Here is a 51,706-nt window from a genome sequence, read left to right on the forward strand (position 1 = left end):
CATGATGGTGGTGAATTCCTTTCGTTTCGGGGCCACGGGCGCCTATGAAGCGCTGGTGCATCAGCGCATCGAAGTCTTGTGCGAAACGCGTTTCAGTGGCCGTCAGACGCTGAGTGAATTCATGAGGCGCCGCTATGATCCGGCGATGCGCACTGTCAAATCCGCCGAAGAACGGCTGAGGAAGATGGCCGAGCGTGCGATGCGCGCGGGTCAGTTGCTGGGAACGCGCGTCGATGTGGAGCGTTCTGCCCAGAACCAGAAACTTCTGGAAAGCATGGATCGCCGTGCTGATTTGCAGTTGCGTTTGCAGAACACGGTCGAGGGGCTGTCTGTTGTTGCCATCAGTTATTATGCGGTGAATCTTGCCAGCTATGTTGCCATGCCAATCATGGAACCATTCGGCATTTCGCGCGGGGTGGCAATGGCTATCCTGGCACCGCTGGTTGTGCTTGGCGTCTGGGGGATGGTGCGGCGCATCAGGCGGCATTTCGACTAGCGCCCGACGGCGTTATGCGCGTTGCTGGGCCTAGTCCTGCGCGCGACGCGTCGCCACGCGGCGTATCGCGTCGGCTACCTCTTCCGGGCGGGCATGGTGCGGCATATGGCCGACATCTTCCAGCCGGGTCAGGTTAACACTTTCAACCTCGGCTTCCAGTCGTTCAGAGTGATATTGCAGGCCAACTGTTGTGTCACTGGTGCCGTGCAGCACTTCTATCGGCATGGTCAGCGCGGGGTACCCCCCCGCCATAGCCTCGACATGGCCTTTCAGGCTGTCGATCTGGTTGGCGTTCAAGCGCAATTGGCCTGAACGCAGGGTCAGGTCCAGGCCCAGATGGTCCAGATACCCTTCTGGCACAGGGTCGGGGGCAAAGACCCCTTCAAGGCTGCGTTCCACCGCGGCGCGGGGCGCAAAGCGCGAGATCAGCGGCAAGACCAGATGCTGCCCCAGTGCAGATGCGCTTAGCCTGTACCAGATGCCCAACTCGCCCGGCCAAGGGTGGGACGCAGGTGCCAGCAAGGTCAGTCCCGCCACGTCATTTGGTGCCCGCAAGGCCCAAGCCAGCGCAACCGCGCCACCGTAGGAGTGACCAAGGATGATCGGATCCTCGATCCCGATTTCCGCAGCCGCTACCCGAAGAATATCGGCTTGCAAGACCGGGCTTTCCGGGCCGCCGAAATCATCCGAAAACCCAAAGCCGGGGCGGTCAAAGGCAATGACGCGAAACTCATCTGCCATGCGGTCGATCAGATCAAAACTGAAATCCCGCGCATTGCCATTGGCGCCGTGGATCATGACCAGATCTGGCCCCTGACCCTGAACTACCGCATGAATGCGGCCTTGCGGCAACTCGATGAATGCCCCTTCTGGTGACGGGTCGGCATGGGCCATGGGGTCCTCCAGTGCAGTCGAACATGCCGCGATGATCGCGGTGCACAGGGCCAGCCCTGAAAGTCTATTTGCCGATATGCGCAAGGTCATAAGGAGTGGTCTGATAAATCTCGTTGATCCAGTTTCCATATAGAAGATGCGCGTGACTTCTCCAACGGTTCAGCGGCACCCTCTCGGGATCGTCATCTGGGTAATAGTTTTGCGGCACATTGATCGGTTTGCCCGCCTCGACATCGCGGTCGTATTCTTCCTTCAAGGTCGTGCTGTCATATTCGAAGTGATTGAACACCATCAGGGCCCGATGTCCGGGGTCAGACACCAGACAGGGGCCAACCTGATCCGAGGCGATCAATGTCTGAAGTGCGGGGACAGCGTCAATCTCGGACTGGCGCATCCCTGTCCAGCGGCTGACCGGGATCAGCAGATCATCGGAGAACCCCCTCAGATAGGGCGAGGCCGGCGCAAGGATGCGGTGACGAAAACAGCCAAACGCCTTGGCATCGAGCATGTGTTTGTTGATCCGGTGGAAATGCCACAGCATCGCCATGCCGCCCCAGCAAACGCCGAATGTCTGGTGAACATGGGTTTGCGTCCATTCGAACACTTCGGTCAATTCGTCCCAATAGGTTACGTCCTGATAGGGCAGATGCTCGATCGGTGCGCCGGTGATGATCAGGCCATCGAAGCGTTCGTCCTTCACGTCCTGAAAGGGGCGGTAGAATTCGGCCATATGTTCGGCGGCGGTATTCTTCGTCTCATGTTCCGACATGCGGATCAGCGAAAACTCGATCTGCAAGGGCGTGGCCCCGATCAGGCGCGCGAATTGCGTTTCTGTCTGGATCTTCTTGGGCATCAGGTTCAACAGCCCGATGCGCAGCGGGCGGATATCCTGCCGTGCGGCGGCCTGTTCGGACATGACCATAACCCCCTCATGGGTCAGCACGTCAAAGGCAGGCAGGGTCTCAGGCAGTTTGATGGGCATTGTTCGTCCTCAGCTTGGCAGCTTTTGAGCAATCAGGGATACGAAGTCATCTGCACCCCGGATCTGCGCGACCTCTTGTGCGCTGACCGACAGCCCCCAGTTGCGGGCCATGGCCGCATAACGTGGCGCGCGATGGGCAAGCGCGCGGGCATAAGTCCAGCGCACAAAGGCGTCAGGGTCTATCTGGTCGGGGCTGTGGCCTGTCTCAAGCTGATACTCTTCCCATGCCGTATGCAGGAATTCGGGTTGGTAATACATGGGCTTGGGCGCGCGGTCGAAGCGGCGGATCAACTCTGCCGTATGGGCGTCAGACCCTTCGATCCAGATTGGCAGCACATGCGCTGAGAGCAAGGTCATCAGCGGGTCTTGCGGGTCATCCGGGCTAATCACCTCGCAGATTGACCCGCCCGTGTCGCAAACGAAATTCGCATAGCCGTAAAGGGCCTGCGCACGTGCGATGAAATGGGGCGTGTCGGACAGCGCGGCAATCTCGGCGGCGCGGTGCTGGTCTTGGCGCTTCATGTAGTCGTCAAAGGGCAGGCCGCCACGCTCGGGGTTGCCGGGCTTGCCCAGATAGGTCGAGAGGGGTGCCAGATTGTCAAAGGTGATGTTCGAACTGATATAGACCGAGTCCGACAGCAGCAATTCGCGCAGCAGCGGCACTTTCATCGCTTCCAGCTTGAAGTTATCGGCGATGTATTCGCCCATATAGCGGGTGCCGATCCGGTAGTCGATCGAGTAATGAAACCACGCGCCCCCCTCGCGCAGCAGGTTTGCCAGATGCGTCTTGCCAAGGCCCGACATGCCAAACAGCATGACATGCTTGCGCGGCGCGTTCATCCAGTCGGTCGCAGTGGGGTAAAGCATGGTGGGCGCATCCTTGATATGTCGGCCTTTGGGTAGCCAGTGGGCCGGGAATGGTCAAGCAGGCATGAAAAAGGCCCTGTCCGCGCAAGGGCGGCAGGGCCTTGGTTTTCTTTGGGTCGTATGACTTAGAAGCTATAGCCAATCCGCAGCCCCGCGCCGATGGCGGAGTTGTTTCTGAATTCGCTGTCAGTTCTTGTTGTCACGCCACCGAGCCGCGAATACTGAACACCACCGCTGATTGTGACCGAGTCCTTGGTGTAGGAAAGGCCCAGACCGATGGAGTTGCGTGTCCCGACAGGCCCCAGATTCCCAGTCGTGCTCCCATTTCCGGTGTCGTGCGCTAGCGAAACCGAACCAGACCAGTTTTCATTGAAACGACGGCCAACACCCAGCGTGTAAGTGGTTGAATTCTTATCGTAACTGACCAGCGTGGGCGCAGTGGGGATGGAATCGTATGCGGTTGGCTGGATCTCAAAATCTTTCCAGTTCACCCAGCGCACAGACCCGAAGACCAACGTATCTTCTGCAACGCCTGTCTGGAATTCGAGATTCACCGATTGCGGCAGGTTGGTTCTGAATGTCGTATCTACAGGAGAGATACTCTCGTCCGCGTCGAATTTATGCTTGATCTTGGAATTGTATGTAAGTGCCACTCTCAGCGCGATTTCAGGCATCTCATAAGCAACCCCGACCAAATAGCCCCATGCCTGATCTGTATTGGTCGACATTTCATATGGTACAGTAGTTAACTCCACTTCTCCCCTAGTCCATGAGGATCGCAAACCTGCATGCGCACTGAATCCATTGCCGAACTGATACCGCATAACGCCCGTCAGCATGGTGTTTTCAACCTTGCCGAGAGAACCTGCGAGAGGCGAGCCAGAAGGGTAGAGAGTATCTGCGCCAAAAGGTTGGTCCAAGATGATCGCATAGGAAAGCTGATCGTTGATGTCACCTTTGAACGAGAGCGATCCGCTATAGAACCTGCGCGTGATATTCCCGGTCGAATCTCCGCCAGCGGCGGCGGGCAATCTGCCACTAACCCGCGGTCGCCCATAGGTCACGCCCAGTTCCAGATAGTTGCCCTCCTGGAACAGGATATTCATTGATTGCGGGTTACGTTCGATGCCGCCTGCGAATGCGGGGCTTGCAACAAGGGCCAGCAGGCCCGGTACCAGATATCTTGACACGGAAAACTCCTCCTTTTTCCGGATACTCCGCATGCGCGGCTCCTCGTGTTACATCTATGGCGCGAGACGCGATGTATTGTCACATCTGACTTGAGGTCAATTAGCGCCCGATTTGCTGATAGTGTTCAAACTGCAACGGTTTCGGTCACTCTGCCAGTGGGCGAATGGTCGTGATCCCCACTGCCCCCCCGCGTGCAAGCTCCGGGTCCAGTGTCATGGGGATATATTCGCCCCTGCGCCACAGATCGCCCAGATCATCGTAGTGGCGTGAAAGCGGGTGTCCTGACTGGCCCGTGGACAGGATGAAGACCGAACTTTCGGGGTCGGCAAAGTCATACACACCGCGATACACTGCGCCATGTACATTTGCGAAGGGTTCAGGGTCGCGACCAGAGGTGCGCCCGCGCATGAGTGTATGATCGCCACCAGATGTTGACTGGCGGATATTTACGAAATGGCGCAGCAGCGGCACCTCGCCCAGCACGGAATGGGTATGGGTGGCCATATGCGCATCCCCCCAGCGCCAGCTTTCGACATTGTCGCCATAGCGTTCTGTCAGGCGCAGAAGGGCTTCATCCAGCGCGGTGATGGCGATTTCCGTGCAGGTTTCGCGGACCGAGGATTGCACGATATTGCACCATTCGCCGGCACCATCCGTGTCGCGGAACACCCGTTCGATAAAGACCGGATCGACATGGGTGAAGCGTTCGGCCAGTGGACCCAGCTCATCGCGGATCAGGCGGGTCTGTAATTCGCGCATCCAGGCGGCGTAGATCAGTGGCTCTGGCAGATGTTCGTTCATTTCGCCGTTCCAGTCGGCCATCAGCCGCAAGGCGCGCTGGCGCAGATGTGCGCGTGTGCCCGCTGGTGCCGCCTCTCCCGAAAACCACAGATCGGCGGCGACCAGGGGCAGAAGCAGGCGCGCGGCAGGGCTGACCGTGTCCAGCTGCGCTTCGATGAAACTGTCGCGCGTGTGCACATTGCGTGTGCGCATCAGATGCAGAAACCGCTCGATGCGCTGGGTATCGCCCCAGTCATGGCTGACATGCAGCGGGAATGGACGATCAAGTATCTTGTTGTTGGTATTGCCAAGAATACCGCTTTCAGGGTCCAGAAATCGCGGATTGGCCGAATAGGGCAGGGTGCCAATCCAGCGGTTTTCACGGCGCCAGCCGGGCGCGGGCATGCGGCCTTGCGTTTCATGTTCAGCACTGCGGCGCGGCATGCGTCCGATGGTTTGCATGGCGACCCGGTCGGGTGTGGCCAGCATCAGGTTTTGCGAAGGGGCCACGAATAACTCGCCCGCCGCCAAAGCGTCTTCGATGCTTTGTGCACGCATCAGGCGCATGGCGGCTGTCATGGTGGTGTCTTCGGCCTCCAGTGCTGTCCAGCCAAGGCTGGCCACATGGCCCGGCGGTGTGACCGCGCCAAGGTCAAACAACCCGCCTGAAAGAACCGGACCATTCTCGGACCAGCGCAGGGTCAGCGTGACCGGGTCTTCATCCTTGATGCGGATTATCGTGCCGCGCGTTTCGAAATCGGCCCAGCCGTCTGGTGTGCGATACTGTGTTGTGTTGTCGGGGTTCAACTCTTCGATAAAAATGTCGCTATCGTCCATGTATGAAGATGTGATCCCCCAGCCCAAGGCTTCGGACCGGCCAGAGAGAATGGCCGGAATGCCCGGAATGCTTGCTCCGATGACCCCGCCGCTGTCCAGTTCAAGCCGCGCCAGATACATCAGCGACGGGGCTGTCAGTTCCAGATGCGGATCATTTGCAAGGATTGCACCGTCGCTTGCTGCGCGTTCCGGGGTGGCGGCAAAACTGTTCGAAGCACCTGCCATCGTAGGTGTCCGGATGGGCGACAGCGGGTCGTGATGGGTTGCTAATTGATAATCAGGTGTCACGTCTGGGAACATGGCCGCATAGTCGGGAAGTGCCGCCACGCCAGAGCCGGGCGCATCGGGCATCAGGTCTTGCAACCTTTCGTTCGGTACAAGCAAAGAGGCGCGCGCGCGCAGCACTTCTTGCGCGATCTGCCCGTTTAGCTGCACCGATAGCAGCTTCAGAATCGCAAGCGAGTCGGCGGGTTGCCACAAGGGCATCTCGGCATTGAACATGAAGAATTCAGGCGCGCCGCGCCCGCGTGCGCGGTCATTGCTCTGGCGCAGCCAGGCATTCACCCCGTCCGCATAGGATTGCAGCGCGGCCTGGGTCTGACTGTCCTGCGCCGCCACCGAGCTTCGCGCCAGTCCGTAAAGGTCCAGCCTGCGCATCAATTCATCGGTTCTCAGTGTTCGCCGTCCGAACATTTCGGATAAGCGCCCTTGGGCTGTGCGCCGCAGCATCTGCATTTGCCACAGCCTGTCTTGCGCATGTGCAAAACCCAAGCCGAAGAACACATCGGTTTCATGTTCAGCAAAGATATGGGGCACGTTGTGGGTGTTACGCACGATCTCTATCTGCCCCTGCACCCCTGAAAGTGTGAAGGATTCAGAGTAATCGGGCAGAGAGCGCGACAGGAAGAAATAGACACTAATCCCAACAAGCACTGACAGCACAGCCAATGTACCGAAAATTCTTAGCAGCCAGCGAAACAATGTGAACATGAGATGAAGGGGGCTTTATATTGACGGTGGGTGTGGCCCTGATAGGTATTGCCCCTGCGACCAAAGCGCAATCACAAGAATTCGAGGGGGGATGCAATGAGTAAACTGGCTTTTCTGGGGCTTGGGGTGATGGGGGGGCCGATGGCGGCGCATCTGGCGAAGGCCGGGCATGAGGTAACTGTCTATAATCGCACAACCTCCAAGGCCGAAGGATGGGTTTCGGCGCATGGCGGCAGCTTTGCCAGCACCCCGCGAGAGGCGGCCGAAGGGGCCGAGTTCGTGATTGCCTGTGTGGGAAATGACGATGATTTGCGCAGCGTGTGTTTGGGCGATGAGGGCGCATTTGCCGCGATGGCGCAGGGAAGCGTCTTTGTCGATCACACGACTGTGTCGGCACAAGTGACGCGCGAGTTATATGCGGTCGCCAAGGCGCAGGGTGTGGGTTATGTCGATGCGCCAGTATCTGGCGGGCAGGCGGGCGCTGAAAACGGGGTTCTGTCGATCATGTGCGGCGGTGATGCGGAGGATTTCGACCGTGCCGCGCCGATCATGGACGCTTATGCGCGGATCGCGCGGCGCATGGGCGAGAGTGGCGCGGGCCAGATTGCCAAGATGATGAACCAGATCTGTATCGCCGGGGCGGTTCAGGGGCTGGCCGAGGCGCTGCATTTTGGCGAGAAGGCCGGTATGGACGGGCGCGCAGTCGTCGAGGTCATCTCTCAAGGGGCGGCGGGGTCCTGGCAGATGCAGAACCGTCATGGCACCATGCTTGATGGCGAGTTCAAACACGGATTTGCAGTGGACTGGATGCGCAAGGATCTTGGGATTTGCCTTGCTGCCGCCGATGAAGTCGGCGCGGCCCTGCCAGTGACAGCGCTTGTGGATCAGTTCTACAAGGAGGTGCAGAATATGGGTGGCGGGCGCTGGGACACCTCTGCCCTGATCGCGCGGCTGCGCAAGCTGGGAGAGTAAGGATGCTGTATACCCTTGACGGGGTCAGTCCGACACTGCCCGCGAATGGCGACTACTGGGTCGCGCCGGGCGCGCATGTGATCGGGCATGTCGTGATTGGCGAAGGCGTGTCGATCTGGTTCAATTGCACCCTGCGCGGCGATAACGAGCCGCTGGTGATCGGTGAGGGCAGCAATATTCAGGAAAACTGTGTATTGCACACCGATATGGGCTACCCGCTGACAATCGGCGCGCAGTGCACGATCGGGCACAAGGCCATGCTGCATGGCTGCACGATTGGTGATGGTTCGCTGATCGGGATGGGGGCGACCGTGTTGAATGGTGCAGTCATTGGCAAAGGCTGCCTGATCGGCGCGGGGGCCTTGGTGACAGAGGGCAAGGTTATTCCCGACGGATCGCTGGTCATGGGGTCTCCGGGGCGTGTTGTGCGTGAATTGAACGCCGAGGCGCAGGCAAAGCTGCTCGCCTCTGCTGCGGGTTACCGGGCCAATATGCAGCGCTTTCGCAAGGGACTGAGTCCGATGGGAGCCACGGGCGCCTAGGTTTTACTGCTTGATACAGGATGCTCCGTGACAGCATTGAGGGGTTTTGCGGACATTCAGTTGCGCGGAGTCGAGGCCGAAGGCCGCCGAGCATCGCCGGGCCGCCCCCACGGCACGGCGATTGGGCTGCCCCCAGCGCAACGATCTGATCTTTCGCGGACTTGGCCAGCATAAACCGCTGTAGAGCAAACCTTGGATCGCCGCACCGCGGCACGACGCTACGCGGCTTTGTACCCAGTGCTTTATATCCGCAAAGTCCCGCAATACTGACCCGTCACATCAAGACGCCACTTTGTGTCAGCTATGGCACACTGGATTACGACCTGACGCCGATTCCCATCTGCATCAGCGTGCGCCGCACAGGGGCCGCCGAATACATCATGTCCAGCATCTTTGCGCGTGCATCGCGCAGCGGCTGGGAATGGATCATGGAAGCGCGGTTCAACATGCCCACCCCGGTCACACGCATTGCAACATCGGGGTAGCGGCGGCGGTTATAGGCCGACAGCATCGCAGGCGTTCCCAGCGTTTCCGGCGTGGCAAGGTCAATCAGCGCCGAAAGATCGGCCAGTGACATGTTCAGCCCTTGTGCGCCGATCGGGGGCACGACATGCGCAGCCTCTGCCATCAAGGCCGTGCGTTCGGCATGGAAGCGTTCTGCGATCTGGCTGATGATCGGCCAGACAGTCAGGCGTGACGCCAGTTTCAACGGACCAAACAGCCCACAAGAGCGGATGTTCATCTCTTCCTCGAAATCTGCGGGTGCAAGCGACTGCAACCGTGCGACCTCGGGTCCGGTTTCCATCCAGACAATGGCAGAGCAGGGCTGTCCATCCCGGTCAGGCAGCGGGACAAATGTGAATGGTCCGCCAGAACGGTGGATCTCGGTCGAAACATTCTCGTGTGGCACTGGGTGCGTCACGGCAAAAGCCAGCGCTTTTTGACCAAAGCGCGTTGTTCGAACGCCGATCCCCAGTGCCTGACGCATGGGCGAGTTGCGCCCGTCAGCGGCGACCAGCAGCCGCGCCTCTACCGTGCTGCCGTCGGTCAGGCCGATCAGCGCCGCCGATTCCCGCGTGGTCAGCCGACGCGTTCCAATGCCGGGTCGGAATGTGACATTCGGCAACTCCGCCAATCTGGCCACACATTCGCGCTTCAGCAGCCAGTTGGGCAGGTTCCATCCGAAGGGCTGGTCGGAAATGTCGGCGGCGTCAAAGGCATGGCTGACGCGTGGCGTTGGGTCTTCGCCGCCTGCATCGACGATCCGCATAACCTGAAGGGGCATGGCATATGCGTCAAACCGTTCCCATAATCCTGCCTTTTGCAGGATGTCGACGGACGGTTGCAGGAAAGCCGTGCTGCGCAAATCAGATCCGGCATCGGATTCGGCCATCACCGGTGGGGTTGGATCGACGCACAGGACTGAATACCCCTGAGTGCCGAAGGCCGCAGCAGCGGTCATGCCCGCTATGCCCCCCCCGGAAACAACCACATCAAACTGCTCTCGCATCGCACCATCCTTCGTAACTTGACAGTAGTCTAGCGCTTGGCGTCGCGGGTGCAATGCTGCACCTGCAATGCAGCGGCAAACCTAGCCAAAAACAATGAAAATCAGCACGATCACCATGCCGATAGCGGCAGGCACCATGACCGAAACCAGTCCGGGCAGGCCCCAGACCATGGTTGCGATGACAAGCACATTCAAAAATACCATCAACCCTGCCCAGATCGGCCAGGGTTCTTCGTCATTGCGCCAGTCGCGCTTTTTTTCGTGATGGTGGGGTGAGTTATCAGTCATCGCGGACATCCTCCGATAATATGTATCGGAGATGTATGATAACTATACCCCGACGACAGGACGGCACAATGTCGCGCGACTGATGCGCGCAGGGGGCGTTTATGCCCTGCGCGCGAGGCAGGTCGCTAGCCGAAAACGATGAAACACAACAGAACCAGCATCGCGAGCGCGGCGGGCACCATGACGACAACGAGGCCCGCAACGCCCATCGTCACCACAGCGGTGACAAGGGTTGCGACCACAAAGAGAATGGCAGCCCAGATCCCCCAAGGTTCATTGGCGAGTGATTTCGGCAAACTGGTTGTTGCGGAAGCTGGTTGGGTTGCTGCGTGTGTCATGATCGTTCCTCCTGAAAACATGAAACCCCGCATAAGGTTTTTCTCGCTGCGTCGCAGCATGACACATTGTCGCGCATCGGACGCTGAAGGAGTGGTGATCAGGGGCGCAGCTTTGACAAGAACGCGGTCAAGTCATTTGTATGATGCTGGATATGCGGTGCATCATGGCGTTCAGGGGCAACATGGACTGTGCGCATCCCCAATTCAAAAGGGGCCGCCAGATTGCGCGGGTCATCCTCGAACATGGCAGCAAGGGCCGGGTCCAGCCCGTCCAACGCAAAGACCTGCGCAAACGCATCCTGTTCCGGCTTGGGGCGGTAGCCTGCATGTTCGACCCCATAGATCGCATCGAACAAACCATTCAGACCGCGCGCCTCGATCACGCGCAAGGCATAATCGGCCGAACCATTGGTGTAGATGATCCTGCGGCCGGGCAGGGCCGCTATCTGGTCGCGCAATTCAACATCGGGGCTAAGGACCGAGAAGTCGATGTCATGGACTTGTTGCATATAGGGCACCGGGTCGATCCCGTGTTCGTGCATCAGCCCGGCCAGAGTCGTGCCATAGTGTTGCCAATAGGTTTTTCGCAGATGGTTGGCTTCTGACTGTGTGACGCCAAGCGCGTCCATCACATAGCTGACCATCTTGACCTCTATCTGGTCAAAAAGGCGCATTTGAGGGGGGTAAAGTGTGTTGTCCAGATCAAAGACCCAGTCACGCACATCTGTAAAACATTCTGCTGGCATGGCGGGAACATTATTCGGAAAATGTGAAAGAGCAAGGCACAAGGGCTTGTCATCAGGCGCGATCCCGTCTTTTGTAACCAAAAAAACAATGAGTATGACATGACAGAGACGAAACCCATGAAAGATGCCTATTCGCTGATCCTTGAGGCGATTGATCTGGGCACATACAAACCCGGTGACCGGCTTGTGGAATCAGAACTGGCAGAGCGTTTCGGGGTTTCGCGCACTCCGATCCGAGAGGCGCTGCAACGGCTGGAGACACAATCCCTTCTGACTCGTGATGGCCGCTCGTTGATTGTGGCCTCGCTCGATCACAACCAGTTGGCGGAACTCTATGTCGTCCGGTCAGAGTTGGAAGGGCTCGCTGCACGATTGGCGGCACGCCATGCGACACAAGAAGAAGTGCGCCTGTTGCGCGGTATGATCGAAGAAGATCGTGCGCTGATAGATGATCCTCAGGCACTCAGCCGTGCCAACAAACGATTTCATAAACAGATCCACCTTGCGTCACATAACCGCTATCTGGTGCAGCAGCTTGATCTTGTGCATCGGTCGATGGCGCTGCTTGCCACCACTTCGCTATCTTTTGAAGGGCGCGGGCTTCAGACCCTTGAAGAACATCACCGGATCGTAGAGGCGATCGCCGCAGGGGACGGCGACCGCGCTTATGAAGCGCTGAAGCAGCATATCTCACTGGCTTTTGAAACGCGCCTGCGTCAGGATTCGATGGCGGAAGCGCGCTTTTCTGTCTGAGGATCAGAGCACCTCGTCAAGAAATTCCAGCAAAGCAGCTTCTGCCTTGGCGTTGGCATCCGGATCCCAGTCATTGGACCCTTCAACCGTGAAGGAGTGCCGCGCGCCACCGAATATGCGCGATTCATGCGCAACCCCTGCTTCGCGCAACTCGTCCATCAGGGCTGCCAGATCCGCCATGCCAGAGACGGGATCGGCAGAGCCATGCAGGACCAGCACCGGCCCTTGCGTCGCGCTGTAATCCTGACCTTCGGGCGCACCAAGCCCACCGTGGAAGCTGACAAAGCCCGCCATGTCGAAACCTGCACGCGCCCCTTCCAGCGCTGCGGCCCCGCCGAAGCAATAGCCTGTCAGCACCATCTGATCTGGCACATTCTCCAATGCGCCGGCGGCTTCTGCCCCGGCTGCGATCCGCGCGCGAAATTCGTCCCGGTCGCCATAAAGTGCGCCGGTTTCGCGGCGGTAATCATCAATCCCGTCCAGCACGGCATCGCGCCCGAACAGATCCAGCGCGACCCCGACAAAGCCTGCTTCGGCCATCGCATCGGCGCGTGCGATTTCATGGTCGTTCAGCCCGTCCCAATCATGCACGATAAGAACCGTTCCGCGTGCCTCGCCTTCTGGCATTGCAACATAGCCCTCGAACACAGTTTCGCCGACGGTGTATTCGAAATTCTCGGCCATTGCCGGGGCTGCGACCAGAAAGGTGCATGTGGCGAGAAATGTAGCATGTGACATTTTCATTGGTTTTCCCTCCTGTAGTCGCCCACAAGATAGCGCTGCCTTGAAAATGCCAAGGGCATCCGGCTCAGGTTAGCTTTTGCTTGACCAGCCCGCCTGCCTTGCCGAAATCCATTTGTCCTGCATAATCCGCTTTCAGCGCGGCCATGACCTTGCCAATATCGCGCACAGAACTGGCGCCGGTTTGCGCGACAGCTTTCTCGATAGCGGCTGTGACTTCATCATCGCTCAATTGTCGCGGCAGGAAGCTTTCGATCACTGCAATTTCTGCGGTTTCTTTCTCCGCCAGGTCCAGCCGCGCGGCTTCTTCATAGGCGCGGGCCGAATCACGGCGCTGTTTGACCATACGGGTCAAGACGGCGGTCAGGTCGGCATCCGTCAATTCGCTGACGCCCTGATCCCCGCGCGCCGCAATTTCGCGGTCCTTTATGGCGGCATTGACCAGCCGCAGCGTGGCCAGCCGCTCACTATCCCGCGCTTTCATCGCGGTCTTGAGTTCGCTTGAAATCTTGTCACGCAAGGACATCTGGTCGCTCCTGTCAGCACGAATGTTCAAGCATTGCAGACTACAGCCCTGCGCAGAGCGCAGCAAGCACCGATAGCGCCGCATGATATTTGGCAGAACAATGCGCCGAGAGGCCGGTTCGCCTTGATTCTCTCTCGCGCGCGCCTTAGAGGTGCGCGCAAATCCGAACAGACGGAGACGCGCCATGTCTGCCCAGACTTCCAAGCCCACTGCGTGCCTTGCCCTGGCCGATGGGACCATCTTTTACGGCCGAGGTTTCGGCGCAACTGGAGAGACAGTGGCCGAGTTGTGCTTTAACACCGCCATGACCGGCTATCAGGAGATCATGACCGATCCGTCCTATGCCGGACAGATCGTGACTTTCACCTTCCCGCATATCGGCAATGTCGGCGTAAACCCGGATGACGACGAAACGCAGGACCCCGTCGCCGCTGGCATGGTGGTGAAGTGGGACCCGACAGTTCCGTCAAACTGGCGCGCGGCTGAGGATCTGGTGAGCTGGCTGAGCAAACGCGGCCGCATCTGTATTGGCGGGATCGATACCCGCCGCTTGACGCGGGCCATTCGCCAGCAGGGCGCGCCGCATGTGGCGCTTGCGCATGACCCGGATGGGAATTTCGACATAGAGGCGCTGGTCGCAAAGGCACGCGCATGGAAAGGGCTTGTCGGGCTGGATCTGGCGCGTGATGTGACCTGTGCGCAGTCCTATCGTTGGGATGAGATGCGTTGGGCATGGCCTGAGGGATATACCCGCCAGACTGCGCCCGTGCACAAGGTCGTTGCAATTGATTATGGCGCAAAGCGCAACATTTTGCGCTGCCTTGCTTCCGCTGGGTGTGATGTGACCGTATTACCAGCGACCGCCACCGCCGAAGATGTGCTGGCGCTGAACCCCGATGGCGTTTTCCTGTCAAACGGCCCGGGGGACCCGGCGGCAACGGGCGAATATGCTGTGCCTATGATCCGCGATGTTCTAGCCGCAGACCTGCCTGTTTTCGGCATCTGCCTTGGGCATCAGATGCTGGCGCTGGCGCTAGGGGCGCAGACCATCAAGATGAATCACGGCCATCATGGCGCGAACCATCCGGTCAAGGATCACGACACCGGCAAGGTCGAGATCACTTCGATGAACCACGGATTCGCGGTGGACAGCCAGTCCCTGCCTAAAAATGTGATAGAGACGCATACGTCCCTGTTCGACGGGTCGAATTGCGGCATCAGGATGACGGATCGCCCGGTCTTCTCTGTCCAGCACCACCCAGAGGCCAGCCCCGGCCCTCAGGACAGCTTCTATCTGTTCGAGCGTTTTGCTGCGTCAATGGCCGCGCGCAAGTCCGAAGGGTGATCTTCACCTGACCGGAGCGGACCAAGGCTGTTTTGAACTGTGCAGGCGGGCCGACAAGCCCGACCCGCTTGTGCATTGAGCACACACAAGAATATTTTGTGTGCTGCGCCAAATGCCTGTTGGCAGGGCCTCAAGACTGACTTAGTGTGAGAGTAGTCACAAGAGGATCAGGACGCCCGATCATGGCCAGATCCCAAATTGGGGTGCAGACACAGTTTTCCCGCCCAGTGCGCCAGATCGTGATGATGCTTGTCGTCCTCGCGCTTGTTGCGGTTGGGACATGGTTTGCGCTGCCAGCAGTCTCAGGAATTTTCCTCGCCAATGTCTGGCTGAACGGTTTCATCTTCTTTGTTTTTATCGTGGGGGTCTTTGCCACGTTCTGGCAGCTCATCCAGCTAAACCGCTCGATCATCTGGATCGAGGGGTTTGCGGCGGGCACCCCTGGACACGAAGCGACCGTTCCGCCTGCCTTGCTGGTGCCGTTGGCGGCATTGCTGCGGGGGCGCGGGCGTGGCAGTCAGATCGGGTCCAGCTCTGCATCCTCCATTCTGGATTCAGTGGCGACACGGCTGGACGAGTTGCGCGACATAACGCGCTATATCATCTCACTTCTGATCTTTCTGGGTCTGTTGGGTACATTTTACGGCTTGGCAACGACCGTGCCCGCCGTGGTGGACACGATCCGTTCGCTTGCGCCGGAAGACAATGAAACCGGCATTCAGGTTTTCGATAACCTGATGACCGGGCTTGAAGCGCAGCTTGGCGGCATGGGCACGGCGTTTTCTTCGTCGCTGCTGGGCCTTGCCGGCTCGCTGGTTGTTGGGATGCTGGAATTGTTCGCTGGTCATGGGCAGAACCGCTTTTACCGGCAACTGGAAGAATGGCTCAGCTCGATCACGCGTCTTGGTGTTGTCGGCGATCAGGAACACGGCGCAGATACGGGGGCCATGGTTCAGGTCATGGATGGCATGATCGAACAAATGGCGGCGATGTATCGTCATCAGGTGATCGCCGATCAGGAACGTGCTCAGTTGGATCAGGCTTTGGGGGGGCTGGCGGAAGCGATTGACCGGCTTTCAACAGGGGGGGGCGACGCGTCGCGATCGTCCGACAATGCACTGATACACGCGATGGAACGGATCATTGCGGGGCAGGATGCGTTGTTACATGAAATGCGCCTGCATGCGGATGACAATGGCCCCTCTGCGCAAGCCGAAATGCGCCTGCGGTTGCGCAATATAGACGGCCAGTTGCTGCGCATCGCCGAAGAGGTTTCGGCGGGACGTGTTGAAACGACCGCCGATCTGCGGGCGGATTTGTCGTCTTTGACTGTCGCTGTCCGGCAATTGTCACGCTCTGGGTTCAGTGCGCGCCGGGATGGAGAGTAAGCGATGGCGCTGGCGCGCAGATCAGGGCAGCGGCGCGATGTAAGTGGGGCCATCTGGCCCGGCTTCGTCGATGCGATGACCGCGCTTTTACTGGTGCTGATGTTTGTGCTGTCGATCTTCATGATCGTGCAATTTGTGCTGCGCGACACGATTACCGCACAAGATACCCAGCTTGAGGGGCTTTCTGCCGAAGTCGCTTCGCTTGCCGATGCCTTGGGCCTGTCGCGTGCACGCGTGGCCACTTTGGAAGGCGAGGTCGGCGCCTTGTCCAGCGATCTGGAGCAGGCGCGCGCGCTGGCTGCTGCGCAAATGGCGCAGGTTTCTAGCTTAACTGACGATCTGGCTGCGCGCGAGCAGGCGCTTGATGCAGCACAGGCCCGGATCACAGATTTTGAAGCACAGGTTGCAGCGTTGATTTCATCGCGCGATGCCGCTGTCGCACGTGGCGATGCCCTAAGCACGGATCTGGCCGAACTGGAAGCCGCGCAAGACCAGCTTTTGTCAGAACGGGACGCGATGGCGCTGGCATTGGCGTCGCTGCGTGAAGAGATGGACGCCGAGGCCGAGGCCGCGCGCCTTGCTGCTGCGCGCGCCGAAGCGGTCGAGGCTGCGCTGGCGCAGATGCAGGCCGACACCGCATCACAAGAAGCAACGCTTGCCCAGCTTGCCGCACAGCTTTCGGCGGCCGAAGAGCGGGTGCAGGATCAGGCGCGGGTTGAGGCTGAACTGCGCAGTGATCTTGACGCGGCTGCAAATGTCGCTTTGGTCGAACGTGCAGCGGCGGAAGCCTTGCGCGCAAGGCTTGCCGGGGTGGAGGCAGAGTTGAGTGCGGAGGAGCGCCGCCGCCTGGCCGATGCCGCTGCGGCAGAAGCGCTGCGCGCGCGCCTGGAAGATGCAGATGCCGAATTGACCGCTATGACGCTTGCCTTGGAGGAGCAACGCCGCCGCGCCGAGGAGACGCTGACCTTGCTGGCCGCCGCACGGGAGGGGCAGGCCGAAGCAGAAGCCGCGCTTGAAGCCGAAATATCGGAGCGAGAGCGCCTTGCCGCGCTGCGCGCCATGGCGGAACAAAGCCTGTCAGAACGGGATGCGCAATCACTGGCAGATCAACGCAGGCTAGAGGTTCTGAACCAGCAGGTCGCCGCTTTGCGGGGGCAGGTGGGCAGCTTGCAGGATTTGCTGGGTGATGTCCGCGCCCGCGAAGAGGCCGCGCAAACCCAGATTGAAAGCCTTGGTTCGGATTTGAATGTGGCCTTGGCACAATTGGCCGTCGAACAGCGCGCGCGCGCAAATCTGGAAGCCGCCGAGCGCGAGCGGCTGGAGCGGTTCCAGTCAGAATTCTTTGGCCGCTTGCGCGATGTGCTTGAAGGGCGGGACGAGATCGAGATTGTGGGCGACAGGTTCGTTTTCTCCTCCGAGGTGCTGTTTCAGCTAGGGTCTGCCACGCTTGCACCTGCGGGGCAGGCGCAGATTGCCAATGTCGTCAATGTCTTGCGCGAGGTGTCTGATAGTATCCCCCCGGAAATTGACTGGATCCTTCGGGTGGACGGACATACTGACGACATCCCGCTTGGGCCGGGGGCGGAATGGCGCGACAACTGGGCACTTAGCCAGGCGCGTGCATTGTCGGTTGTGCGGTTCATGACCGACCAGTTGGGGTTCGATCCGCGCAGGCTGGCAGCAACAGGGTTCGGGGAATACCGCCCGGTCGATACTGCGGACACGCCAGAGGCCCGTGCGCGCAACCGCCGGATCGAGTTGAAGCTGACGGAACGCTGAACCATCATCGCGCGGCGCAGGAGTCTGGCGCAAGGGCAGGGCCCTATTTGCAAAGTCCACACAATAGACACTCAAGGATAACCCAGAAGACCAGCCATGTGCGCGCTATCACCAAGGCTGATACCCTCTCATTCATGTGATGCTCTTGCGTCAGAGAGAGGAAGGCACTAGGCAAGGCGCGTCACATAAACGATCCGGAGATCACGAATGGCCAGACCCAGAATTGCACTGATCGGTGCGGGACAGATTGGCGGCACGCTTGCCCATCTTGCCGCGATCAAGGAACTTGGCGATGTTATCCTGTTTGACATTGCCGAAGGCACACCACAGGGCAAGGCGCTCGATATTGCTGAATCCGGCCCTTCCGAGGGGTTTGACGGCAGTTTCAAAGGCACCAATGATTACGCCGATATCGCGGGTGCGGATGTCTGCATCGTTACCGCCGGTGTCCCGCGCAAGCCGGGGATGAGCCGCGATGACCTGTTGGGCATCAACCTGAAGGTCATGAAATCCGTGGGCGAAGGCATTGCAGCACATGCACCGAATGCCTTTGTGATCTGCATCACCAACCCGCTGGATGCAATGGTCTGGGCGCTGCGCGAGTTTTCGGGCCTGCCGCATAACAAGGTTGTCGGCATGGCGGGCGTGCTTGATTCGGCACGTTTCCGTCATTTCCTGAGCCTTGAGTTTAAAGTGTCGATGCGTGATGTCACGGCATTCGTTCTGGGCGGGCATGGCGACACGATGGTGCCGCTTGTGCGTTACTCGACCGTTGCAGGCATTCCGCTGCCAGACCTGATCGAGATGGGCTGGACCAGCCAGGACAAGCTTGATGCGATCGTACAGCGCACGCGCGATGGCGGGGCAGAGATTGTGGGCCTGTTGAAAACGGGTTCTGCGTTTTATGCACCGGCAACCAGCGCGATTGAAATGGCAGAGGCCTATTTGAAAGACCAGCGTCGCTTGCTGCCCTGCGCGGCCTATTGCGACGGAGAGTTCGGCCTGAAAGGCATGTATGTCGGCGTGCCCACGATCATCGGCGCCAACGGGATTGAAAAGGTCATCGACATCAAGCTGACGAAGGACGAGCAGGTCATGTTCGACAAGTCGGTTGATGCCGTTCGTGGCCTTGTGGAGGCTTGCAAGGGCATTGATCCCAGCTTGGCCTAAGCCGTCAGGCGGATATTCGTATCAAAAGGTCGCGCGACAGCGCGGCCTTTTTTATAGGATATGTCGGGTTCTTCCCTTGTTCTTAGACCAGTTCTTAATGTTGGCGAAAAATGTGATCACACGTTTCAAAACTGTGATCACAAAGTTCCGATTTTACCTGAATTCACTTATTTTACAGAAGTTTTTCATTGTTTTTCGTACTGAATCTGCGATGCACGGACAGACAACAGCAGATATGGGACAGTTTCATGAACATTCATGAGTATCAGGCAAAAGGGCTTCTGCGCTCTTACGGTGTGCCTGTTTCGGACGGGCGCATTGTTTTCAAGGCCGAAGAGGCAAAAAGCGCCGCAGGCGAGATGGATGGCCCGCTTTGGGTGGTCAAGGCGCAGATCCACGCCGGTGGGCGCGGTAAGGGCAGCTTCAAAGAAGCCTCTGCCGGCGAAAAGGGCGGCGTTCGTCTGGCCAAGTCTGTCGGTGAAGCCGAAGAACACGCCAAGCAGATGCTGGGCCGCACATTGGTTACGCATCAGACCGGACCGGCTGGCAAGCAGGTCAACCGCATCTACATCGAAGATGGCTCGGATATTGAGCGCGAGTTGTATCTGGCACTTCTGGTCGACCGCGTCAGCAGCCGCATCAGCTTTGTCGTATCCACCGAAGGCGGCATGGATATCGAAGAAGTCGCGGCGAACACGCCCGAAAAGATCCTGTCTTTCAGCGTTGATCCGGTTACCGGCATTCAGGGCTTCCACGGTCGCCGCGTCGCATTCGCGCTGGGGCTGGAAGGCAAGCAGGTCAAGCAATGCGTCGATCTGGTCAGCAAGCTCTATAAACTGTTCATCGAGCGCGACGCCGAAATGGTCGAGATCAATCCGCTGATTGTGACCGACAAGGGCGATTTGAAATGCCTTGATGCCAAGATGGGCTTCGACTCAAACGCGCTCTATCGCCAGCCCGACATTCTGGCGCTGCGCGACGAGACGGAAGAAGACCCCAAGGAACTTGCTGCCAGCAAATATGACCTGAACTACATCGCGCTGGATGGCGAGATTGGCTGCATGGTCAATGGTGCCGGTCTGGCAATGGCGACGATGGATATCATCAAGCTTTATGGCGCGGAACCTGCCAACTTTCTGGACGTTGGGGGTGGGGCGACCAAGGAAAAAGTGACCGAGGCCTTCAAGATCATCACCTCTGATCCGAATGTAAAAGGCATTCTGGTCAATATTTTCGGTGGCATCATGCGCTGCGACATCATCGCCGAAGGTGTGATTGCCGCGGTCAAGGAGGTTGGGCTTCAGGTTCCGCTTGTCGTCCGTCTGGAAGGCACGAATGTCGAGAAGGGTAAGGAAATCATCGCTGGTTCTGGTCTGAATGTGATCGCTGCTGACAACCTGTCGGATGCAGCAGAGAAAATCGTCAAAGCGGTGAAGGGGTAAGTTCGATGGCTGTTCTTGTTGATAAAAATACCAAAGTCATCTGCCAGGGTTTCACCGGCTCGCAGGGCACATTCCATTCCGAGCAGGCGATTGCGTATGGCACGCAAATGGTTGGCGGCGTGACGCCGGGCAAGGGTGGTCAGACCCATCTGGACCTGCCGGTGTTCGACTCGGTGCACGAAGCCAAGTCAAAAACCGAGGCGAATGCCAGCGTGATTTATGTGCCGCCGCCCTTCGCGGCTGATTCGATCCTTGAGGCGATTGATGCCGAGATGGAATTGATCGTGTGCATCACCGAAGGCATTCCGGTGCTGGACATGATGCGCGTCAAGCGCGCCCTTGAAGGAAGCAAATCGGTTCTGATCGGTCCCAACTGCCCCGGCGTCATCACGCCAGATGCCTGCAAGATCGGCATCATGCCCGGCCATATTCACCGTCGCGGTTCCGTCGGGGTGGTGTCACGTTCCGGGACGTTGACCTATGAGGCAGTTAAACAGACAACTGATGTAGGCCTTGGCCAGTCCACATGTGTGGGCATTGGCGGCGACCCGATCAAGGGTACTGAGCATCTGGATGTTCTGGAATGGTTCCTTGCCGATGATGAAACGCATTCGATCATCATGATCGGAGAAATTGGCGGCAGTGCCGAAGAAGAAGCCGCGCAATTCCTGAAGGATGAAGCTGCACGCGGCCGCAAGAAACCGGTTGCAGGCTTTATTGCCGGGCGCACGGCCCCTCCGGGGCGGCGCATGGGCCATGCCGGCGCAATCGTCGCTGGCGGCAAGGGCGGCGCAGAAGACAAGATCGAAGCGATGAAAAGCGCCGGAATCGTTGTCGCGGATAGTCCGGCGGGCCTGGGTGAGGCCGTTCTCAAGGCGATTGGTAAATAGTATCTGGTGTCCGCAGGAAAGGCACAGTCATGACTTTCACAGCAGCCGTGAGGCGCGGTTTTGAGAACACACTGAAATTTTCGGGGCGCTCACGCCGCCCCGAATACTGGTGGTTCTTCCTCTTTGTCTTTGTGGGGGCATTCGTGCTGTCGCTGGTTCAGATGGTGATGGGCATGACGGGCGACTGGCTGGTGCGATTGTTCCAGTTGGTCGTCTTCGTGCCGTTCCTTGCGGTGGGCTGGCGCAGATTACAGGACACGGGCCGGCCAGGTTGGTATCTGTTGGTTCCCAGCGCGATTGTTGTCATCTCGTCCATCATGGTGGGCAGCCTCTCTGCAAGTATGATGCAGGGGGGCTTTGGTGCCATGATGCAGGGCGGGCCTGCAAACGGGATGCCGATGGGCGTCCAGCCGGGACAGCCTGCCTTGATCATGCTGCTGGCCGTTGCGCAATTCGTGGCGGGTGTTGTTATCATCTGGTGGATGACCCGCCCCAGCCAGCGCGGCGAGAACCGTTTCGGCCCTGAGCCGCGCGTCAAATAGCTTAGATTTAACCCTCAAGTGCCACAGAGGTGCTCTTATGAACGACCATAGCCCGAACGAACAGATGCATGGCGAGACCTTTCTTGAAGGTCAGAATGCCGCATATGTCGAAGCCTTGCAGGCTCGTCACGCGGCAGACCCTGCGTCAGTGGATGATGTCTGGGCGGATTACTTTCGCACATTGGGCGAAGGGGCGCAGGATGCGCAGCGCGCGGCGAGTGGCCCTAGCTGGGCGCGCAAGGACTGGCCGCCGCAGCCGAAGGACGATCTGACATCGGCCCTGACGGGTGAATGGCCGACTGCTGCGCCCGTGGTTGAGACGAAAGCCGCGGCTGAGAAGATTACCGCCAAGGCGGCGGCGCAAGGTGTAACCCTGACGACAGAGCAAGTGCGCGCCGCAGTGATTGACAGTTTGCGTGCGTTGATGATCATTCGCGCTTACCGGATTCGGGGGCATCTGGTCGCTGATCTGGACCCGCTAGGAATGCGCAAGGAAGAACCGCACCCCGAATTGGACCCGCGGTCTTACGGGTTTACCGAAGCGGATATGGACCGCCCCATTTTCATTGATAATGTGCTGGGGCTGGAAGTTGCCAGTCTGCGCCAGATTATCGACATCTTGCAGCGCACCTATTGCGGGACATTCGCGCTGCAATTCATGCATATCTCGGACCCCGAACAGGTGGCTTGGCTCAAGGAGCGGATCGAAGGTCTGGGCAAAGAGATTCAGTTCACCAAGAACGGACGCCGCGCCATTCTCAACAAGATGGTCGAGGCCGAAGGGTTCGAGAAGTTCCTGCATGTGAAATACATGGGAACCAAGCGCTTCGGTCTGGATGGAGGCGAGGCGACCATCCCTGCGATGGAGCAGATCATCAAGCGCGGCGGTGCACTTGGCCTGAAGGAAGTCGCCATCGGGATGCCGCATCGTGGCCGGTTGAACATTCTGGCCAATGTGATGGGCAAGCCCTATCGCGCCATTTTCAACGAGTTTCAGGGCGGCAGCTTCAAGCCGGAGGATGTCGATGGTTCGGGTGATGTGAAATACCATCTGGGTGCGTCATCCGACCGCGAGTTTGATGGCAACACCGTGCACCTTTCCTTGACGGCCAACCCGTCGCATCTTGAAGCGGTTAATCCGGTCGTTCTGGGCAAGGTCCGCGCGAAACAGGACCAGATGAACGATGCAGAGCGTCGTCAGGTCGTGGCGGTGCTGCTGCATGGGGATGCCGCCTTTGCAGGGCAAGGTGTTGTGGCCGAAGGCTTTGGCCTGTCTGGCCTGCGTGGCCATCGCACAGGCGGCACGATCCATATCATTGTGAACAACCAGATCGGCTTTACCACGGCACCGCATTTCTCGCGCTCGTCGCCCTATCCGACCGATATTGCGCTGATGGTTGAGGCGCCGATCTTCCATGTGAATGGGGATGATCCGGAAGCGGTTGTTCATGCCGCAAAGGTGGCGACCGAATTCCGGCAGAAGTTCCTGAAAGACGTGGTGATCGACATCTTCTGCTACCGCCGCTTCGGGCATAATGAGGGGGATGAACCGATGTTCACCAACCCCGCCATGTATACCCGGATCAAGAAGCATAAATCGACACTGCAACTCTATACCGAGCGCCTCGTTGCGGACGGGCTGATCCCCGAGGGCGAAATCGAGGATATGAAGGCCGCCTTTCAGGCATTCCTCAATGATGAATTCGAGGCGGGCAAGACCTATAAACCCAACAAAGCCGATTGGCTGGACGGGCGCTGGTCTCACCTGAACCGGGAAGGCGAAGAGTATCAGCGCGGCGAAACATGGATCTCCAAAGAAGCGCTGGCCGAAGTGGGCGAAGCTCTCTCGCGCTATCCTGAAGGGTTCAACATCCACAAGACCGTGGCCCGGCAGTTGGAAGCCAAGAAAGAGATGTTCGCTTCTGGCAAGGGTTTCGATTGGGCTACAGCAGAGGCCGTGGCCTTTGGCAGCCTTGTGACCGAAGGTTATCCGGTCCGGCTGGCAGGACAGGATTCAACGCGCGGAACCTTCTCGCAGCGTCATTCTGCGTTTGTCGATCAGCAAACCGAAGACCGCTATTACCCGCTGAACAACATCAAAGAGGGGCAGGCCCGCTACGAGGTTATCGACTCGATGCTGTCCGAATATGCGGTGCTTGGGTTTGAATACGGCTATTCGCTTGCCGAACCCAATGCGCTGGTCATGTGGGAAGCGCAGTTTGGTGATTTCGCCAATGGCGCGCAGATCATGTTCGACCAGTTCATTTCCTCGGGCGAGAGCAAATGGTTGCGCATGTCAGGGCTGGTGATGCTTTTGCCGCATGGTTTTGAGGGGCAGGGGCCTGAACACAGCTCTGCCCGACTGGAACGTTTCTTGCAACAATGCGCGCAGGACAACTGGATTGTTGCGAATTGCTCAACTCCGGCCAATTACTTCCATATCCTGCGCCGCCAGATTCACCGCAGTTTCCGTAAGCCGCTGGTGTTGATGACGCCGAAATCACTGCTGCGCCATAAATTGTGTATCTCTGAGGCTGCGGACTTTACCGAAGGGTCAAGTTTCCATCGCGTGCTGTGGGATGATGCACAGAAGGGCAATAGTGACACGCAACTGCAACCTGATGACAAGATCAAGCGCGTGGTCATGTGTTCCGGCAAGGTCTATTTCGACCTTCTGGAAGAACGCGATGCGCGTGGGATCGAGGACATCTATCTGCTGCGCGTCGAACAGTTCTATCCTTTCCCCGCGATGGCCTTGCTCAAAGAACTGGAACGCTTTCCAAATGCGGAAATCATCTGGTGTCAGGAAGAGCCAAAGAATCAGGGCGCGTGGAGTTTCATCGAACCGAATATCGAATGGGTTCTGAATCGGCTGAACGGTGCAACCAAACGTCCGCGCTATATTGGCCGGGCTGCGTCTGCATCTGTCGCGACAGGGCTTGCAAGCCAGCACAAAGCACAACAAGAAGCGCTCGTGAACGAAGCGCTGACAATCGAGGGATAACAGACACATGTCCACCGAAGTTCGAGTACCGACCCTGGGCGAAAGCGTGACCGAAGCCACTGTCGCCACATGGTTCAAAAAGCCCGGCGATGCCGTTGCCGTGGATGAAATGCTGTGCGAGCTGGAAACCGACAAGGTAACGGTCGAAGTGCCATCGCCAGTTGCGGGAACGCTTGGCGAAATCGTGGCGGCGGAAGGCGAGACCGTGGGGGCGGATGCGCTTCTGGCGATGATTTCCGAGCCGGGCAGCTCTGACGCGCCGACACCTGCCGCCCCTGCCAAGGCGGCTTCACCATCTGACAAGACGACGTCCGAGAGCGTTGATGTCATGGTGCCTGCGCTTGGAGAGAGCGTGGCCGAGGCAACCGTGGCAAGCTGGTTCAAGAAACCCGGCGATGCTGTTGCGATGGATGAGATGCTGTGCGAGCTGGAAACCGACAAGGTGTCGGTTGAAGTGCCATCTCCTGCCGCAGGAGTGCTAAGCGAAATCCTGGCCGAGAGTGGCAGCACTGTTTCGGCAGGCGGCAAGCTTGCCGTCATTTCAGGCAGTGCGGACGGGGTAGAAGCCCCGGCACCACAGGCCGCCACCCAAACTTCCGGCGGTGGGCGCGATGTTGAAGATGCGCCTTCGGCGAAGAAATTGATGGCGGAAAAAGGGCTTTCGTCGGATCAGGTAACTGGCACTGGCCGCGATGGGCGTATCATGAAAGAAGACGTCCAGAAGGCCGCGGCGGCCCCAGCGGCTGCGCCGACTGTGCCCACCCCGGCAGCCCAACAGGGCCCGCGCGCCCCGGTGCCCGCCGATGATGCAGCCCGCGAAGAGCGTGTCAAGATGACCCGTCTGCGCCAGACGATCGCCCGTCGCCTGAAGGAAGCGCAGAATACCGCAGCCATGCTCACCACCTATAACGAGGCGGATATGGGCGGCATCATGGAGCTGCGCAACGAATACAAGGACCAGTTCGAAAAGAAGCATGGCGTCAAGATGGGCTTCATGTCTTTCTTCGTGAAGGCCTGCTGCCATGCTTTGATGGAAGTCCCCGAAGTCAATGCCGAGATTGATGGCACGGATGTTGTCTACAAGAATTATGTCCATATGGGTGTCGCCGTGGGCACGCCGAGCGGGCTGGTTGTGCCGGTGCTGCGCGATGCGCATAAGATGGGCTTTGCCGAGATCGAAAAGCGGATCGGTGATTTCGGCAAGCGCGCCCGCGATGGCAAGCTGTCGATGGCAGAAATGCAAGGTGGATCATTCACCATCTCGAATGGCGGTGTTTACGGCTCCCTGATGTCTTCGCCGATCCTGAACCCACCGCAGTCAGGGATTCTCGGGATGCATAAGATTCAGGAGCGCCCGATGGTCGTAAAGGGCCAGATCGTCGCGCGCCCGATGATGTATCTGGCACTCAGCTACGACCACCGTATCGTTGATGGCAAGGGCGCAGTGACATTCCTTGTCCGCGTCAAGGAAGCGTTGGAAGATCCGCGGCGCTTGTTGATGGATTTGTAAGTCATCGTCTTGCAGGATGCGGATAAAACCCGCATCCTGCAATCTGACCTGTCTTGATGCACAGCGGCGAAGGCAAATATGACCCCTGAACTTACTGTCCTGACACTCGCGGCACTATTGCAATTCGTGCAGTTTATTCTGTTTGCTCTGCCTGCCAATCTTGAACTCGGGACGCGCTATACTGGCGGCTCACGCGATTTCCCGCCCGACAAGCCCATGTCGAAACGTACGGCCCGGCTGCAACGCGCGCTTAACAATCATTTCGAAGGGCTTATCCTCTTCGCGATCGCCGCGACAGTGATCAGCATCTCGGGTCAGTCCAGTGTGCTGACAGCCATCTGCGCCTATTCCTATCTCATCGCCCGGATCCTTTACATCCCGGCCTATGCTTATGGCTTGAACCCGTGGCGCTCGATCATCTGGGCGGTCGGGTTTTTGTCCACATTGATCATACTTGTGGTTGCACTTTTCTGATGCTGCTTCATCCTTGTCCAAATATCCTCGGGGGGTGAGGGCCTTTGGGCCCGAGGGGGGCGAAGCGCCCCCTTTCCCCCGCAACTGAAAGGAAATCTTCCATGTCCTATGATGTGATCTTCATCGGCGCTGGCCCCGGCGGCTATGTGGGTGCGATCCGTGCGGCGCAACTCGGGCTGAAGGTCGCTTGCGTCGAAGGGCGCGAGACGCTGGGTGGAACCTGCCTGAATGTAGGCTGCATTCCGTCCAAGGCGCTTCTGCATGCCACCCATCAACTTCATGAGGCAGAGCATAATTTTGACGCGATGGGTTTGACCGGTGCCAAGCCCAAGGTCGATTGGAAGAAAATGCTGGGTTACAAATCGGATGTGATCGGGCAGAACACCAAGGGCATTGAATTCCTGTTCAAGAAGAACAAGGTCGATTGGATCAAAGGATGGGCCAAGGTTCTGTCGCCGGGACGTGTTCAGGTCGGTGAGCAAACCTATGACACCAAGAAAATCGTCATCGCATCTGGTTCGGAATCCAGCCCTTTGAATGGGGTGGACGTGGATGAAAAAATCATCGTCACATCGACTGGTGCGCTGGAGCTGGGCAAGATCCCGAAAAAGCTGATTGTGATCGGCGCAGGAGTGATCGGACTGGAGATGGGCTCTGTCTATGCACGTCTGGGCGCAGAGGTGACTGTGGTTGAGTATCTTGACCGGATTATTCCCGGAAATGATGCCGAAGTGGCCAAAACATTTCAGCGCCTGCTGGCCAAGCAAGGGCTGAATTTTGTGCTTGGCGCGGCGGTGCAATCTGCCACAGCGACCAAAACCAAGGCCAAGGTAACTTACAAGTTGCGCAAGGATGACAGTGAGCAGACGCTCGAAGCAGATACTGTCCTGCTCTCTACGGGGCGTCGTCCATTTGTTGATGGGCTGGGATTGCAGGATCTGGGCATAGAAATAACCGCGCGCGGCCAGATCGCAACAGACGCGCATTACAAGACCAGCGTCGATGGCATTTATGCAATTGGGGATGTGATCGAGGGGCCGATGCTTGCGCACAAGGCCGAGGATGAAGGCATGGCCGTTGCTGAAATACTGGCAGGGCAGGCTGGGCATGTGAATTACGGCGTAATCCCTGGCGTGATCTACACCTGGCCTGAGGTTGCTTCGGTCGGAGAGACAGAAGAAAGCCTCAAGGAAGCGGGCCGCGCTTATAAGGTTGGCAAGTTCAGCTTTATGGGCAATGGCCGCGCAAAGGCGAATTTCGCCGGTGATGGGTTTGTGAAAATCCTCGCAGACAAGGAAACCGACCGCATTATCGGGGCGCATATTATTGGTCCTTATGCAGGGGACCTGATTCATGAGATATGTGTAGCGATGGAATTTGGCGCTGCGGCAGAAGACCTTGCCAGAACCTGTCACGCCCATCCAACCTACTCCGAAGCTGTGCGCGAGGCCGCACTTGCGTGTGGTGACGGTGCCATCCACGCCTGATCTGGCGGTTTTTGTCGCGTGCCCCTTATGTCGGAACGGTTGCACAAAGAATACGAAAGGAAAGCCAATGACGCTATCACTTGATCAGGCCAGAAGCATCATTGCTGCGACCCGGGCAAAGGGGCGCGAGATGGAATTGAAACCGCTTACTGTAATCGTGCTGGATAGCGGGGGGCATGTGCTTGCGTTTGAGCGCGAAGATGGTGCATCACCCGGCAGGTTTGGCATTGCGCATGGCAAGGCTTATGGTGCAGTCATGCTGGGTATGGGCGGGCGTGCACAAATGGCGCGTGCGGAAGCGCAGGCTTATTTCATGGCTGCCGTCAATGGCGTGTATGGCGGCAAGGTCGTACCGGTTCCCGGTGGTGTCTTGCTGCGCGTTTCAGGCAAAGTTGTCGGTGCGATCGGTGTCACTGGTGACAGTTCCGATAATGATGCAGAAGCTGCTTTGGCGGGCGCCGCTGCCGCAGGCATTGATGCAGAAGCATGATTCTTCGATCCGAATAAAGAAAGCCCGAGAAAGATCTCGGGCTTTTTGGGTCGGTGTCGTTTTTGGCCTGACGCGCGGTTAACGGATCAACGCCTCCGTGAATCTGCTGTGCGTTAAGGGCTTTTTGAACGTCGCGTCACAAATCGCAATGCGTTCAGAGCCGAAATCGTCTCTCTCTGCATCATCAGACAACAGGATTATCCTACTGTTGGGGCATTCTGCGCGAATGCCAAGGCATAGTTCAACCGCCGCGTGCACACCGCCAACATGTTCTATATCAACAACTACAAAGTCGAATTCGACTTTCCTGTTGCGCAGCCAGGCAAGCTGGTCCTGACATTTCGCCAAAACAACAACGCTTACGCTCGACATATCGAAAGCCCAGTCCTGAACGTCGCGGGCCTCTTCGGAGTATGGCATGAACGCGACTGCAGTCCCGGTAATGGCGGGTACTCTGGGTTCGACAAAGACTTTTGCGTCATGCAGCATATTGCTCACCTATAGGTTACGTAGTATGTTGGGCATACAACCTAAGCGATACCTTGCGCGAGAATAGTCACATGGTCAAGAGTTTGTTTTACTCTAACGAGAAAGTTATGTTATGCAAATGTAGTATATTTTGTATGTGACGATGTTTTCGTCTTACTATAGCTGCATCAGGCAACAGTCTTGAGGCCAGTGCTGACCAAGGGCAAACGCAAACTTTAGGGCTTGAACGTGTTCGAGATCAAAACCAACAGCCAGATTTTGCCTGAGAGCGAGCACGGCGCAGAGTGTTTGCACCTTGAACTCAGGATATTACAAGCTGTCCTTACTTCGCTACCGCAATCAACTGACGGATCGCGGCTAGAAGAGGTTCTCGCTGCTCTTGAGACAGCGACGAAAAGAATTCAACAGCCTCGCTAAGCTCAGAGGAGTTGGAGCATTGGCATTTTTCTAGCCCCAGCAGTTCTGCTGGAGGCACCTCCAGCGCTTCCGCAAGTTTAAAAACGGTAAGAATGCGCGGGCTTTTCGCGCGACGCTCTTCAATGTCCTTCACAGCCCGGATGTTCAACCCTGCTTTTCTTGAAACTGAAGCAGCTGAAACTTTACGCTCTTGCAACACTCGGAGCAGGTTTGCTCTGAAAATCTCTGAAATTTCCACAATCATCCCTCTATTGGATGTAGAACCAACACAAGCAAGCTTCTCATTTTGCCCATTTACACTGTCTGCAATATCCGAAAATCTATAGTAATTTCCTAATAGGATACAATCCTACTCAGACAATTGAATTTCGTCCAGTATTTCAAACATATATGTGGAAATAATGGTGCCGTGTGTGGCTCTCACGGCACCAATATGTAGATCACTGATCCAGAAAGCTGCGCAATTTGCGCGAGCGGGACGGGTGCTTGAGCTTTCGCAGTGCTTTCGCCTCGATCTGTCTGATTCGTTCGCGGGTCACGCTGAATTGCTGGCCCACTTCTTCCAGCGTGTGATCTGTGTTCATACCAATCCCAAAGCGCATACGTAAAACACGCTCTTCGCGTGGTGTCAGCGAGGACAGGACGCGCGTTGTTGTTTCGCGCAGGTTGTCCTGAATGGCGGAATCAAGCGGCAAAAGCGCGTTCTTGTCCTCGATGAAATCGCCAAGCTGGCTGTCCTCCTCGTCACCGATGGGCGTTTCCAGCGAGATTGGCTCTTTGGCGATTTTCATCACCTTGCGCACTTTATCCAGTGGCATTTGTAGCTTTTCAGCCAATTCCTCAGAGGTTGGTTCGCGGCCAATTTCATGCAGCATCTGCCGCCCTGTGCGCACCAGCTTGTTGATCGTTTCGATCATATGAACCGGAATGCGGATCGTGCGGGCCTGGTCTGCGATCGAGCGGGTAATCGCCTGCCGGATCCACCACGTCGCATAGGTGCTGAACTTGTAGCCGCGACGGTATTCGAACTTGTCGACCGCCTTCATCAGGCCGATATTGCCTTCCTGAATTAGGTCAAGAAACTGAAGCCCACGATTGGTGTATTTCTTTGCTATCGAGATCACCAGACGCAGGTTTGCTTCGATCATTTCCTTCTTGGCCTGGCGGGCTTCTTTTTCGCCTTTCTGCACTTGTCCGACAAAGCGGCGGAATTCGTTTATGTCGACGCCAACATACTGGCCAACCTGCGCCATATCAGAGCGCAATTCCTCAACCTTGTCGCGAGAGCGATCCATCAAGGCCTGCCAGCCGCGACCAGGTTTGTCAGTCATGCGGTCGCACCATGTCGGGTCCAGTTCAGACCCGCGATAGGCGTCGATGAACTCGCGCCGGTTGATGCGCGCCTGATCGGCCAGCTTCACCATGGCGCTGTCGATTGACATGATCCGCTTGTTGATCCCGTAAAGCTGGTCAACCAGCGCTTCAATGCGGTTGTTATGCAGGTGAAGCGAATTCACCAATTCCACAATTTCCGCCCGAAGTTTTTGATATTGCTGTTCCTGCGCTTCGGTGAAGCGGCCTTCTTCCAGCAAGGTCGCATTCATGCGCTGTTCCTGCATCTCGGAGAGCAGGTCGAAATCATGTGCGATGCGGTCCAGTGTTTCCAGCACGCGCGGTTTCAAGGCCGCTTCCATAGCCGCCAGAGAGAGGTTTGACTGATCGTCATCCTCATCATCATCATCCGCCTTCTGGATCGGGTTTCCATCGGCATCCAGTTCGGGTTCTGAAGCGCGTTCAGGCTTGGCGGCCGGGCTTGCGTTGGCCAGACCTTCGGCTACCGGAATGCCATCCTCGTCGCCCTCCAGCGCATTTCCAAAGGTCGCCTCAAGGTCGATGACATCACGCAGCAATACATCTTCGTTCAACAGTTCGTCGCGCCAGATGGTAATCGCCTGAAAGGTCAGCGGGCTCTCGCACAAGCCCAGAATCATGGTGTTGCGCCCGGCTTCAATGCGCTTGGCGATTGCAATCTCACCCTCGCGCGACAGCAACTCGACCGAGCCCATCTCGCGCAGATACATGCGCACAGGGTCGTCTGTGCGATCCAGCTTCTCTTCGCTAGAGCTTGTCGCCACGGTTACATCGCGCGCGCCACCGATTTCGACGAGTTCCCCGGTTTTCGTTTCCGGTTCTTCGCTGTCGTCATCATCCTCGATGATGTTGATCCCCATCTCTGATAGCATGGACATCACATCTTCGATCTGTTCCGAGGCAACCTGATCTGGCGGCAACGCCTGATTCAGCTGTTCATAAGTGATAAAGCCGCGTTCTTTCGCTTGCGCGATCATCTTCTTGATAGAGGCTTGGCTTACAGTTTGCCCCGCTTCATTTTCCTGATCTTCGATGCGTGTGTCGTCAGTGTCTTTAGCGGCCATGGAAGCTCCCGAAACTGCTTGGGCAGGACGTTGAACGAATCAGCGCGACGAATCGCCCAAAACTAAGCCCTGCAAACTGCTATCTAGGCAAGCGCGAGCCGATTTTCTAGTTCCCGAGTGCATTTTTGCACATTGAAACGTGCGTAGGTGTCATGATTCGGTCACTTTTTTCGTTTTACCCAGACTTCTGATTCGATCAGGCGCTGCAATTCGCCTGATAATGCCGCGCGGTCTTCGCCCAGATCCGCCGAATCTGACAGGCGCGAACGTTCCGCGCGATTGCGCGTTTCTGCGGCCTGACGCAGCCGCCATGTCAGCCCTTCATCAGCCAGATCGGCCAGATCCTCTGTCGCTTCGCGCAATTCAAGGGCGACACCGCGACGGGAAAACAGTTTCGCAAATTCTTCTTCAAGGCATTTGCGTGCCAAATCGCCATCGTTGCGGTTTCGGACTGGTGGCGCAATCGCAACATGCCCCAGTTCCAATATTCGTGTTGCTTCTGCCAGTGCTGGATCGGGCAAAATCTGTAACAGATCATCTGATTGCCGCTCAGGCAGCATCAACAGGGCCTGACGCAGTGTTTCATGGCCAGCGGTGCGCATCTCTGCGCGTTCCAGATCACTCATGAAGTGTTCCAGCAGGGCAGGGTGGACAAGCAGGATTGCCAGAATAATTTCCTCGCGCATCCGTTCAGCGATATCGGCACCTTCGCCATTGGCCAGAAGTGTCGCGCGCGTTGCTTGCAGCGCATGTGCCGGGGGGGCGGTAAATCCGGGTCCACTGCGTCCCTTTGGGAACCAAGGCGTCTGGCGACTGCGCTGTGGCTTGAAGAATGCGTGTTGCAGGCGGCGCAAGTCTTCGGCGTAATGGCCGCGCAGGCTTTTGTTGGTGATCTTGTCCAAGGCTGCGCGCAGCCGATCATCAAGTCCCGCGCGCCGTTCCGGACTGTCGAAAACCTGTCCCTCCGTTTCTCGTTGCCACAGAAGTTTGACCAATGGCACTGCGCCTTTGATCAACTTGTGCATCGCGCCAGTGCCTCCTGTGCGCAATACATCATCAGGGTCCATCTTTTCGGGCAACAGGCAGAACCGCAAGGATTGCTCGGGGCCAAGCAGCGGCAGTGCCAGATCCATAAGCCGATAGCCCGCGCGCAATCCGGCCTGATCGCCATCCAGCGCGATGACGGGTTCGGGTGAGATGCGCCAGATCATGCGCAGCTGGTCTTCGGTTATCGCTGTTCCCAAGGGGGCGACTGCGGCCTCAAAACCGGCCTCAACCAGCGCGATCACGTCCATATAGCCTTCGGCGACGATCAGGGGCGTGTCTTTGCCCGATGCCGCCCGCGCAGGCCCGGCATTGTAGAGCGAACGGCCCTTGTCAAACAAAGGCGTTTCGGGTGAGTTCAGATATTTTGCGCGTGCGTTGGGATCCATTGCGCGCCCGCCAAAGGCAATGCAGCGCCCGCGCGTGTCGCGGATCGGAAAGATGATGCGCCCGCGAAACCGGTCATAAGGTTTGCCGCCGTCATCCGGGGCAATCGCCAGACCGGCCTCGATAATCTTGTCAGGGCTGACCCCCGCGCCAGTCAGATGTGCCCAAAGTGCTTGCCGTGCATCGGGGGCGAAACCAATCTCGAAACGTTCAAGCGCTTTCTGATCCAGTCCGCGCCCGCGCAAATAGTCACGCGCAGCCGTTGCGGCGCTGGAATTTAGCTGTGTTTTGAAAAAACGGGTCGCGCCTTCCATCACCTCGGCCAATTCGCCCAAGCGGTCGGCCTTCGCAGCGGCTTGAGGGTCGCGGGCCGGCATTGTCATGCCCGCCTCTCGCGCCATGACCTCGACCGCTTCCATAAAACCCATATTCTCTGTTTCGCACAGAAAATTCAGGGTGTCGCCTTTGGCATGACAGCCAAAGCAGTAATAAAACCCTTTGCGATCATCGACATGAAAGGACGCGGATTTTTCCTGATGGAACGGGCAGGGCGCCCAGTAATCGCCCTTGGCCTGGTTTGATTTGCGCATGTCCCATGTGACCTTGCGCCCAACGATGGACGAGATCGAAACTCGGCTACGTAATTCATCCAGAAAACCGGGGGGCAGACTCATGCCTAGTATAATGACAGATCACAGAGGCTTGTTGAAGCGGTGATCATGCTTTGCGGTAATTGTTGAAACCAAGTCAGCGCCCTATGCGTATCAGGACCACATTGAAGGAGAAGAGCATGATGAAGCGACGGTCATTTCTGCTGACAACCGGGCTTGCCTTGATCGGATCAAGGGGGTTTGCGTCCAACACAGACTTTCCCTTTACCCTGACTGATGAGCAATGGCGTGCGCGCCTGACCCCGGCGCAATATGCTGTTCTGCGCGACCATGCCACCGAAGCCGCCTTTACGAATACGCTGATGGGCGAGCGCTCTCCCTTATTGGACGAGGCGCGCGTGGGCACGTATAATTGTGCAGGATGTGGTCATGCCCTCTACCGCTCAGAAACGAAATATGACAGCCGGACAGGCTGGCCAAGTTTCTGGGATGCGATTGAGGGGGCTGTGGGCACACAAATCGACAGAACCCTGTTTTTCATGGTCCGTACGGAAGTGCATTGCGCCAATTGTGGTGGCCATCAGGGGCATATCTTTGATGATGGTCCGGCCCCCACAGGAAAGCGACATTGTATCAATGGGTTGGCGATGACCTTTACCCCCGACGCAACAGGAGAGATTGAGGGGCATCCGGTTTCTGCTTGAAGCAAGTGTGATCTTTCGGGGTTTGGGTTTCCAGCCCGACCCTCTATATGAGCAGCATGACTGAAAAAGCGTTCGAATGGATCAAGGGCTTGTTTGCGCCCGCCCCACCGCAGCCAACCCGACCCGAGATGACGGGCGAGCTTGCCGTGGCTGCATTGCTGGTGCGCGCAGCGCGGGCCAACGACGACTACAACAAGTTGCAGATCGCCGCGATTGATGACGTCCTGTCGCGGCGTTTCGGACTTGGGCCTTGGGATGTGTCCGCGATGCGCGCCAAGGCAGAGGCACTGGAAGCGACGATAGGTGACAGCGTCCACCTGACACGCGCGATAAAGGATGCCATCGTCTACGAGGAGCGCCCCGAATACCTGTGCGACCTGTGGCGAGTCATTCTGGCCGATGGCAAGCGCCATGAACAGGAAGACGGGTTGATGCGGCTTGTGTCCAACCTGCTGGGGCTGCGCGACCGCGATTCAGCCCATGCGCGCCAGCGAGTGCAAGCGCGCATGGACCAGGTGCAAGATCAAAGCCCCTTGGCGCGGTAACTGGCCGCCACGCGTTCTATAGCTACAATGAAAGCAGCGGTGCGCAAATCCTTCACATCAGAGCGGCGGTGCCATTCTTCGGAAATGGACTGATAGGCCGTGCGCATGGTGTCATCCAGCCCCGAACGGACAAGTTGCAACTCATCCGCGCCCTGCAGATAGCGGCGCTTGAAATCTGGCGACAATTCCCATCCCAGATTTTTGTCGGCAGACAAGCGCTCCAGTTCGCGCACCAAAGTCATGGCATGGGCTTCTTCATTGCGCCGCTGCATCCGGCCAAAGCGGATATGGCTAAGGTTCTTGACCCATTCGAAATAGGACACGGTCACACCGCCCGCATTCGCGTAGAGGTCGGGGATGATGACAGTTCCTTTCTCGCGCAGGATGTCGTCGGCATTGGCCGTTATCGGACCATTTGCCGCTTCGATGATAAGCGGTGCGGCAATGCGTTCGGCATTGTTGATGTTGATCACACCTTCCAGCGCTGCCGGAATCAGGATGTCGCATTCTGCTTCCAGCATTGCGGCGCCATCGGCGACATATTCGCCCCCCTCAAAACCTTTGACCCCGCCATGCTGCGCGATCCAGTCGCGCAGCGCATCCGGGTCCAGCCCGTTGGGGTTGCTGATGGCACCGTCGCGTTCGATGATCGCGGTGATGATTGCGTCATCTTCATCGCGCAGGAATTTGGATGCGTGATAGCCCACATTTCCAAGGCCCTGAACAATGATGCGTTTACCTGCAAGGCCGCCCGTCAGGCCAGTTTTGGCAACATCTTCCGGATGGCGGAAAAACTCTTGCAGTGCGTATTGCACGCCGCGCCCCGTCGCCTCGACACGGCCCTTTATCCCGCCGGAATTCAGTGGCTTGCCCGTCACACAGGCGCGCGCGTTGATGTCGGTCGTGTTCATCCGGGCATATTGGTCGGCAATCCATGCCATCTCGCGCTCTCCGGTGCCCATGTCGGGGGCGGGGACATTCTGCGCCGGATGGATCAGGTCGCGCTTGGCCAGTTCATAGGCAAAGCGACGAGTGATCTGCTCCAGCTCATGTTCTTCATAATTTCGTGGGTCAATGCACAGACCACCCTTGGCACCGCCAAAGGGCGTTTCAACCAGCGCACATTTATAGGTCATCAGCGCGGCCAGTGCCTCGACCTCGTTCTGGTGGACTTCCGGCGCGTAGCGAATGCCGCCTTTGACGGGTTCCATATGTTCAGAGTGTACTGAACGATAGCCAACAAATGTCTCGATCTTGCCGCGCAGCCGGACCCCGAAGCGCACCGTGTAAGTTGAATTGCAGATCTGGATTTTCGCGGCAAGCCCCGGTGGCAGATCCAGATGCGATACCGCACGGCGGAACATCAGATCAACATTTTCGCGAAAACCAGGCTCTTTGGTGTCCAGCATAGTGTATTCTCCCATTTTCTCAGGGCAGCGCCGGTAATCTGTCTGCGCAGCCCCGATCACATGATAGCAATTTGCCTTGCCAATGATATGGCGATTTTCAATTCTTTGGCGTTAAGCTGAAGGAGGTCCTGATCCAAGGCGCGATAACCGCGCCAGATGTCACCCGCCGACCGCCTTCTTGACCATCCGCCAGTAAATTTCTTCCACAGCATCAAGGCTAAGTCGCCCACCTTCGCGAAACCATGTATTCACGCCGGTCAGCATCGCAATAAGCGCAAAGGCTGCCAGCTTTGTGTCCGGCAGATCAAACAGGCGCTCTGCCTTGCCACGGGCAAGGATGCCTTCCAGATGCGCTTCATACTGCCTGCGCATTGCTTCGATCCGCTCGAAATTCTTGGGCTCCAGATTGCGCAACTCCATATAGGCAATGAAAACCGCATCGCTGCGCGCACGGTGAAAACGGATGTGAAACCGCGTGAATTGTTGCAACTCTGCAAGAGGGGATTGGACATCGGGCAATGCTGCCAGTTCCGACAATAGGTCTTGCATATGGTTCTGCATCAGATCGAACAGCAAGGACTGCTTGTCGGGCGTGTACAGATACAGCGTGCCCGCCTGCACCCCAACTTCGGACGCGATCTGACGCATCGAAACGGCCGCATAGCCATGCCGCGCAAACAGCCGCAATGCAGCGCTGCGTATCCGCGGGCCTGTCACATCAGCAGAGGAATTCTTCTTGCGCGCCATCGGGGGTATTTGCCCCTGAAACATGGCCGGACGCAAGCCCGCTTGCGCCCAAGGCGTCACTCGGGCTATCTTGCGCCCAACTGGTGTCGGGGATGCGATGTATCAGGTTTTGTTTCATCAGCGTCTGCAATCAGGACGCCTTGTCTGGCTTGCGCCTTTGGTGTTGGCGGCGTGCTTTGCACCAACTGACCTGCCACCCCGTCAGGCGGATATGCAGGGGGCCAGCCCGGAGCTTTTACCGCTATCGTCCATCTTGGCGCAGGTTGAGGATGGACCAAATACCGCACGTTTGACCGACCCTCCTGACGGACGGGTTTCCGCATTGCAGGCGCGTGCGGCGCAATTGCGCGGAACGGTTATCGCACCAGACCAGCGCGAGCGGATGCTACTGTCTGACCAAACTATGCGCTGAGGTTTCGATTCCCTCCAACGCGATGCGTTGCTCTTCCGTCAAGCTGTCACGGCTGACCTGTGCAGTATGGATCGAAAAGACCACGGCGCCGGTTCTGGGCAATTTCAGCAAACACTGCCGTTCTGACCGGATATAGGCACCGCCGTCGCGTTTTTCCTTCGGGGCAAATTCCGGCTGCGGCTGATACAGGGCAGGGTTGGTGTAGCGCAGGACATTGGCGCGCCACAGGGGTTGTTCAGGGCGCATGGCGTCGAACATGCGCTGCACCCGCGCGCCCATCTGCGTATCATAGCTGTCTACGGGTACATGTATGCGCATCAGGGGTTTACCCAGCTTTTCGGACAGGGTCCAGCTGGATGGAAAGCACAGGACTGCCCCTGTCAGAACATGCTCGGATGCCTCTTTCGGTTTTTGAAGCAGACAGAAATCGGCCTGTAACAAATGCCCAATAGTCCACAGCGGGCGTGTCTTATCCAGCGCCACGGTCTGTCCATCCGGGCGCAGGATATGATCGCCGCGAATCTCGAACCCCAACGCGGGCAGATCGCGCAAAATTTCATCCAGCAATTCCAGCGCTGCCGGTTCGGCCTCTGGCTGGGTTGCCAGAACATCAGCGCTGCGCGCCGCCAGCAGGGCTGCGCGCTCGGCCATTTGTTCTGCATAGACTTCATCGCATAACAGCCAATCGGCACGGTCCAGCGGCATAATACCGGGCAGCCGCCGGCCGGCGGGGGTGGTCCAGGGGGAGAATGGTAAACTTGAGTGCAGGATCGTCATGCCACAGTGCTAGGCCGCAGTTGATGGCGCGTCAATTACATCTTGCGGGGTGGAAAATCCGCGATACGCTTGGTCCATGACACAGGACTTGCCCGAATATACACTTGGTATCGAAGAAGAGTATCTTCTTGTCGATATGCAGACCTGCGCGCTGGTCGATGTGCCCGATGCGCTGATGCGCGATTGTGAAGCGGCATTGGGCAAAAAAGTCTCGCCTGAATTTCTGGCCTGCCAGATCGAAGTCGGCACAGGAGTCTGCGCCGATATTGCCGAGGCTCGCGCTGATCTGGGGCATCTGCGCCGCACGATCGCGGATTGTGCCGCCGAATACGGAATGGCCCCGCTGGCGGTGTCCTGCCACCCGTTTGCCGATTGGCACAGCCGCAAGCATACCGAAAAACAGCGTTACAATGATCTGGCGCGCGATCTGGCGGGTGTGGTGCGGCGTATGCTGATTAGTGGAACGCATGTTCATGTCGGGCTGCCCGATGACGACCTGCGTATCGATATCATGCGCCAGATGACATATTTCCTGCCGCATCTTCTGGCGTTGTCGACCTCGTCACCCTTCTGGGGTGGGCAAGATACGGGTCTGAACAGCTATAGATTGACGATTTTTGATAACCTTCCCCGCACCGGGCTGCCACCGGATTTTGTCAGCCATGCAGAGTATCGCCGTTCGGTCGATATGATCATCAATGCCGGATTGATTGAAGATACCACCAAGATCTGGTGGGACATCCGCCCCTCGGCGCGGTTTCCGACGCTGGAGGCACGGATCTGCGATGTGATGCCGATCATGGAGCATAGTTTGACGATTGCGGCGATGATCCAGTCGATCACACGGATGCTGGTGGAATTGCGCCGCCGCAACCAGCGCTGGCGCATCTATGACAGGTTCCTGATTGCAGAGAATCGCTGGCGCGCGCAGCGTTACGGCCCGCGCGAAGGATTGCTGGATATCGGCAAGGGGGCGCTGGTTCCCATGGGGCAGCTGGTCACGGAATTGATCGAGCTGCTGGAAACCGATGCGATGGTCCTGGACTGCCTCAATGAACTCCGCGCGGCTCAGGATATCGTTGCGCAGGGCACCAGCGCCGAACGACAACGCGCGGTTTACGCGCGTGCTCAGGAAGACGGTGCGGACAGCGACGAAGCCCTTTGTGAAGTCGTCCGCTCTTTGATCTCAGAGTTCAGAACTGGCCTGTGACATAGCAACTGTTTCCGCAACGGCGCACGGACCCGCACCGACCGCTGCAAGACTTCCATGCGCACGGCCATGTCGCATTGAGCAACGCTATATCAGCGCTGCAAGCCGTTCTGACTCGGTCATGCAGGGGGTCAGTTTGCTTCGATCTTCACCCGGAAAGAACCTTGCGCGGGTCGCGGTCGGCATCGGGGCGCAAGCCTCTACCAGAACACGCGGTCCTGTCTTGGCGTATTCCGCCGCCCATGCACGGGCAAGTGCCATCTGTGCCGCTTTTGACGCGCCATAAGCGCCCATGAATTTTTGTGTGCTGGCCGGGTCGTCGATAAACAGGGCAGTCGCGCGTTCAGGTGCGGCCAGCAGAAGTGGGGCAACCATCTGGATCAGAAAGCCTGTTGCGCGCATGTTGATTGCAACGCATTTATCCCAGTCCTTGAGTGCGATGTGATCAGCAGGTGTCATCGGGGGGGCGTGGATTGCGGTATGCGCCCATAGATCGATGCGGCCCCAACGATCATGAATATCGCGGCAAAGATGGCGCATTGCGTCATCCTTAGTGATGTCCATCGTCGCCAAAGTGGCGCTGCCGCCCTTGGCTTGAATACGGTCATCCAGTTCTTCCAGCGCACCAAGCGTGCGCCCGACCGCAACGATATGCCACCCTTTTGTGGACAGGGTTTCAGCCAGCGCTGCCCCCAGTCCACGCGAAGCCCCGGTGATTAGGGCGAGTCTTTTGTCACTGTGCTCTGTCATGGGCGATCTAGTCCCACCTCGCGCGGAATTTGACAAGAGGGTTGATGCACAAAGCGCCAAATCGCGGGGGCAAACAGGCAATCGGCAAGAATCCGCTTGACTCGAATCTCTTGCTGCGACCGACTGAATTGGCCTTGGGGGGCATTTAAAACAACAGTTTGAACGGGGGGCTTCAAGTTGAGGATAATTGCTTTTGTTTTTGGGGGGCTGTTTCTGGCGCTGCTTCCTGCAGTGCCAGCGCATGCGGACAGGGTCGTTGCGCGGGTCAGCATCAGCGAACAGGTGATGCATGTCTACCATCATGGACAGCTTATGTATGAATGGCCCGTCTCCACCGCGCGTCAGGGTAAGATCACCCCGACCGGCGATTGGCGTCCGCAATTCCTGTCGCGCAATCACCGCTCCAGCCGCTACAATAATGCGCCTATGCCGTATTCGGTTTTCTATTCCGGTCATTATGCCATTCATGGCACCGACCAGATCAGCCGACTTGGTCGTCCTGCTTCGGCTGGCTGCGTGCGGCTGCACCCTGACAATGCCCGTGTCTTCTTCGACATGGTGCGCAGCGAGGGGATGGAGCAGACCCGCGTTATCGTAGTGAACTAGCCGCAAGACCAGAACCTGAGTCTGATGCGCAACATCCGCGCCCCATGATCTGGTGGGGAGCGTTTGCTGCTACCCAATCCATCGCGGTTTGCCTATAGTGTTTGCGGAGCAAGCATAATCAAACCCGAGGGAGAGGACATGCGCTGTCCATTTTGTGGAAATACCGATACGCAAGTAAAGGATTCGCGGCCCGCCGAAGATCACGGTGCCATCCGCAGACGGCGCTTTTGCCCTGCCTGTGGGGGCCGCTTCACGACATATGAGCGGGTTCAGTTGCGGGATTTGGTGGTGGTCAAGTCCAATGGTCGGCGCGAAGCCTTCGACCGCGAGAAGCTGGAACGCTCGATCCGCATCGCAATGCAGAAACGCCCTATAGAACATGAACGTATCGACCAGATGATTTCCGGCATCGTGCGCAGACTGGAGAGTCTGGGGGATACGGATATCCCGTCCAAGATGATCGGTGAGATCGTGATGGAAACCCTCGCGCGGATCGACACTGTCGCCTATGTGCGTTTCGCGAGTGTTTACAAGAACTTTCAGGAAGCGGATGATTTCGACAAATTCGTTTCAGAATTGCGGCCAGATCAGAAAGAGCCGGAATAGACCTTGAGCCCTGAGCGCGACAGTCACTTCATGCGGCACGCCATCGGCCTTGCCGCGCGCGGGCTTGGGCGGGTCTGGCCCAACCCGGCGGTTGGCTGTGTGCTGGTGCGTGATGGGCGGGTTCTTGCGCGTGGCTGGACACAGCCGGGCGGGCGCCCCCATGCTGAAGCCGTTGCACTTGCAAAATGCGATGCGCGTGGTGCAACTGCCTATGTCAGCCTTGAGCCTTGCGCACATCACGGTCTGACGCCGCCCTGTGCAAAAACGCTGGTAGATTCAGGGGTTGTGCGTGTCGTCACAGCGCTTACAGACCCGGACTCGCGCGTTGCCGGGCGCGGACATGCGATGCTGCGTGCCGCCGGTCTGGATGTGGTCGAGAATGTCGAGGCGCAGGCCGCGCGCACCCTGAATGCCGGATTCCTGATGCGGCTGGCGCAAGGGCGGCCTTGGGTTACGCTGAAACTAGCGTTGACGCTGGATGGTCGTATCGCCACCGTAACCGGCGAAAGCCGCTGGATCACCTCTCCAGAAGCGCGCCGCATGGTTCATGCCCTGCGTGCGCGCCATGATGCGGTTCTGGTGGGGGCCGGCACAGCCCGCGCCGACAATCCCGACCTGCGTGTGCGTGATTTGGGCATGATGCACCAGCCTGTGCGGATTGTTGCAGCGCCTCGGCTGGATATCGACACGCAGGGGCGCTTGGGGCAATCCGCGCGCGAGGTTCCTGTCTGGCTTGTACATGCTTCGAATGCACCCGAGGATGCGCGCCAGCGCTGGCGCGATGCGGGCGCTGAATTGCTGGATTGCGGCACGAATTCTGACGGGCTGGTGCCGGACCAGATGCTTCAGGTGTTGGGACAACGCGGTATCACGCGGCTGTTTTGTGAGGGTGGCGGCCATCTGGGCGCAAGTCTGCTGCGCGCGGAATTGGTCGATGAATTGATTGTTTTCTCGGCAGGCAAGGTGATCGGTTCGGAAGGGCGTCCGGGATTGGCGCAGCTTGGTTTGACCCAGCTGGTTGATGCGCCGCATTTCAAGCTGACCGCCTTGCAGCAGATTGGCGATGATATCGCCCATATATGGTCGCGCCAGCCTCAATAATATTCGTTGCCTCACAAAATCCACGGTGACGGCGCGGCGGCCTTCGGCCCAACGATGCGCGGACTCGAAGACATCTTGTAATTCCGGGCCGCCTGTCAGAGACATTACAGGCCATGACCCAGTTTCGCACATATATGCCCTTGGCGCTGGAACAGGCGCGTGCCGCAGGCTTGCGCGGAGAGGTGCCGGTGGGCGCGGTCATCGTCTCAGAGAGTGGCGTGGTTGTCGCGTCCGCTGGCAATCGCACCCGAGAATTGCGCGATCCGACCGCGCATGCAGAGATGCTGGCCATTCGCGCGGCCTGTCTGACACTGGGACAAGAGCGGCTTGGTGGTCATGATCTCTACGTCACGCTGGAACCGTGCCCAATGTGCGCAATGGCCATCTCACATGCGCGGATCAGGCGGCTTTATTTTGGTGCGGCTGACCCTAAATCGGGCGGGGTGATGCAGGGGCCGCGCATCTTTACGCATGGACAATGCCATCACGCGCCGGAAGTCTATGATGGCATGGATGCAGATGAGTCGCAGGTCTTGCTACAAGATTTCTTCGCGCGCTTGAGGTGAGACGATGCTTAAGGAACAGGTGATCGCCTATTGTGAACGCACCGATTTTTCGTATTGGAGCGAGCCGGTCAATGCCGTGACCAATGCGGCTTTCCTCATTGCCGCAATGCTGGTCTGGCGACAAACCTCTGGCTTGCCAATGGCGCGAGCAATGGCTGTGATGCTTGCGGTCATTGGGGTAGGCTCCTTCCTGTGGCACACGCATGCAACGCAATGGGCAGGGCTGGCGGATGTGCTGCCTATTCTGGGCTTCATCCTGCTTTATCTCTTTGCGGCGACGCGCGATTTCCTACGCCTCTCTTGGCTTGTGTCGCTGGGGGTGACGCTACTGTTTTTCCCGTATGCTCTTGGGTTTGGCTGGATAATGGGTCAGATCACGCCCGGACTTGGGGCGAATGCACTTTACCTCAGCGTTGCGGTCCTGATTGCGGCTTACGGGCTTTGGCTGCATGATAGCCCGACTGGCAAAGGGTTGCTGATCGGAGCAGGGGTGCTTGTCGCTTCGCTTGGATTTCGCATGGCGGATGATGCCCTTTGTGCTGTTTTCCCGGTTGGAACGCATTTCATGTGGCACCTGTTGAACGCAGTGATGCTGGGCTGGATGATCCATGTTTATTGCCGCGATATGCGCAAGGGGCAAACCCGGAAGCACAGCAACCAGACATGAAACAGCGCCGATCCCAAAATAGGACCGGCGCCGCATTTCTTCAGGTCTGAACCGGGTCAGGAAATAGAGGCGATTGCGCGCTCCAGATCATCAGCGGCCTTGTCCAGTGCATCCTTGTCAGGGCCTGAATTGTTCGCGGCCTTGCTGCGCATCTCTTGCAAGATCACATCCAGCGCAGCACGCCCTTCAGCATCGGCGGGAAAGGCGCGTTCAGCCAAAACAGATGTGCCCTGAGGCGTGATTTCGGCAAACCCGCCGGTCACGACAAAACGCGTCTCACCCTCTGGCCCTTCGGAGGTCAAGACCCCGGGGCGTAGCGTGGTAATTGTCGCGGCATGCTCTGGCATGGCCGTCAGATCACCATCTGCACCCGGAATCTGCACCGCACGCACCTGGCCCGAGGCAAGCTTGCGCTCGGGGCTGACCAGGTCGAATTGCATCATATCAGCCATAAGGCCCCCCTTAGGCCGCAGCGGCCAGCTTCTCGGCTTTTGCGATCACGTCGTCAATGTCGCCCACCATGTAGAAGGCAGCTTCCGGCAGGTGGTCGTACTCACCTGCAACAACTGCCTTGAATGATGCGATGGTTTTTTCCAGCGGAACCTGAATCCCGTCCGAGCCGGTGAACACTTTTGCCACGTCAAACGGCTGCGACAGGAAGCGCTGGATCTTGCGCGCACGTGCCACGGTCATTTTGTCCTCTTCGGACAATTCGTCCATGCCAAGGATGGCGATGATGTCCTGAAGTGACTTGTAGCGCTGCAAGATACCCTGCACATCGCGGGCAACCTGATAATGCTCGTCCCCGATATAGGTCGGGTCCATCAGGCGCGAGTTGGAGTCGAGCGGGTCCACAGCCGGGTAGATGCCCAACTCCGAGATCGCACGCGACAACACTGTGGTTGCGTCAAGGTGGGCAAAGGATGTGGCCGGCGCAGGGTCGGTCAAGTCATCGGCAGGCACGTAAATCGCCTGCACCGAGGTGATCGAACCTGCTTTGGTCGAGGTGATGCGTTCCTGCAGCGCGCCCATGTCGGTGGCCAGCGTCGGCTGGTAGCCCACCGCCGAAGGGATACGACCCAGAAGTGCGGACACCTCAGAACCGGCCTGCGTGAAGCGGAAGATGTTGTCGACGAAAAACAGAACGTCCGTGCCCGACTGGTCGCGGAACTGCTCGGCCAGTGTTAGACCGGTCAACGCCACACGTGCACGCGCACCGGGTGGTTCGTTCATCTGGCCATACACCAGCGCCACTTTGGATTCTGACAGGTTATCGATGTTGATAACACCCGATTCCATCATCTCGTGATAAAGGTCGTTACCCTCGCGGGTCCGTTCGCCCACACCAGCAAACACCGAATAGCCCGAATGCACCTTGGCGATGTTGTTGATCAATTCCATGATCAGAACGGTCTTGCCCACACCGGCACCACCGAACAGACCAATTTTACCACCCTTGGAGTAGGGGGCCAACAGGTCAATAACCTTGATACCGGTCACCAGAATTTCGGACTCAGTTGACTGTGCGTCAAAACCGGGGGCGGGCTGGTGGATGGCGCGCTTTTCGCTTGCCTTGATCGGAGCACCTTCGTCAACTGGTTCACCAACCACGTTCAGGATGCGGCCCAGTGTTGCGTCGCCCACGGGAACCATGATCGGCTCGCCCGTGTCGGTCACGGATTGACCGCGAACCAGACCTTCGGTTGCGTCCATCGCGATGGTGCGCACAGTGCTTTCACCAAGGTGCTGCGCCACTTCGAGCACCAGCCGCTTGCCGTTATTGTCCGTTTCCAGCGCGTTCAGGATGGGGGGCAGGTCGCCGTCGAACTGCACATCGACGACGGCGCCGATCACCTGTGTGATTTTGCCATTTGAAGCCATTATTTGTCTCTCCGGGTTCGTCAGAGCGCTTCAGCGCCCGAAATGATCTCGATAAGCTCTTTGGTGATCGCAGCCTGACGCGAGCGGTTGTACTCGGTTGTCAGCTTGTCGATCATGTCGCCTGCGTTGCGTGTGGCGTTGTCCATAGCGGACATGCGCGCACCCTGTTCCGAGGCACCGTTTTCCAAAAGCGCGGTGAATATCTGCGTCGTGACCGAGCGTGGCAGCAAATCTTCCAGAATCGCTTCTTCGGATGGCTCATAATCATAAAGCGCATCTGCTTCTGCGTCTGCCGGAACAACCGCAGGAATGATCTGCTTCGGCGTCGGAACCTGACTGATCACCGATTCAAAGCGGTTGTAGAAGATAGTCGCCACGTCGAACTCGCCCGCGTCAAACATCTCGAACACTTTCTTCGAGATATCGGCTGCATTCTCATAGCTGACGCGCTTGACCTCGCTGAGATCGACATGATCGACCAGATGCGCGGAGAGATCGCGCTTCAGCTGTTCGCGGCCCTTCTTGCCAACCGTCAGGATCTTGACGGTCTTGCCTTCCTTGATCAGCTTTTCCGCGCGGTAGCGTGCGATTTTCACAATCGAAGAGTTGAACCCCCCGCACAGACCGCGTTCAGCGGTCATGACCACCAGCAAATGGGTCTGTTCGCTTCCCGTGCCCGCAAGCAGTTTGGGCGCGGTTTCTGACCCGGCGACCGAAGCCGCCAGACCATTGACCACATCAGCCATCTTGTCGGCATAGGGGCGCGCGGCCTCTGCCGCGTCCTGGGCGCGGCGGAGCTTGGCCGCCGCAACCATCTGCATGGCTTTCGTGATCTTGCGCGTCGATTTGACGCTCGCGATCCGATTTTTCAGGTCCTTGAGGTTGGGCATACGCTTTTCCTCTTACCCGCCCTCAGGCGAAGTCTTTCGCGAATTCGTCCAGTGCGGCGCGGATTTTCTCTTCCAACTCGCCCTTCACCTTGCGGTCGTTATTGGTCATGTCATCCAGCAGCGCCTTGTGGCGGCCACGCAGATGCGCCAGCAGACCTTTTTCAAAACGGCCCACATCCTTGACGTCAACCTTGTCCAGATAGCCTTGGGTGCCTGCAAAGATAACACAGACAATCTCGGCATTGGTCATGGGCGAATACTGGCCTTGCTTCATCAGCTCGGTCAGGCGTGCCCCACGGTTCAGAAGTTTCTGCGTCGAGGCATCGAGGTCCGACCCGAATTGCGCGAAGGCCGCCATTTCGCGGTACTGCGCCAGTTCCAGCTTCACCGGACCTGCAACCGATTTCATGGCATCGGTCTGCGCAGATGAACCCACACGCGACACCGAAAGACCGGTGTTCACAGCCGGACGAATACCCTGATAGAACAGTTCGGTTTCAAGGAAGATCTGGCCGTCGGTGATCGAAATCACGTTGGTCGGAATAAAGGCCGACACGTCGCCGCCCTGTGTTTCGATGATTGGCAGCGCTGTCAGCGAGCCCGCGCCATGCTCTTCATTCAGTTTCGCCGAACGTTCCAGCAGGCGGGAGTGGAGGTAAAACACGTCACCGGGGTAAGCTTCGCGGCCCGGTGGGCGGCGCAGCAGCAGCGACATCTGGCGGTAAGCAACAGCCTGTTTGGACAGGTCATCATAGATGATCAGCGCGTGGCGGCCATTGTCGCGGAAATGCTCGGCCATGGCAGTCGCGGCATAGGGCGCAAGAAACTGCATCGGCGCGGGGTCGGATGCGGTTGCGGCCACAACGATCGAATATTCGATTGCACCGGTTTCTTCCAGCTTCTTCACCAGCTGCGCCACAGTCGAACGCTTTTGCCCGATAGCAACATAGACACAATAGAGCTTCTTGCTCTCGTCATTGCCGGCGGCTTCATTATAGCTTTTCTGGTTCAGGATGGTGTCGAGCGCCACAGCGGTCTTGCCGGTTTGGCGGTCGCCAATGATCAATTCGCGCTGGCCACGGCCAATCGGGATCATCGCATCCACCGATTTCAGGCCCGTTGCCATCGGTTCATGAACCGATTTGCGTGGGATGATGCCGGGCGCTTTCACGTCTGCGACCGAACGCTTGGAGGTCTTGATCGCGCCTTTGCCGTCAATCGGATTGCCAAGGCCATCCACAACACGGCCAAGCAATTCGTCGCCAACTGGCACGTCCACGATGGATTTTGTGCGCTTGACGGTGTCGCCTTCCTTGATGCCGCGGTCATCGCCGAAAATAACGATACCCACATTGTCAGCTTCAAGGTTCAGCGCCATGCCGCGAATTCCACCGGGGAATTCGACCATTTCACCGGCCTGAACATTGTCCAGACCATGCACGCGCGCAATGCCGTCACCGACGGACAGCACACGGCCCACTTCGGCAACTTCTACATCCTGACCAAAGTTCTTGATCTGCTCTTTCAGGATCGCAGAGATCTCAGCTGCTTGGATACCCATTTATCCGACCTCTTTCATACTGTTCTTGAGGGCCGCGAGCTGCGCGCGGATCGACGTGTCGATCATTTGCGAGCCCACCTTGATGACAAGACCACCAATGAGAGTTTCATCGACGGTCAGCTTAAGTTTCACTTTTTTGCCTGCACGCTCTGTCAGCGTTTTGACAAGTTCTTTCTCTTGTGCCGGAGTCAATGGCTTGGCGGAAGCGACTTCTGCCGTGATTTCCCCCTTTTCGGCGGCAAGCAGGTCTTTCAGGGCAGACAGCACTTGCGGCAGCACAAAAAGGCGGCGCTTCGAGGCCATTAGACCCAAAGTGCCGCTGACTGTCTGCGACAGCTTCATCTTCTTGGCCACAGCCGAGATCGCCTGTGTGACCTGTTCACGCGAATAGACTGGTGACATGATCAGGTTGCGCAGGTCGGCGCTTTCAACCAATGCGCCTTCCAGCGCGTCAACATCTGCTTCCAGAGATTTGAGAGATTTGGACTCTTTCGAGAGTTCAAACACTGCAGTGGCATAGCGTTTGGCGATGCCAGTGGAGATCGAAGCTGGTTCGGACACGTCCATCCTTCCATCTGTTTTTACCGGACCTCGCGTCGGCCCGATATCATGAATGCTAACTTAGACGCGGCATGTGAAATCGGCGCGGGTTTAGCAGAGGGTTTTTAATGCTGCAACCGTCTAGGTCGCGCCATCGTGAGAAAGCTGCGAATAAATCAGACCGACAGTGCGACAATCCGCCACAGGCTTGCGCTATCATGGCGCAGGAAATGATGGGGAGCGCCCGAAAACGTTGGTCTATTACGGCTTTCGGACTGTCTCTGGATTGATGATTCCTTCGTCCACATTTTTTTGCAGGGGCCGCAGTTGGGCAAGATCGCGTCGCCATGCGGGCTGGGTTCCGCCCGCGCGCACTGGATCGAGAATGCGCAAGGGTTTGCGTTCGCGTACACTCAGGCCGGACGGGCGGGGCGCGTCCGCAACGCGAACCGCTTCAACCAGCAAGACACCACCGGCATGGTAGCGTGACAGTTTTTGGCCAAGGCTTTCCATCATCATGGCCCATCGCAACCAAGATGCGCGATTCCTCGGGGGGAAAAACAATGCGGCGGAATGGTTTTCCACCTCAAAGCCATGTTCTACCAGCAACGCTTCGACCTGACCCAACGAATAGGGGCGGCCCAGTGCAAAGGGAGTGCCATCGCGGCGTGCCCACAAGCCAGAGCGATTGGGAACGATCATTACGATCTTCGCACCTATCTTCAGGACGCGGGCGGCCTCTTCCATCAATGCTGCCGGACGGTCGGATGTTTCCAAACCATGCAACACCACCAGACGGTCAATACTGTCAGTGGCAAGCGGCCAGTTCGTCTCTTCGACCAGGGCGGAATGGTTTGCCGCCTCCGCGGGCCAGTGCATGACACCTTGTTGGGCAGGCATAAGCGCGATGACGCGACGCGCATCCAGCAGGCAGGGGCGCAGCAACGGCGCTGCAAAGCCGAAACCTGCCACCGACAGCCCGGTAACTGATGGCCAGCATACACGTAACCGGTCGCGCATGGCCTTTTGCGCGGCACGCCCAAGCGCGCTGGTGTAATAAAAATCGCGCAGAAAGCAGACGTCTTGGTGCATCTTGTCTCGCATATTCGATGGGTTGCGCCGCATCGCCGCATCCCTCACACTGACCAAATACGACAGAAATGCAAGGAAAACACCATGCCCCTCACGCTGAAGACCGTGCCCTGTCTGCGCGACAATTACGCCTATCTGATCCATGATGCGTCCAGCGGGCGCACGGCTGTGGTCGATGTGCCAGAAGCCGCGCCCATCCAGCGCGCATTGGCAGAATCCGGTTGGGTGCTGAGCGATATTCTGATCACACATCACCATGACGACCATATCGGCGGGGTTGCGGACTTGCGTGCCGCGACCGGGGCGACTGTCTGGGGGGCGCGCGCCGATCAGCATCGCCTACCGGCACTTGATCACCTGCTGGAAGAGGGGGACCGCGTGACCCTTGGTAATGAAAGCGGTACTGTGATTGACGTTCCCGGCCACACGGTCGGTCACATTGCCTTCTACTTCCCCGACAGCGGTCTTGCCTTTACCGCCGACAGTCTGATGGCGCTTGGCTGCGGGCGTCTGTTTGAAGGAAGCGCCGCGCAGATGTGGGACAGCCTGACCAAACTTATGGCTCTGCCCGAGGACACGCTTATGTGTTCAGGACATGACTATATTAAGGGCAATGGGGCCTTCGCGCTGAGTGTGGACCCTGATAATCTTGCCTTGCAAACCCGCCTGGCGGAACTTGAGGGCGCGCGAGCAGAAGGCAAGCCGATGGCCACGGTCAGTCTGGGTGTTGAAAAGGCCACAAACCCTTTTCTTCGCGCATCGCTGGATTACCTGAAGGACAGGTCTGGGCAGCGAGCTGCCACCGATTTGGAAATGTTTGCCTATCTGCGTGACCTGAAGGACAGGTTTTGAGCGACCATCTTGCGGGCAAAAGTTAAGAAAACTTGCCAGATCAGGTGCGATACGGCAAAGTTGCAGAAAAAAGTCTTGAAGGTTGCCGAATAAAACCGAAGTTTAAGACTATGAGGCGATATTGGAAGCTGGCGATGCCAGTAACCATCAGAAACAGGAGCGTCTGACGTGCCAAGCTTTTCGACAACACTCGAACAATCCATTCATGGAGCGCTGGCGCTGGCCAATGCCCGTCGGCACGAATTTGCGACGCTGGAGCATCTTCTGCTCTCTCTGATTGATGAACCTGACGCAAGCCGCGTAATGCTTGCCTGCAATGTGGACCTCGACGCTCTGCGCAAGACTTTGCAAGAATTTGTCGAAGAAGAACTCGCATCGCTTGTCACAGATATCGAGGGATCAGAGGCGGTTCCGACAGCCGCATTCCAGCGGG

52 protein-coding genes (1 of these 52 running past the window's edge) are annotated in these 51,706 nt (G+C 57.9%); 27 read left to right on the forward strand and 25 right to left on the reverse strand.

Annotation, left to right across the window (positions count from 1 at the left end):
• A protein-coding gene (locus tag EV660_RS11285; protein WP_071482067.1) for a DUF3422 family protein crosses the window boundary here: on the forward strand, positions 1-496 show its 3' end. It extends 788 nt beyond the left edge of the window; the window shows 496 of its 1,284 coding nt (coding positions 789-1,284); its start codon lies beyond the left edge, outside the window; the stop codon is at positions 494-496.
• A gap of 30 nt (positions 497-526) precedes the next feature.
• Here EV660_RS11285 and EV660_RS11290 read toward each other — a convergent pair whose 3' ends face one another.
• The 5 genes from EV660_RS11290 to EV660_RS11310 all read right to left on the reverse strand — a co-directional run bounded on the left by EV660_RS11290 (position 527) and on the right by EV660_RS11310 (position 7,037).
• Positions 527-1,480, reverse strand: a complete 954-nt coding sequence (locus EV660_RS11290) for an alpha/beta fold hydrolase (protein ID WP_168800302.1) — start codon at positions 1,478-1,480, stop codon at positions 527-529.
• Entirely contained in the window at positions 1,455-2,372 is a 918-nt protein-coding gene (gene metA / locus EV660_RS11295) for a homoserine O-acetyltransferase MetA (RefSeq protein ID WP_071480547.1), read from the reverse strand. The genes EV660_RS11290 and metA overlap by 26 nt, the downstream gene beginning before the upstream one ends.
• 9 nt (positions 2,373-2,381) lie before the next feature.
• Positions 2,382-3,239: an ATP-binding protein gene (locus EV660_RS11300; protein ID WP_071480548.1), complete on the reverse strand. Its 858-nt coding sequence runs from the start codon at positions 3,237-3,239 to the stop codon at positions 2,382-2,384.
• Between the two features lie 125 nt (positions 3,240-3,364).
• The gene (locus EV660_RS11305; protein WP_157798928.1) at positions 3,365-4,429 is read right to left on the reverse strand and encodes an OmpP1/FadL family transporter; all 1,065 of its coding nucleotides are present in this window, start codon (positions 4,427-4,429) and stop codon (positions 3,365-3,367) included.
• A 145-nt stretch (positions 4,430-4,574) separates the two neighbouring features.
• Complete coding sequence (locus tag EV660_RS11310; RefSeq protein ID WP_071480550.1) at positions 4,575-7,037, reverse strand: penicillin acylase family protein; 2,463 nt, start codon at positions 7,035-7,037, stop codon at positions 4,575-4,577.
• A 96-nt stretch (positions 7,038-7,133) separates the two neighbouring features.
• Between EV660_RS11310 and EV660_RS11315 the strand changes: the two genes are divergently transcribed.
• Together EV660_RS11315 and EV660_RS11320 are read left to right on the forward strand one after the other, a co-directional pair.
• Entirely contained in the window at positions 7,134-8,009 is an 876-nt protein-coding gene (locus EV660_RS11315; protein WP_071480551.1) for an NAD(P)-dependent oxidoreductase, read from the forward strand.
• 2 nt (positions 8,010-8,011) lie between these two features.
• The gene (locus EV660_RS11320; RefSeq protein WP_071480552.1) at positions 8,012-8,551 is read left to right on the forward strand and encodes a gamma carbonic anhydrase family protein; all 540 of its coding nucleotides are present in this window, start codon (positions 8,012-8,014) and stop codon (positions 8,549-8,551) included.
• 316 nt (positions 8,552-8,867) lie between these two features.
• Here the strand turns inward: EV660_RS11320 and EV660_RS11325 are convergent, their stop codons facing one another.
• The 4 genes from EV660_RS11325 to EV660_RS11340 form a co-directional block, all read right to left on the reverse strand.
• The gene (locus EV660_RS11325) at positions 8,868-10,061 is read right to left on the reverse strand and encodes a UbiH/UbiF family hydroxylase (RefSeq protein WP_071480553.1); all 1,194 of its coding nucleotides are present in this window, start codon (positions 10,059-10,061) and stop codon (positions 8,868-8,870) included.
• An 81-nt stretch (positions 10,062-10,142) separates the two neighbouring features.
• A complete protein-coding gene (locus EV660_RS11330; RefSeq protein ID WP_100319142.1) occupies positions 10,143-10,349 on the reverse strand; it encodes a hypothetical protein in 207 nt (68 codons plus the stop codon).
• Positions 10,350-10,474: 125 nt separating this feature from the next.
• A complete protein-coding gene (locus EV660_RS11335; RefSeq protein ID WP_100319143.1) occupies positions 10,475-10,687 on the reverse strand; it encodes a hypothetical protein in 213 nt (70 codons plus the stop codon).
• A gap of 98 nt (positions 10,688-10,785) precedes the next feature.
• A complete protein-coding gene (locus EV660_RS11340) occupies positions 10,786-11,433 on the reverse strand; it encodes a pyrimidine 5'-nucleotidase (protein WP_071480556.1) in 648 nt (215 codons plus the stop codon).
• Between the two features lie 99 nt (positions 11,434-11,532).
• On the opposite strand from EV660_RS11340, the gene EV660_RS11345 reads away from it, so the two are divergent.
• On the forward strand, positions 11,533-12,186 hold the full coding sequence (locus tag EV660_RS11345; protein WP_071480557.1) for a GntR family transcriptional regulator: 654 nt from the start codon (positions 11,533-11,535) through the stop codon (positions 12,184-12,186).
• Between the two features lie 3 nt (positions 12,187-12,189).
• On the opposite strand, the gene EV660_RS11350 is transcribed toward EV660_RS11345, so the two are convergent.
• A complete protein-coding gene (locus tag EV660_RS11350) occupies positions 12,190-12,930 on the reverse strand; it encodes a dienelactone hydrolase family protein (protein WP_084634859.1) in 741 nt (246 codons plus the stop codon).
• 64 nt (positions 12,931-12,994) lie between these two features.
• Complete coding sequence (locus tag EV660_RS11355) at positions 12,995-13,453, reverse strand: GatB/YqeY domain-containing protein (protein ID WP_071482070.1); 459 nt, start codon at positions 13,451-13,453, stop codon at positions 12,995-12,997.
• Positions 13,454-13,637: 184 nt separating this feature from the next.
• On the opposite strand from EV660_RS11355, the gene carA reads away from it, so the two are divergent.
• From carA to EV660_RS11415, 12 genes are all read left to right on the forward strand, one after another.
• Positions 13,638-14,798 carry a glutamine-hydrolyzing carbamoyl-phosphate synthase small subunit gene (gene carA, locus EV660_RS11360; RefSeq protein WP_071480558.1) on the forward strand — a complete coding sequence of 387 codons (1,161 nt, stop codon included), beginning with the start codon at positions 13,638-13,640 and terminating at the stop codon, positions 14,796-14,798.
• 182 nt (positions 14,799-14,980) lie between these two features.
• Positions 14,981-16,186: a biopolymer transporter ExbB gene (locus tag EV660_RS11365; RefSeq protein ID WP_071480559.1), complete on the forward strand. Its 1,206-nt coding sequence runs from the start codon at positions 14,981-14,983 to the stop codon at positions 16,184-16,186.
• 3 nt (positions 16,187-16,189) lie between these two features.
• Complete coding sequence (locus EV660_RS11370; protein ID WP_071480560.1) at positions 16,190-17,965, forward strand: peptidoglycan -binding protein; 1,776 nt, start codon at positions 16,190-16,192, stop codon at positions 17,963-17,965.
• 207 nt (positions 17,966-18,172) lie between these two features.
• Entirely contained in the window at positions 18,173-19,135 is a 963-nt protein-coding gene (gene mdh, locus EV660_RS11375) for a malate dehydrogenase (protein ID WP_071480561.1), read from the forward strand.
• Positions 19,136-19,383: 248 nt separating this feature from the next.
• Positions 19,384-20,577 carry an ADP-forming succinate--CoA ligase subunit beta gene (sucC, locus tag EV660_RS11380; RefSeq protein ID WP_071480562.1) on the forward strand — a complete coding sequence of 398 codons (1,194 nt, stop codon included), beginning with the start codon at positions 19,384-19,386 and terminating at the stop codon, positions 20,575-20,577.
• Positions 20,578-20,582: 5 nt separating this feature from the next.
• Positions 20,583-21,467 (forward strand): succinate--CoA ligase subunit alpha, encoded by an 885-nt coding sequence (sucD, locus tag EV660_RS11385; protein ID WP_071480563.1) that lies wholly within the window; start codon positions 20,583-20,585, stop codon positions 21,465-21,467.
• 29 nt (positions 21,468-21,496) lie between these two features.
• Positions 21,497-22,009, forward strand: coding sequence for a DUF805 domain-containing protein (locus EV660_RS11390; protein ID WP_071480564.1), 513 nt, complete (start codon positions 21,497-21,499; stop codon positions 22,007-22,009).
• A gap of 37 nt (positions 22,010-22,046) precedes the next feature.
• Positions 22,047-25,013: a 2-oxoglutarate dehydrogenase E1 component gene (locus EV660_RS11395; protein ID WP_071480565.1), complete on the forward strand. Its 2,967-nt coding sequence runs from the start codon at positions 22,047-22,049 to the stop codon at positions 25,011-25,013.
• Positions 25,014-25,020: 7 nt separating this feature from the next.
• Positions 25,021-26,523 carry a 2-oxoglutarate dehydrogenase complex dihydrolipoyllysine-residue succinyltransferase gene (odhB, locus tag EV660_RS11400; RefSeq protein ID WP_071480566.1) on the forward strand — a complete coding sequence of 501 codons (1,503 nt, stop codon included), beginning with the start codon at positions 25,021-25,023 and terminating at the stop codon, positions 26,521-26,523.
• A gap of 78 nt (positions 26,524-26,601) precedes the next feature.
• Positions 26,602-26,997, forward strand: coding sequence for an MAPEG family protein (locus tag EV660_RS11405; protein ID WP_071480567.1), 396 nt, complete (start codon positions 26,602-26,604; stop codon positions 26,995-26,997).
• A gap of 101 nt (positions 26,998-27,098) precedes the next feature.
• On the forward strand, positions 27,099-28,484 hold the full coding sequence (gene lpdA / locus EV660_RS11410; protein WP_071480568.1) for a dihydrolipoyl dehydrogenase: 1,386 nt from the start codon (positions 27,099-27,101) through the stop codon (positions 28,482-28,484).
• 67 nt (positions 28,485-28,551) lie between these two features.
• A complete protein-coding gene (locus tag EV660_RS11415) occupies positions 28,552-28,974 on the forward strand; it encodes a GlcG/HbpS family heme-binding protein (protein ID WP_071480569.1) in 423 nt (140 codons plus the stop codon).
• A gap of 78 nt (positions 28,975-29,052) precedes the next feature.
• On the opposite strand, the gene EV660_RS11420 is transcribed toward EV660_RS11415, so the two are convergent.
• The 4 genes from EV660_RS11420 to dnaG all read right to left on the reverse strand — a co-directional run bounded on the left by EV660_RS11420 (position 29,053) and on the right by dnaG (position 34,420).
• On the reverse strand, positions 29,053-29,463 hold the full coding sequence (locus tag EV660_RS11420; protein ID WP_071480570.1) for a hypothetical protein: 411 nt from the start codon (positions 29,461-29,463) through the stop codon (positions 29,053-29,055).
• 322 nt (positions 29,464-29,785) lie between these two features.
• The gene (locus EV660_RS11425) at positions 29,786-30,124 is read right to left on the reverse strand and encodes a helix-turn-helix domain-containing protein (RefSeq protein WP_071480571.1); all 339 of its coding nucleotides are present in this window, start codon (positions 30,122-30,124) and stop codon (positions 29,786-29,788) included.
• Between the two features lie 196 nt (positions 30,125-30,320).
• A complete protein-coding gene (rpoD, locus tag EV660_RS11430) occupies positions 30,321-32,315 on the reverse strand; it encodes an RNA polymerase sigma factor RpoD (protein ID WP_071480572.1) in 1,995 nt (664 codons plus the stop codon).
• 161 nt (positions 32,316-32,476) lie between these two features.
• A complete protein-coding gene (gene dnaG / locus EV660_RS11435) occupies positions 32,477-34,420 on the reverse strand; it encodes a DNA primase (protein WP_071480573.1) in 1,944 nt (647 codons plus the stop codon).
• A 116-nt stretch (positions 34,421-34,536) separates the two neighbouring features.
• On the opposite strand from dnaG, the gene msrB reads away from it, so the two are divergent.
• On the forward strand, positions 34,537-35,061 hold the full coding sequence (gene msrB / locus EV660_RS11440; RefSeq protein WP_425466542.1) for a peptide-methionine (R)-S-oxide reductase MsrB: 525 nt from the start codon (positions 34,537-34,539) through the stop codon (positions 35,059-35,061).
• A gap of 47 nt (positions 35,062-35,108) precedes the next feature.
• Positions 35,109-35,606 (forward strand): tellurite resistance TerB family protein, encoded by a 498-nt coding sequence (locus tag EV660_RS11445; protein WP_244927317.1) that lies wholly within the window; start codon positions 35,109-35,111, stop codon positions 35,604-35,606.
• Here EV660_RS11445 and EV660_RS11450 read toward each other — a convergent pair.
• Both EV660_RS11450 and EV660_RS11455 read right to left on the reverse strand, forming a co-directional pair.
• The gene (locus EV660_RS11450; protein ID WP_071482073.1) at positions 35,585-37,015 is read right to left on the reverse strand and encodes a Glu/Leu/Phe/Val family dehydrogenase; all 1,431 of its coding nucleotides are present in this window, start codon (positions 37,013-37,015) and stop codon (positions 35,585-35,587) included. The two genes, EV660_RS11445 and EV660_RS11450, sit on opposite strands and share 22 nt — an antisense overlap.
• Before the next feature lie 159 nt (positions 37,016-37,174).
• Positions 37,175-37,762, reverse strand: a complete 588-nt coding sequence (locus tag EV660_RS11455) for a TetR/AcrR family transcriptional regulator (RefSeq protein ID WP_071480574.1) — start codon at positions 37,760-37,762, stop codon at positions 37,175-37,177.
• Positions 37,763-37,784: 22 nt separating this feature from the next.
• Here EV660_RS11455 and EV660_RS11460 point away from each other — a divergent pair, with 22 nt between their 5' ends.
• Positions 37,785-38,174, forward strand: a complete 390-nt coding sequence (locus EV660_RS11460) for a hypothetical protein (RefSeq protein ID WP_134013929.1) — start codon at positions 37,785-37,787, stop codon at positions 38,172-38,174.
• On the opposite strand, the gene EV660_RS11465 is transcribed toward EV660_RS11460, so the two are convergent.
• On the reverse strand, positions 38,148-38,951 hold the full coding sequence (locus EV660_RS11465) for a heme-dependent oxidative N-demethylase family protein (RefSeq protein ID WP_071480576.1): 804 nt from the start codon (positions 38,949-38,951) through the stop codon (positions 38,148-38,150). The genes EV660_RS11460 and EV660_RS11465 overlap by 27 nt on opposite strands.
• A 76-nt stretch (positions 38,952-39,027) precedes the next feature.
• On the opposite strand from EV660_RS11465, the gene EV660_RS11470 reads away from it, so the two are divergent.
• The gene (locus tag EV660_RS11470; protein ID WP_071480577.1) at positions 39,028-40,161 is read left to right on the forward strand and encodes a carboxylate-amine ligase; all 1,134 of its coding nucleotides are present in this window, start codon (positions 39,028-39,030) and stop codon (positions 40,159-40,161) included.
• 87 nt (positions 40,162-40,248) lie between these two features.
• Here EV660_RS11470 and EV660_RS11475 read toward each other — a convergent pair whose 3' ends face one another.
• Positions 40,249-40,911, reverse strand: a complete 663-nt coding sequence (locus EV660_RS11475; RefSeq protein ID WP_071480578.1) for an SDR family NAD(P)-dependent oxidoreductase — start codon at positions 40,909-40,911, stop codon at positions 40,249-40,251.
• A 177-nt stretch (positions 40,912-41,088) separates the two neighbouring features.
• On the opposite strand from EV660_RS11475, the gene EV660_RS11480 reads away from it, so the two are divergent.
• From EV660_RS11480 to EV660_RS11500, 5 genes are all read left to right on the forward strand, one after another.
• Positions 41,089-41,517, forward strand: a complete 429-nt coding sequence (locus tag EV660_RS11480; protein WP_071480579.1) for a L,D-transpeptidase — start codon at positions 41,089-41,091, stop codon at positions 41,515-41,517.
• 138 nt (positions 41,518-41,655) lie between these two features.
• On the forward strand, positions 41,656-42,123 hold the full coding sequence (gene nrdR, locus EV660_RS11485; RefSeq protein WP_071480580.1) for a transcriptional regulator NrdR: 468 nt from the start codon (positions 41,656-41,658) through the stop codon (positions 42,121-42,123).
• A gap of 3 nt (positions 42,124-42,126) precedes the next feature.
• Complete coding sequence (ribD, locus tag EV660_RS11490) at positions 42,127-43,224, forward strand: bifunctional diaminohydroxyphosphoribosylaminopyrimidine deaminase/5-amino-6-(5-phosphoribosylamino)uracil reductase RibD (RefSeq protein ID WP_084634861.1); 1,098 nt, start codon at positions 42,127-42,129, stop codon at positions 43,222-43,224.
• 113 nt (positions 43,225-43,337) lie between these two features.
• Entirely contained in the window at positions 43,338-43,790 is a 453-nt protein-coding gene (locus EV660_RS11495; RefSeq protein ID WP_071480582.1) for a nucleoside deaminase, read from the forward strand.
• A 4-nt stretch (positions 43,791-43,794) separates the two neighbouring features.
• Positions 43,795-44,457: a hypothetical protein gene (locus EV660_RS11500; RefSeq protein ID WP_071480583.1), complete on the forward strand. Its 663-nt coding sequence runs from the start codon at positions 43,795-43,797 to the stop codon at positions 44,455-44,457.
• A 56-nt stretch (positions 44,458-44,513) separates the two neighbouring features.
• On the opposite strand, the gene EV660_RS11505 is transcribed toward EV660_RS11500, so the two are convergent.
• From EV660_RS11505 to EV660_RS11530, 6 genes are all read right to left on the reverse strand, one after another.
• Positions 44,514-44,909, reverse strand: coding sequence for a F0F1 ATP synthase subunit epsilon (locus EV660_RS11505; RefSeq protein WP_071480584.1), 396 nt, complete (start codon positions 44,907-44,909; stop codon positions 44,514-44,516).
• A 10-nt stretch (positions 44,910-44,919) separates the two neighbouring features.
• Positions 44,920-46,338 carry a F0F1 ATP synthase subunit beta gene (gene atpD, locus EV660_RS11510; protein ID WP_071480585.1) on the reverse strand — a complete coding sequence of 473 codons (1,419 nt, stop codon included), beginning with the start codon at positions 46,336-46,338 and terminating at the stop codon, positions 44,920-44,922.
• Between the two features lie 20 nt (positions 46,339-46,358).
• Positions 46,359-47,228, reverse strand: a complete 870-nt coding sequence (locus EV660_RS11515) for a F0F1 ATP synthase subunit gamma (RefSeq protein WP_071480586.1) — start codon at positions 47,226-47,228, stop codon at positions 46,359-46,361.
• 22 nt (positions 47,229-47,250) lie between these two features.
• Positions 47,251-48,789 (reverse strand): F0F1 ATP synthase subunit alpha, encoded by a 1,539-nt coding sequence (atpA, locus tag EV660_RS11520; RefSeq protein WP_071480587.1) that lies wholly within the window; start codon positions 48,787-48,789, stop codon positions 47,251-47,253.
• The gene (locus EV660_RS11525; RefSeq protein WP_071482074.1) at positions 48,790-49,350 is read right to left on the reverse strand and encodes a F0F1 ATP synthase subunit delta; all 561 of its coding nucleotides are present in this window, start codon (positions 49,348-49,350) and stop codon (positions 48,790-48,792) included.
• 240 nt (positions 49,351-49,590) lie between these two features.
• Positions 49,591-50,421, reverse strand: a complete 831-nt coding sequence (locus EV660_RS11530) for a methyltransferase domain-containing protein (protein WP_084635098.1) — start codon at positions 50,419-50,421, stop codon at positions 49,591-49,593.
• An 84-nt stretch (positions 50,422-50,505) separates the two neighbouring features.
• Between EV660_RS11530 and gloB the strand changes: the two genes are divergently transcribed.
• The gene (gene gloB, locus EV660_RS11535; protein WP_071480589.1) at positions 50,506-51,273 is read left to right on the forward strand and encodes a hydroxyacylglutathione hydrolase; all 768 of its coding nucleotides are present in this window, start codon (positions 50,506-50,508) and stop codon (positions 51,271-51,273) included.
• 168 nt (positions 51,274-51,441) lie between these two features.
• On the forward strand, positions 51,442-51,706 hold a 265-nt coding region (locus tag EV660_RS11540), incomplete at its 3' end, for a Clp protease N-terminal domain-containing protein (protein ID WP_281279308.1).

The organism is Roseinatronobacter bogoriensis DSM 18756 (assembly GCF_004366635.1).
Classification (GTDB): domain Bacteria; phylum Pseudomonadota; class Alphaproteobacteria; order Rhodobacterales; family Rhodobacteraceae; genus Roseinatronobacter; species Roseinatronobacter bogoriensis.

Excerpts from the sequence above, each read along its gene's own strand:
- EV660_RS11475 (WP_071480578.1), bottom strand. The coding sequence starts at position 40,911 with ATGACAGAGCACAGTGACAAAAGACTCGCCCTAATCACCGGGGCTTCG.
- atpA (WP_071480587.1), bottom strand. The coding sequence starts at position 48,789 with ATGGGTATCCAAGCAGCTGAGATCTCTGCGATCCTGAAAGAGCAGATC.
- EV660_RS11320 (WP_071480552.1), top strand. The coding sequence starts at position 8,012 with ATGCTGTATACCCTTGACGGGGTCAGTCCGACACTGCCCGCGAATGGC.
- EV660_RS11460 (WP_134013929.1), top strand. The coding sequence starts at position 37,785 with ATGGCCGGACGCAAGCCCGCTTGCGCCCAAGGCGTCACTCGGGCTATC.
- carA (WP_071480558.1), top strand. The coding sequence starts at position 13,638 with ATGTCTGCCCAGACTTCCAAGCCCACTGCGTGCCTTGCCCTGGCCGAT.
- EV660_RS11315 (WP_071480551.1), top strand. The coding sequence starts at position 7,134 with ATGAGTAAACTGGCTTTTCTGGGGCTTGGGGTGATGGGGGGGCCGATG.
- rpoD (WP_071480572.1), bottom strand. The coding sequence starts at position 32,315 with ATGGCCGCTAAAGACACTGACGACACACGCATCGAAGATCAGGAAAAT.
- EV660_RS11415 (WP_071480569.1), top strand. The coding sequence starts at position 28,552 with ATGACGCTATCACTTGATCAGGCCAGAAGCATCATTGCTGCGACCCGG.
- EV660_RS11505 (WP_071480584.1), bottom strand. The coding sequence starts at position 44,909 with ATGGCTGATATGATGCAATTCGACCTGGTCAGCCCCGAGCGCAAGCTT.
- EV660_RS11465 (WP_071480576.1), bottom strand. The coding sequence starts at position 38,951 with ATGACGATCCTGCACTCAAGTTTACCATTCTCCCCCTGGACCACCCCC.
- EV660_RS11325 (WP_071480553.1), bottom strand. The coding sequence starts at position 10,061 with ATGCGAGAGCAGTTTGATGTGGTTGTTTCCGGGGGGGGCATAGCGGGC.
- EV660_RS11405 (WP_071480567.1), top strand. The coding sequence starts at position 26,602 with ATGACCCCTGAACTTACTGTCCTGACACTCGCGGCACTATTGCAATTC.
- EV660_RS11455 (WP_071480574.1), bottom strand. The coding sequence starts at position 37,762 with ATGGCGCGCAAGAAGAATTCCTCTGCTGATGTGACAGGCCCGCGGATA.
- EV660_RS11470 (WP_071480577.1), top strand. The coding sequence starts at position 39,028 with ATGACACAGGACTTGCCCGAATATACACTTGGTATCGAAGAAGAGTAT.
- EV660_RS11390 (WP_071480564.1), top strand. The coding sequence starts at position 21,497 with ATGACTTTCACAGCAGCCGTGAGGCGCGGTTTTGAGAACACACTGAAA.
- EV660_RS11340 (WP_071480556.1), bottom strand. The coding sequence starts at position 11,433 with ATGCCAGCAGAATGTTTTACAGATGTGCGTGACTGGGTCTTTGATCTG.
- EV660_RS11330 (WP_100319142.1), bottom strand. The coding sequence starts at position 10,349 with ATGACTGATAACTCACCCCACCATCACGAAAAAAAGCGCGACTGGCGC.
- EV660_RS11445 (WP_244927317.1), top strand. The coding sequence starts at position 35,109 with ATGAGCAGCATGACTGAAAAAGCGTTCGAATGGATCAAGGGCTTGTTT.
- EV660_RS11370 (WP_071480560.1), top strand. The coding sequence starts at position 16,190 with ATGGCGCTGGCGCGCAGATCAGGGCAGCGGCGCGATGTAAGTGGGGCC.
- metA (WP_071480547.1), bottom strand. The coding sequence starts at position 2,372 with ATGCCCATCAAACTGCCTGAGACCCTGCCTGCCTTTGACGTGCTGACC.
- EV660_RS11335 (WP_100319143.1), bottom strand. The coding sequence starts at position 10,687 with ATGACACACGCAGCAACCCAACCAGCTTCCGCAACAACCAGTTTGCCG.
- EV660_RS11300 (WP_071480548.1), bottom strand. The coding sequence starts at position 3,239 with ATGCTTTACCCCACTGCGACCGACTGGATGAACGCGCCGCGCAAGCAT.
- msrB (WP_425466542.1), top strand. The coding sequence starts at position 34,537 with ATGATGAAGCGACGGTCATTTCTGCTGACAACCGGGCTTGCCTTGATC.
- EV660_RS11420 (WP_071480570.1), bottom strand. The coding sequence starts at position 29,463 with ATGCTGCATGACGCAAAAGTCTTTGTCGAACCCAGAGTACCCGCCATT.
- odhB (WP_071480566.1), top strand. The coding sequence starts at position 25,021 with ATGTCCACCGAAGTTCGAGTACCGACCCTGGGCGAAAGCGTGACCGAA.
- mdh (WP_071480561.1), top strand. The coding sequence starts at position 18,173 with ATGGCCAGACCCAGAATTGCACTGATCGGTGCGGGACAGATTGGCGGC.
- EV660_RS11310 (WP_071480550.1), bottom strand. The coding sequence starts at position 7,037 with ATGTTCACATTGTTTCGCTGGCTGCTAAGAATTTTCGGTACATTGGCT.
- EV660_RS11350 (WP_084634859.1), bottom strand. The coding sequence starts at position 12,930 with ATGAAAATGTCACATGCTACATTTCTCGCCACATGCACCTTTCTGGTC.
- sucD (WP_071480563.1), top strand. The coding sequence starts at position 20,583 with ATGGCTGTTCTTGTTGATAAAAATACCAAAGTCATCTGCCAGGGTTTC.
- dnaG (WP_071480573.1), bottom strand. The coding sequence starts at position 34,420 with ATGAGTCTGCCCCCCGGTTTTCTGGATGAATTACGTAGCCGAGTTTCG.
- sucC (WP_071480562.1), top strand. The coding sequence starts at position 19,384 with ATGAACATTCATGAGTATCAGGCAAAAGGGCTTCTGCGCTCTTACGGT.
- gloB (WP_071480589.1), top strand. The coding sequence starts at position 50,506 with ATGCCCCTCACGCTGAAGACCGTGCCCTGTCTGCGCGACAATTACGCC.
- EV660_RS11345 (WP_071480557.1), top strand. The coding sequence starts at position 11,533 with ATGACAGAGACGAAACCCATGAAAGATGCCTATTCGCTGATCCTTGAG.
- lpdA (WP_071480568.1), top strand. The coding sequence starts at position 27,099 with ATGTCCTATGATGTGATCTTCATCGGCGCTGGCCCCGGCGGCTATGTG.
- EV660_RS11395 (WP_071480565.1), top strand. The coding sequence starts at position 22,047 with ATGAACGACCATAGCCCGAACGAACAGATGCATGGCGAGACCTTTCTT.
- EV660_RS11495 (WP_071480582.1), top strand. The coding sequence starts at position 43,338 with ATGACCCAGTTTCGCACATATATGCCCTTGGCGCTGGAACAGGCGCGT.
- EV660_RS11450 (WP_071482073.1), bottom strand. The coding sequence starts at position 37,015 with ATGCTGGACACCAAAGAGCCTGGTTTTCGCGAAAATGTTGATCTGATG.
- EV660_RS11365 (WP_071480559.1), top strand. The coding sequence starts at position 14,981 with ATGGCCAGATCCCAAATTGGGGTGCAGACACAGTTTTCCCGCCCAGTG.
- EV660_RS11425 (WP_071480571.1), bottom strand. The coding sequence starts at position 30,124 with ATGATTGTGGAAATTTCAGAGATTTTCAGAGCAAACCTGCTCCGAGTG.
- EV660_RS11530 (WP_084635098.1), bottom strand. The coding sequence starts at position 50,421 with ATGCACCAAGACGTCTGCTTTCTGCGCGATTTTTATTACACCAGCGCG.
- EV660_RS11355 (WP_071482070.1), bottom strand. The coding sequence starts at position 13,453 with ATGTCCTTGCGTGACAAGATTTCAAGCGAACTCAAGACCGCGATGAAA.
- EV660_RS11290 (WP_168800302.1), bottom strand. The coding sequence starts at position 1,480 with ATGACCTTGCGCATATCGGCAAATAGACTTTCAGGGCTGGCCCTGTGC.
- EV660_RS11515 (WP_071480586.1), bottom strand. The coding sequence starts at position 47,228 with ATGCCCAACCTCAAGGACCTGAAAAATCGGATCGCGAGCGTCAAATCG.
- atpD (WP_071480585.1), bottom strand. The coding sequence starts at position 46,338 with ATGGCTTCAAATGGCAAAATCACACAGGTGATCGGCGCCGTCGTCGAT.
- nrdR (WP_071480580.1), top strand. The coding sequence starts at position 41,656 with ATGCGCTGTCCATTTTGTGGAAATACCGATACGCAAGTAAAGGATTCG.
- EV660_RS11500 (WP_071480583.1), top strand. The coding sequence starts at position 43,795 with ATGCTTAAGGAACAGGTGATCGCCTATTGTGAACGCACCGATTTTTCG.